This is a genomic window from Bradyrhizobium sp. LTSP857 (assembly GCF_000938285.1).
GTDB lineage: Bacteria > Pseudomonadota > Alphaproteobacteria > Rhizobiales > Xanthobacteraceae > Bradyrhizobium.
In genome coordinates, this window is the sequence record NZ_JYMS01000049.1 from 723,575 (window position 1) to 781,245 (window position 57,671).

General features: G+C 61.5%; 57 protein-coding genes (2 of these 57 running past the window's edge). 23 read left to right on the forward strand and 34 right to left on the reverse strand.

Features of this window, described 5'->3' with window-relative positions:
* Nucleotides 1-341, reverse strand: the beginning of a protein-coding gene (locus UP06_RS36905; RefSeq protein WP_045008549.1) for a transglutaminase domain-containing protein. Its footprint begins 523 nt before the window's first position; only the first 341 of its 864 coding nucleotides appear in the window; the start codon lies at nt 339-341; its stop codon lies off the left edge, out of view.
* Nucleotides 342-530: 189 nt separating this feature from the next.
* Here UP06_RS36905 and UP06_RS36910 point away from each other — a divergent pair, with 189 nt between their 5' ends.
* Together UP06_RS36910 and UP06_RS36915 are read left to right on the forward strand one after the other, a co-directional pair.
* A complete protein-coding gene (locus tag UP06_RS36910) occupies nt 531-1,466 on the forward strand; it encodes a transglutaminase family protein (protein ID WP_045008550.1) in 936 nt (311 codons plus the stop codon).
* A 107-nt stretch (nt 1,467-1,573) separates the two neighbouring features.
* Nucleotides 1,574-2,737, forward strand: coding sequence for a GNAT family N-acetyltransferase (locus UP06_RS36915; RefSeq protein WP_045008551.1), 1,164 nt, complete (start codon nt 1,574-1,576; stop codon nt 2,735-2,737).
* Nucleotides 2,738-2,744: 7 nt separating this feature from the next.
* Here the strand turns inward: UP06_RS36915 and UP06_RS36920 are convergent, their stop codons facing one another.
* Nucleotides 2,745-3,410, reverse strand: a complete 666-nt coding sequence (locus UP06_RS36920) for a DsbA family oxidoreductase (RefSeq protein ID WP_045008552.1) — start codon at nt 3,408-3,410, stop codon at nt 2,745-2,747.
* Nucleotides 3,411-3,477: 67 nt separating this feature from the next.
* Entirely contained in the window at nt 3,478-4,299 is an 822-nt protein-coding gene (locus UP06_RS36925) for a helix-turn-helix domain-containing protein (protein ID WP_045008553.1), read from the reverse strand.
* Nucleotides 4,300-4,371: 72 nt separating this feature from the next.
* Between UP06_RS36925 and UP06_RS41290 the strand changes: the two genes are divergently transcribed.
* The gene (locus tag UP06_RS41290) at nt 4,372-4,533 is read left to right on the forward strand and encodes a hypothetical protein (RefSeq protein WP_156163455.1); all 162 of its coding nucleotides are present in this window, start codon (nt 4,372-4,374) and stop codon (nt 4,531-4,533) included.
* On the opposite strand, the gene UP06_RS36930 is transcribed toward UP06_RS41290, so the two are convergent.
* The 15 genes from UP06_RS36930 to UP06_RS37005 form a co-directional block, all read right to left on the reverse strand.
* Nucleotides 4,530-5,531 carry an ornithine cyclodeaminase family protein gene (locus tag UP06_RS36930; protein ID WP_045008554.1) on the reverse strand — a complete coding sequence of 334 codons (1,002 nt, stop codon included), beginning with the start codon at nt 5,529-5,531 and terminating at the stop codon, nt 4,530-4,532. The two genes, UP06_RS41290 and UP06_RS36930, sit on opposite strands and share 4 nt — an antisense overlap.
* Nucleotides 5,532-5,597: 66 nt before the next feature.
* Nucleotides 5,598-6,431 (reverse strand): ABC transporter permease, encoded by an 834-nt coding sequence (locus tag UP06_RS36935; protein WP_050032593.1) that lies wholly within the window; start codon nt 6,429-6,431, stop codon nt 5,598-5,600.
* On the reverse strand, nt 6,428-7,231 hold the full coding sequence (locus UP06_RS36940; protein WP_045013427.1) for an ABC transporter ATP-binding protein: 804 nt from the start codon (nt 7,229-7,231) through the stop codon (nt 6,428-6,430). Before UP06_RS36940 ends, UP06_RS36935 begins: the two co-directional genes overlap by 4 nt.
* A gap of 291 nt (nt 7,232-7,522) precedes the next feature.
* Nucleotides 7,523-8,197 carry a DUF1028 domain-containing protein gene (locus UP06_RS36945; RefSeq protein ID WP_045008843.1) on the reverse strand — a complete coding sequence of 225 codons (675 nt, stop codon included), beginning with the start codon at nt 8,195-8,197 and terminating at the stop codon, nt 7,523-7,525.
* Nucleotides 8,198-8,320: 123 nt separating this feature from the next.
* The gene (locus UP06_RS36950) at nt 8,321-9,979 is read right to left on the reverse strand and encodes a thiamine pyrophosphate-dependent enzyme (protein ID WP_245305637.1); all 1,659 of its coding nucleotides are present in this window, start codon (nt 9,977-9,979) and stop codon (nt 8,321-8,323) included.
* Nucleotides 9,980-9,983: 4 nt separating this feature from the next.
* Complete coding sequence (locus UP06_RS36955; RefSeq protein ID WP_045008555.1) at nt 9,984-10,994, reverse strand: ornithine cyclodeaminase family protein; 1,011 nt, start codon at nt 10,992-10,994, stop codon at nt 9,984-9,986.
* 12 nt (nt 10,995-11,006) lie between these two features.
* The gene (locus tag UP06_RS36960) at nt 11,007-12,032 is read right to left on the reverse strand and encodes an ABC transporter substrate-binding protein (RefSeq protein WP_197087465.1); all 1,026 of its coding nucleotides are present in this window, start codon (nt 12,030-12,032) and stop codon (nt 11,007-11,009) included.
* A 16-nt stretch (nt 12,033-12,048) separates the two neighbouring features.
* Nucleotides 12,049-12,465 carry a RidA family protein gene (locus tag UP06_RS36965; protein WP_045008557.1) on the reverse strand — a complete coding sequence of 139 codons (417 nt, stop codon included), beginning with the start codon at nt 12,463-12,465 and terminating at the stop codon, nt 12,049-12,051.
* Nucleotides 12,466-12,485: 20 nt separating this feature from the next.
* Nucleotides 12,486-13,802, reverse strand: coding sequence for a flavin-containing monooxygenase (locus UP06_RS36970; protein WP_045008558.1), 1,317 nt, complete (start codon nt 13,800-13,802; stop codon nt 12,486-12,488).
* A 461-nt stretch (nt 13,803-14,263) separates the two neighbouring features.
* Nucleotides 14,264-15,076: a phosphate/phosphite/phosphonate ABC transporter substrate-binding protein gene (locus tag UP06_RS36975; protein WP_050032599.1), complete on the reverse strand. Its 813-nt coding sequence runs from the start codon at nt 15,074-15,076 to the stop codon at nt 14,264-14,266.
* A gap of 13 nt (nt 15,077-15,089) precedes the next feature.
* A complete protein-coding gene (locus UP06_RS36980; RefSeq protein WP_050032601.1) occupies nt 15,090-15,905 on the reverse strand; it encodes an ABC transporter ATP-binding protein in 816 nt (271 codons plus the stop codon).
* On the reverse strand, nt 15,899-16,810 hold the full coding sequence (locus UP06_RS40460) for an ABC transporter ATP-binding protein (protein ID WP_245305638.1): 912 nt from the start codon (nt 16,808-16,810) through the stop codon (nt 15,899-15,901). Before UP06_RS40460 ends, UP06_RS36980 begins: the two co-directional genes overlap by 7 nt.
* Nucleotides 16,810-17,652, reverse strand: a complete 843-nt coding sequence (locus UP06_RS36995; RefSeq protein WP_045008561.1) for an ABC transporter permease — start codon at nt 17,650-17,652, stop codon at nt 16,810-16,812. Before UP06_RS36995 ends, UP06_RS40460 begins: the two co-directional genes overlap by 1 nt.
* Nucleotides 17,653-17,655: 3 nt before the next feature.
* Nucleotides 17,656-18,669, reverse strand: coding sequence for an ABC transporter permease (locus UP06_RS37000; protein WP_045008847.1), 1,014 nt, complete (start codon nt 18,667-18,669; stop codon nt 17,656-17,658).
* 12 nt (nt 18,670-18,681) lie between these two features.
* Nucleotides 18,682-20,607 carry an ABC transporter substrate-binding protein gene (locus tag UP06_RS37005; protein ID WP_156163456.1) on the reverse strand — a complete coding sequence of 642 codons (1,926 nt, stop codon included), beginning with the start codon at nt 20,605-20,607 and terminating at the stop codon, nt 18,682-18,684.
* Nucleotides 20,608-20,901: 294 nt separating this feature from the next.
* Between UP06_RS37005 and UP06_RS37010 the strand changes: the two genes are divergently transcribed.
* The gene (locus tag UP06_RS37010; protein WP_045008848.1) at nt 20,902-21,879 is read left to right on the forward strand and encodes a LysR family transcriptional regulator; all 978 of its coding nucleotides are present in this window, start codon (nt 20,902-20,904) and stop codon (nt 21,877-21,879) included.
* On the forward strand, nt 21,863-23,701 hold the full coding sequence (locus UP06_RS37015; RefSeq protein WP_245305639.1) for a tetratricopeptide repeat protein: 1,839 nt from the start codon (nt 21,863-21,865) through the stop codon (nt 23,699-23,701). The genes UP06_RS37010 and UP06_RS37015 overlap by 17 nt, the downstream gene beginning before the upstream one ends.
* Before the next feature lie 84 nt (nt 23,702-23,785).
* Here UP06_RS37015 and UP06_RS37020 read toward each other — a convergent pair whose 3' ends face one another.
* From UP06_RS37020 to UP06_RS37060, 8 genes are all read right to left on the reverse strand, one after another.
* On the reverse strand, nt 23,786-24,424 hold the full coding sequence (locus UP06_RS37020; protein WP_045008563.1) for a response regulator: 639 nt from the start codon (nt 24,422-24,424) through the stop codon (nt 23,786-23,788).
* 143 nt (nt 24,425-24,567) lie between these two features.
* Nucleotides 24,568-25,176: a response regulator gene (locus tag UP06_RS37025; protein WP_045008564.1), complete on the reverse strand. Its 609-nt coding sequence runs from the start codon at nt 25,174-25,176 to the stop codon at nt 24,568-24,570.
* A 90-nt stretch (nt 25,177-25,266) separates the two neighbouring features.
* A complete protein-coding gene (locus tag UP06_RS37030) occupies nt 25,267-26,463 on the reverse strand; it encodes a sensor histidine kinase (RefSeq protein ID WP_245305640.1) in 1,197 nt (398 codons plus the stop codon).
* Between the two features lie 618 nt (nt 26,464-27,081).
* A complete protein-coding gene (locus UP06_RS37040) occupies nt 27,082-27,789 on the reverse strand; it encodes an outer membrane beta-barrel protein (protein ID WP_245305641.1) in 708 nt (235 codons plus the stop codon).
* Nucleotides 27,790-28,048: 259 nt separating this feature from the next.
* Nucleotides 28,049-29,296, reverse strand: coding sequence for an arginine deiminase (arcA, locus tag UP06_RS37045; protein ID WP_045008567.1), 1,248 nt, complete (start codon nt 29,294-29,296; stop codon nt 28,049-28,051).
* Nucleotides 29,297-29,319: 23 nt separating this feature from the next.
* On the reverse strand, nt 29,320-30,753 hold the full coding sequence (locus tag UP06_RS37050; protein ID WP_045008568.1) for a basic amino acid/polyamine antiporter: 1,434 nt from the start codon (nt 30,751-30,753) through the stop codon (nt 29,320-29,322).
* A 150-nt stretch (nt 30,754-30,903) separates the two neighbouring features.
* Nucleotides 30,904-33,966, reverse strand: coding sequence for an efflux RND transporter permease subunit (locus UP06_RS37055; RefSeq protein ID WP_045008569.1), 3,063 nt, complete (start codon nt 33,964-33,966; stop codon nt 30,904-30,906).
* Nucleotides 33,963-35,066, reverse strand: a complete 1,104-nt coding sequence (locus tag UP06_RS37060; RefSeq protein WP_082078685.1) for an efflux RND transporter periplasmic adaptor subunit — start codon at nt 35,064-35,066, stop codon at nt 33,963-33,965. Before UP06_RS37060 ends, UP06_RS37055 begins: the two co-directional genes overlap by 4 nt.
* A gap of 318 nt (nt 35,067-35,384) precedes the next feature.
* Here UP06_RS37060 and UP06_RS40465 point away from each other — a divergent pair, with 318 nt between their 5' ends.
* The 8 genes from UP06_RS40465 to UP06_RS37100 all read left to right on the forward strand — a co-directional run bounded on the left by UP06_RS40465 (nt 35,385) and on the right by UP06_RS37100 (nt 40,679).
* The gene (locus UP06_RS40465) at nt 35,385-35,588 is read left to right on the forward strand and encodes a DUF3551 domain-containing protein (RefSeq protein ID WP_082078675.1); all 204 of its coding nucleotides are present in this window, start codon (nt 35,385-35,387) and stop codon (nt 35,586-35,588) included.
* An 81-nt stretch (nt 35,589-35,669) separates the two neighbouring features.
* The gene (locus UP06_RS37070; protein WP_245305642.1) at nt 35,670-36,362 is read left to right on the forward strand and encodes a Na+/H+ antiporter subunit E; all 693 of its coding nucleotides are present in this window, start codon (nt 35,670-35,672) and stop codon (nt 36,360-36,362) included.
* Nucleotides 36,355-36,645, forward strand: a complete 291-nt coding sequence (locus tag UP06_RS37075; RefSeq protein WP_045008572.1) for an MrpF/PhaF family protein — start codon at nt 36,355-36,357, stop codon at nt 36,643-36,645. Before UP06_RS37070 ends, UP06_RS37075 begins: the two co-directional genes overlap by 8 nt.
* A complete protein-coding gene (locus tag UP06_RS37080; RefSeq protein ID WP_045008573.1) occupies nt 36,642-36,935 on the forward strand; it encodes a monovalent cation/H(+) antiporter subunit G in 294 nt (97 codons plus the stop codon). Before UP06_RS37075 ends, UP06_RS37080 begins: the two co-directional genes overlap by 4 nt.
* Before the next feature lie 11 nt (nt 36,936-36,946).
* The gene (gene mbhE / locus UP06_RS37085) at nt 36,947-37,873 is read left to right on the forward strand and encodes a hydrogen gas-evolving membrane-bound hydrogenase subunit E (RefSeq protein ID WP_245305643.1); all 927 of its coding nucleotides are present in this window, start codon (nt 36,947-36,949) and stop codon (nt 37,871-37,873) included.
* Nucleotides 37,870-38,214, forward strand: coding sequence for an NADH-quinone oxidoreductase subunit K (locus tag UP06_RS37090; RefSeq protein WP_045008575.1), 345 nt, complete (start codon nt 37,870-37,872; stop codon nt 38,212-38,214). The genes mbhE and UP06_RS37090 overlap by 4 nt, the downstream gene beginning before the upstream one ends.
* The gene (locus UP06_RS37095) at nt 38,214-39,986 is read left to right on the forward strand and encodes a complex I subunit 5 family protein (protein WP_045008576.1); all 1,773 of its coding nucleotides are present in this window, start codon (nt 38,214-38,216) and stop codon (nt 39,984-39,986) included. The genes UP06_RS37090 and UP06_RS37095 overlap by 1 nt, the downstream gene beginning before the upstream one ends.
* 189 nt (nt 39,987-40,175) lie before the next feature.
* Entirely contained in the window at nt 40,176-40,679 is a 504-nt protein-coding gene (locus tag UP06_RS37100; protein ID WP_045008852.1) for a DUF1269 domain-containing protein, read from the forward strand.
* Nucleotides 40,680-40,684: 5 nt separating this feature from the next.
* Here the strand turns inward: UP06_RS37100 and UP06_RS37105 are convergent, their stop codons facing one another.
* Nucleotides 40,685-41,395 carry a Bax inhibitor-1/YccA family protein gene (locus UP06_RS37105; RefSeq protein ID WP_045008577.1) on the reverse strand — a complete coding sequence of 237 codons (711 nt, stop codon included), beginning with the start codon at nt 41,393-41,395 and terminating at the stop codon, nt 40,685-40,687.
* Nucleotides 41,396-41,610: 215 nt separating this feature from the next.
* Here UP06_RS37105 and UP06_RS37110 point away from each other — a divergent pair, with 215 nt between their 5' ends.
* The 9 genes from UP06_RS37110 (at nt 41,611) to UP06_RS37155 (ending at nt 51,620) form a co-directional block, all read left to right on the forward strand.
* Nucleotides 41,611-41,841, forward strand: coding sequence for a DUF6894 family protein (locus tag UP06_RS37110; RefSeq protein WP_045008578.1), 231 nt, complete (start codon nt 41,611-41,613; stop codon nt 41,839-41,841).
* Nucleotides 41,842-42,020: 179 nt separating this feature from the next.
* A complete protein-coding gene (locus UP06_RS37115) occupies nt 42,021-43,460 on the forward strand; it encodes a basic amino acid/polyamine antiporter (RefSeq protein ID WP_045008853.1) in 1,440 nt (479 codons plus the stop codon).
* Between the two features lie 308 nt (nt 43,461-43,768).
* On the forward strand, nt 43,769-44,869 hold the full coding sequence (locus UP06_RS37125) for an AI-2E family transporter (protein WP_045008579.1): 1,101 nt from the start codon (nt 43,769-43,771) through the stop codon (nt 44,867-44,869).
* Nucleotides 44,870-44,875: 6 nt separating this feature from the next.
* Nucleotides 44,876-45,358, forward strand: a complete 483-nt coding sequence (locus UP06_RS37130; RefSeq protein WP_045008580.1) for a DUF992 domain-containing protein — start codon at nt 44,876-44,878, stop codon at nt 45,356-45,358.
* 506 nt (nt 45,359-45,864) lie between these two features.
* On the forward strand, nt 45,865-46,122 hold the full coding sequence (locus UP06_RS37135) for a hypothetical protein (protein WP_045008855.1): 258 nt from the start codon (nt 45,865-45,867) through the stop codon (nt 46,120-46,122).
* 254 nt (nt 46,123-46,376) lie between these two features.
* Nucleotides 46,377-48,029, forward strand: coding sequence for an ABC transporter substrate-binding protein (locus UP06_RS37140; RefSeq protein WP_045008856.1), 1,653 nt, complete (start codon nt 46,377-46,379; stop codon nt 48,027-48,029).
* A 38-nt stretch (nt 48,030-48,067) separates the two neighbouring features.
* A complete protein-coding gene (locus UP06_RS37145) occupies nt 48,068-49,078 on the forward strand; it encodes an ABC transporter permease (protein WP_045008581.1) in 1,011 nt (336 codons plus the stop codon).
* Entirely contained in the window at nt 49,075-49,923 is an 849-nt protein-coding gene (locus tag UP06_RS37150) for an ABC transporter permease (protein ID WP_045008582.1), read from the forward strand. Before UP06_RS37145 ends, UP06_RS37150 begins: the two co-directional genes overlap by 4 nt.
* Complete coding sequence (locus tag UP06_RS37155; RefSeq protein ID WP_045008583.1) at nt 49,902-51,620, forward strand: dipeptide ABC transporter ATP-binding protein; 1,719 nt, start codon at nt 49,902-49,904, stop codon at nt 51,618-51,620. The genes UP06_RS37150 and UP06_RS37155 overlap by 22 nt, the downstream gene beginning before the upstream one ends.
* A gap of 21 nt (nt 51,621-51,641) precedes the next feature.
* On the opposite strand, the gene UP06_RS37160 is transcribed toward UP06_RS37155, so the two are convergent.
* Nucleotides 51,642-52,655, reverse strand: coding sequence for a DUF2891 domain-containing protein (locus UP06_RS37160; RefSeq protein WP_045008584.1), 1,014 nt, complete (start codon nt 52,653-52,655; stop codon nt 51,642-51,644).
* Nucleotides 52,652-53,575, reverse strand: coding sequence for a membrane protein (locus UP06_RS37165; RefSeq protein WP_045008585.1), 924 nt, complete (start codon nt 53,573-53,575; stop codon nt 52,652-52,654). Before UP06_RS37165 ends, UP06_RS37160 begins: the two co-directional genes overlap by 4 nt.
* A gap of 89 nt (nt 53,576-53,664) precedes the next feature.
* Between UP06_RS37165 and UP06_RS37170 the strand changes: the two genes are divergently transcribed.
* A complete protein-coding gene (locus UP06_RS37170; RefSeq protein WP_045008586.1) occupies nt 53,665-54,579 on the forward strand; it encodes a LysR family transcriptional regulator in 915 nt (304 codons plus the stop codon).
* 26 nt (nt 54,580-54,605) lie between these two features.
* Here the strand turns inward: UP06_RS37170 and UP06_RS37175 are convergent, their stop codons facing one another.
* The 5 genes from UP06_RS37175 to UP06_RS37195 form a co-directional block, all read right to left on the reverse strand.
* Nucleotides 54,606-55,007 carry a VOC family protein gene (locus UP06_RS37175; RefSeq protein WP_045008587.1) on the reverse strand — a complete coding sequence of 134 codons (402 nt, stop codon included), beginning with the start codon at nt 55,005-55,007 and terminating at the stop codon, nt 54,606-54,608.
* 133 nt (nt 55,008-55,140) lie between these two features.
* A complete protein-coding gene (locus tag UP06_RS37180) occupies nt 55,141-55,923 on the reverse strand; it encodes a class II aldolase/adducin family protein (RefSeq protein ID WP_045008588.1) in 783 nt (260 codons plus the stop codon).
* A gap of 16 nt (nt 55,924-55,939) precedes the next feature.
* Nucleotides 55,940-56,932 carry an NAD(P)-dependent oxidoreductase gene (locus tag UP06_RS37185; protein ID WP_045008589.1) on the reverse strand — a complete coding sequence of 331 codons (993 nt, stop codon included), beginning with the start codon at nt 56,930-56,932 and terminating at the stop codon, nt 55,940-55,942.
* A gap of 141 nt (nt 56,933-57,073) precedes the next feature.
* A complete protein-coding gene (locus UP06_RS37190) occupies nt 57,074-57,457 on the reverse strand; it encodes a 4Fe-4S dicluster domain-containing protein (RefSeq protein ID WP_045008590.1) in 384 nt (127 codons plus the stop codon).
* On the reverse strand, nt 57,454-57,671 hold the end of the coding sequence (locus UP06_RS37195; protein ID WP_045008591.1) for an FAD-dependent oxidoreductase. 1,384 nt of this gene lie beyond the right edge of the window; the window shows 218 of its 1,602 coding nt (coding positions 1,385-1,602); its start codon lies beyond the right edge, outside the window — the gene reads right to left on this strand; its stop codon occupies nt 57,454-57,456. The genes UP06_RS37190 and UP06_RS37195 overlap by 4 nt, the downstream gene beginning before the upstream one ends.

Below are 57,671 nucleotides of genomic sequence, written 5' to 3' on the forward strand. Positions count from 1 at the left end.
TGCGTGTCGCAATAGCGGCTGCCCAGCAGGTAGACCAGAGCTTCGTCCGGAAGGTCGTGAAGCGGGGCCTGCGCGGCATGGGGCACCACCGCGTCCGGGAGGCCGCTGTCTTCGATAATGAATTCGCTGCGCATCTCGATCTGGCCCGCGGGAGCGACCAGACGCGTGCAGACGTTGCCGAAAGCGTCCGCGTAATTTCTGGCGGCTACGTGAGGAGAGATTTGGATAGTATGATCGGTGAGCAAATCGTGCTGGCGGGTAGGATGGACAGTCAGCATCAGCACCATTGGAACGTCTTGAACGCAGTTGAATGCGATGTCGTAACCCGCACGTATTTTCAAGATCGTCTCCCGAGGCGTCACCGTTAACCGTGGCACGTCAAGCTCGGCAAGTCCCGTTTCGTTCCTCGGCAGAGCTGCTGAAATACAGGGCGGCCAGGCGGGATACCGGGCCTTTCGCGGACAAAATCGCCTGCAACGCTGGAACCGCCGCGAATTTAGGGTCATATAGTGCGGGCCCGAGGGCGCAGGATGACCATCTACTCCGTCCACCATCACACGACCTATCGCTACAAGCGACCGGTTAGGCCCGGGCGGCACCAACTGCTGTTTCGTCCGCGCGACAGTTTTGATCAGCGCTTGCTCGACTGCCGGATCGCGATACGTCCCGAGCCCGTCGAGATCCGCTGGATCCACGACGTGTTCGGCAACTGCGTCACGCTGGTCGACTTTGCGGCGGCGAGCGAAATCCTGGAATTCGACACCACGATTCGTCTCGAGCACACGCCAGAAAGCATCCCTGACTTCCAAATCGAGGAATACGCCCGTCAGCATCCGTTTCGCTATGACGAGCACGAGCTGCCGGACCTCCTGCCTTACATGCGCCGCCATCATGCTAGCGACGCGTCCGTCGACGAATGGTTGTCCAAATTCATTGTGCGTGGCGAGAGCCGGCCAACTGGACAGCTGCTGATGACGCTCAACGAGGCGATCGCCGAGGGCTTTTCATATCGGCGCAGAGCTTCGCCGGGAACGCAGACGCCCTCCGAAACGCTCGGCCTGCAACAGGGCACCTGTCGCGACTTCGCATTGCTGATGATGGAAGCCGCCCGTTCGCTCGGCTTCGCTGCCCGTTTCATCACGGGCTACGTCTATGTGCCCGACCGCGACGGACCCGTACGGCTCGGCGGAGGCTCAACCCATGCGTGGTGCTCGATCTACGTCCCGGGCTCGGGCTGGGTCGAGTTCGATCCGACCAACGGGATCGTCGGAAACCGTGATTTGATCAGAGTCGGCGTCGCCCGGACACCCGAGCAGGCCATTCCTCTTTCCGGTTCATATTGGGGAGAGGCTGACGACGAACTTGAAATGGCGGTCACAGTCAATGTGAAGACCGAGTCTCCCTCGCCTGAGGAGACGAACGTCGGGCCGACCGAGCAGGCGCCGTTATCGGCAATGAGACGTTAACAATACCACTCGAATTGAAGTGACGTCCCAACGGTATTTTCCAATCTTTGCGCTAAGCATGACCGCGTAACGGCGGCTCATGCCGGCGTGAACGGGGACGACGGGACGTGGTCGACATCGCGCACCAGGCTGCGATCAATCCGGCATCTGCAAGAGATGCCGCGACGACGCACGCGCTCGTCCCACTCGCCGCGATCGAGCCGGGTCAATGGCGCGCGCTTGCGCAGCGGGCGATCGAGCCGAACGGCTATTACCTGCCCGCCTGGGAGCTTGCCGTCAGCGCCACCGCGCGCGGCCGCACGGGTGCGCAGGCCCTGTCCGCATTCGACGGCTCCTCGACGCGATTGACCGGGCTGATGCCGGTGATCTCGCTCTGGCAGGCCTGGAACATTCCCCTGCCCGCTTTGGTGAGCGCGCATCCCTACGGCACGCTGTGCAGCCCGCTGATCGACCGCGACGCTGCGGCCGAGGCATCGACGCGCTTGTTGCAGCGGGCGCGCGAGGCCGGCGCACATGCGCTGATCCTGCGCGACGTTGCGCTCGAAGGTACCGCGATGGAATCGCTGAGAGACGCTCTCGGCCGCCTGAAGCCGCGTGTGCTCTCCTCCTACATCCGCGCCAGTCTCGATGCGACACAAGATGGCGACAAGCTGTTGCACGATGCGCTCGGTACGAAAAAACTCAAAGAGCTGCGCCGGCAGCGCCACCGCCTGGCGGAGCATGGACCTGTCACCTTCGAAGTTGCGCGCAGGCCGGATGAGATCAGGGCCGCGCTCGAAACATTTTTGCAGCTCGAAGCCAGCGGCTGGAAGGGCAAGCGCGGCACCGCGCTGGCCCAGGACACAGGCGATGCGACCTTCATCCGCCGCGCCGTCCCGGCGCTCGCGGAGACCGCGCAATGCGAGATTGTCACGCTCCGCGCCGGCACGAGTCCTGTCGCGGCCGGCATCGTGCTGCGCCATCAGGACCGCGCCTTCTTCTTCAAGCTCGGCATCGACGAACATTTTGCAAAATATTCGCCGGGCGTGCAGCTGACGCTCGACCTCACCCGCCATCTCTGCGCCGATCCAGCCATCGCGAGTGCCGATTCCACTGCAAGCGCCGATCACCCCATGATCAACCCGATCTGGCGTGGCCGGTTCGCGATCGGCGACGTGCTGATTCCACTGAGGCGAAACGATCCGGTCGTGGCGCTGATCCATGCCGCGCTGATTGCGCGCGGCATCGCGCGCGAGACAGCGCGACGCGCGATCCGCCTGCTCCGCAAATAAGCGAACGTTACTCCGCCGCCTGCGCGTTGATCTCCGCCGAGACCTGGCGGATGGCGCGCGCGAGCATGTTGGGATCCTGCGCGCCGGAGACGGCGTATTTCTGCGCAAACACGTAGGTCGGCACGCCGGAGATGCCCTTCTCCGCGGCTTCCTGTGCATCGGCCGTGACGCGCGCGACGTCCTCGTCGGTGGCAAGGCGCCGACGCACATCATCGGCGTCGAGGCCGATATCGGCGGCCGCCTGCACCAGCACGTCGACATCGGTGAGATCGCCGCCGTCGCGGAAATAGAGCTCCATCAGGCGCTGCTTCATCTCGGGTGCCTTACCGATCGCCTCGGCCCAGAGGATCAGGCGGTGGCAGTCGGTCGTGTTCGGCTGACGCGCCACGAGCTCCGGCCGGTAGGTGAGCCCCTCTTCGCTTGCGGCTGCGACGACGCGGCCGGCGATGCCTTTGTAGGCCTCGACCGAGCCGAACTTCTGGGTGAGATATTCCTCGCGGCTGATACCCTCGCGCGGCACCCAGGAATTGAGGAAGAAGGGGCGGAATTGCAGCTTGACCGGGACGTCGGGAACGAGCGCGAGCGCGCTCTCGATCCGATGCTTGCCGATATAGCACCACGGGCACACCACGTCGGAGACGACATCGATCTGGAGTGGCTTCAGTGCGCTCATACACGCCTCCTTCGGGCATTTGCCGTTTTGTCGGAAGATAAGCCGAACGGCGCCCGAGGCAAGGGCGCTAGGCCATATTTGCGGCCGTCTGCTTCAGCCATTCGGCGGTGCGCTCGTCGGCCGGAAAGAACGTCTCCAGCGCCAGCTCCGACAGGGTGATGTCGACCGGCGTGCCGAACACCATGGTGGTGGAGAAGAAACTGAGTATCCCCCCGTCATGGCGCAGCTTGAAGGGGATCGCGACATTGTCACTCGACAGCGGGCCCGCACGTGCCGGGATCGGATAGCTCTTCAGGTCGTTGTAGAGCTTGATCAGCTCCGGATCGGCCGTCGCCTCGCATTGCCGGTACAGGCGCTCGAGCAGATGCGCGCACCATTCGGCGAGATTGACGGTACGCGGCGCCAGCCCCTCGGGATGAAAGGCGAGCCGCAGCACATTGAAGGGCTGGCCGAGCAGCCGCTCCGGGATGCCCTCGAGCAGCGGCGCCACCATGCGATTGGCGGTCACCAGATTCCAGTGCCGGTCATAGGCCAGCGCCGGATTGGGCTCATGTGCCCTGAGCACGAGGTCGATCGCCTGACGGGCTGATTTCAAGGCGGGGTCCTCCAGCGGACGCTGCGGAAAGGCCGGCGCATAGCCGGCTGAGACCAGCAGCACATTGCGTTCGCGCAGGGGCACGTCGAGACGTTCGGCAAGCCTCAGCACCATGTCGCGCGAAGGCGCGGCGCGGCCGGTCTCGACGAAGCTCAGATGTCGCGCAGAGATCTCCGCCTCGCCTGCGAGATCGAGCTGGCTCATGCGCCGGCGCTGCCGCCACTCGCGTAAGTGGTCGCCTATATGGACCGGCTGGCCATGTTCGGTGCGTGCCGTGGATGCATGTGCGCTCATGGTCGAAAACCTAGCATGCGGATTTCAGCCCTTCCATTACCCCCGAGGTAATGGAAATGGGCATGTAACCGAATGAAATCACTGAATTTATTTTCGCGGAATCCGCTGGATACCGACAAAAATACCGACAGGCTCGCGCTGCCGAAATTCTCTCTGGTACTGGTGTGGCTCTCTTCAGAGCTCGTGCGCGAGTATTGGAAGCAAAAATCGTCCGCCTTCGATTTCTCCGGCTAAGCGTACCTCAGGCGTTGCCCGATACCGAGACGCTCTCCCTTCTTCAGCATCGCATGCCCGAGCGCAATATCGCTCAGTGAGAGGCCACGGTGCCATAGCAAGATGGTCTCGTCTTCGCTTTCCCGACCAGGCTTCAGCCCGGCGACAATCTGGCCGAGCTCGGCGTGGAGCGATTCTTCGGACAGCTTTCCGGCCTCAACATGGGCCCGAAGACTTCCAAACTTTCCGGACTTGCACTGGCCCCAATCGTCAACCACGAGCTTGCTCATGATATCGGTCAGAGACAGTTCGACCGCGCTCATGGTCCCATAGGGAACGACGAAGGCTCCGCTCTTGATCCAGCTCGTAAGGAGCATCGGTTCAGGTTCGACAAGGCGCGACGCTTCAACGACGATATCTGCCCCTTCAACGCAAGCTCGCCAGTCTTCGGTCGCAACCACTTTTTTCCCGAGGTCTCGACTTAATCGCTCTGCAAACTCATTCCGACTCTCCGGTCGCCTTGAATGGACGCGAATTTCATCGAAGGCGAAGAGGTGGTCCAACAGGCGGACATTCCAGTACGCGGTGCCTCGCGCCCCGATGTGCCCCAGTATCTTCGAATTCTTCCGAGCGAGATATTTGGCGCCTATTGCCGTCACCGCTCCCGTCCGCATGTCCGTTATGCCGCTCGCGTCCATGATGGCTCTCGGCACACCGTTGCGCGGGTCGAACAGCAGAAGCACCCCGAACTCCGAAGGCATTCCAGACTTGTAGTTATCGACGAAGTCACCAACGATCTTCACGCCTGCGGCGTTGTTGGCGGTGCCGAGAACTCCGCGAAGAACGTTGAAATGGCCGTCGGCCAACTTTGGCTCCAGATGAACACGCGGCTCAATAACCGCCTCCCCGCGGCCCTGTCTCGCGAGACCCGACTCAATCGCGTCCAGAACCTCTTGATCGGACAGTTTCAGTGCCTCGATGTCCTGGCGATTGAGATAAGTGAGATAGATTGGATCCATGAGGCGGTCTCTTCCAGTTTACAGCACAACGAGTCCGAAAAGATCAGAGCATGCTGCACGCGCGGCCTAGTTTGGCTCGGAGGCAATCCTCTGGGAGGTTGGCTGCCATTTCAGGAGCTTGCGCTCGAGGCGATTGGCCAACGCATTCATCCCCATCACGAACGCCAAGAGGATAAAAATGCCTGCGAATACACCGGCCGGATCGTAAGTCGAAGACGCATAATTGATAAACAGACCGAGCCCTGCGGTTGACGAGGTAAACTCCCCCACGATCACGCCGATGACAGCATAGGGTATGGCCATACGCATCCCCAGCAACAGAAACGGCGCGGCAGCGGGTAAATATATCTGTCGACCCAGCTGACGTTCATTTGCCCCCAAAACCAGGGCCAAATTAACGACATCCCGGTCGACCGATCGGACGCCGGCGAAAACATTATAGAAGACGAGAAAGAACACCATTGTGCCGGCCAGCATCACCTTCGACCAAATGCCGATACCGAACCAAATGACGAACAAGGGCGCCAAGGCGATTTTCGGTATTCCGTAGAATGCCATCACGTAGGGCTCGAAGATTGAGGCCGCGCGCGGAGAACGCCCAAGCGCATATCCGAGCAACAGCCCGAGCAGAACGCCGATCACATAGGATAGAACCAATTCCTCCCCTGTCACGCGGAGGCTTGGCCAGATTTCACCGGTGTAGAATAGGTCGATAAGACGCCATGCGATTTCCGTCGGCTTGCTGACATACGTCTCGCGTATCAATCGTCCGGACGCAAATTGCCAAAAGCAGAGCAACGTGACGCCCGGGGCTGCCAACAAAAGCGCCCGACATACGGGCGCCCAGATTCGTTTCGGCGATGGCGCGCGGAGTGAAGTCAGTGTCATCTGGTCGCTCATGCCGCACGCCTAATGTTGAGTTCGCTTCGAAATACGGACCACACCCGATCGTACGCTTCGGCAAAGCCTGGCGTCGCGTAAGGTTCGAACATGTCGCGAGGTCGTGGCAAATCGATGGGAATTTCGGCGATGACACGCGCGGGCCTGCGACTTAGCACGACAACGCTGTCCGACAACAATACCGCCTCGGTGATGTCATGCGTGACGAAGAGCACGCTTGCACCTTCGGTAGCCAGCATCGTCTGCAAATCATGCTGCATGACCATGCGGGTCTGCGCGTCCAACGCACCGAACGGCTCATCCATCAAGATCGTATCCGGCTTGTAGACCAGCATGCGTGCGATGGATGCACGCTTCTGCATACCGCCCGACAATTGATACGGGTAGTGCGATTCAAAGCCGGCGAGGTCGACGCGCTTAATAGCCTCCATGGCCTTCGCGCGGCGCTCGGCTAGAGTCATGCCACGCAGCAACAACGGAAATTCGATGTTCTCGATCATCGTCTTCCACGGCAACAACTGCGCCTGTTGTGGCACGAAGCCGATGGTACGATTCACGCTGGTGACCTCTCGATCATGGTGGAAGACCATGCCGACCGACGGCTTGAGAAGCCCTGCGGCCATTTGGATGAGAGTGCTCTTCCCACAACCGCTCGGCCCGATAACGCTGACGAACTTGCCCCGCTTCACTTCGAAGCCGACATCGCTGATGACCACGTTTGGTGCATCTCCGATTGGACTTGCGAAGCTCTGTTGAATCGCACTGAATCGGAGAACGCTTGCGCTTGCTGCTTCGGTCATTTTTCTCGTAATCCATTCTTCAGACGTCGCACGGGTCACATGCAGATTGGCAATCGGGAAGACGTCCCCCTTCTCGACTTACTACCGGGTACACGAAGCTGGTCTCGTCCGAACCTGCTCCATTCAAGACTCGTCAGGGGCCTTTGCGCTGGCCGCCTCCCCGCAGGTTCTGAGTTTATCTCCGACTTCCGGAGCGACGTGACGGAATATTGGGCACGGACGACGCAGAACGACAGCAGAGCAACTCGCCCAGGCTGAGAGATACGGCAAACGAATCCCGTCCGAACGACTTCACAAATCGCCCGGAACTCCAAACTTTGGCGCCGCCGAAGGTTTAAGGGCCCGGGTTACATAGTCATCCATCTGCGGCCTCCAGGCCTTCCATAGCTCCGACAGTCGGGTGATCGGCTCATCATGCAGGTCGACCCGGATATCTGCGATCGGCCAGGGAACGCGGTCAACAATAATCATGCCCGCCGAAAGCATTGGGCCGGCCTCGCCGCCAGCTGCCAGGCCAGCTTGCATGGCAGTGACCAGCCGATCGCCGAGTTCAGCATCGGCGGTCTCGTTGAATGCCGACATCATGCGCTTCGGCACTTCGGCGTTCGCAAGGAGGTTGCCGAGCGCAATCACATTCTGACCGTGGGCACTTGCGAAAATGCCGAGACTATGGAGTCCGGAATAGCATGCGGTCCGCCCGGAATGATCGAGAATCCCAAGTTGGCGGAATTCGATGTGTTCCGTGTTTGCACGAATCCCGGCAAGGATCGTATCAGCGTCCAGCCCGAGCTCCATCAAGGCAAGAGCGCGTGGCCCCAAGCGCGGATCGGTGATATTTTGGGTGGCGCAAACGCCGGCTCCGGCGCGGGCATAGGCGCATCGCGCCGCCACGCTCATACTGGACGACGCGATCGCGATTCCAAGCTGCCCCGTCTGATTACAGCGTCCACTTATTGAGATCGTCATACCGAGCTCCGAGCCCAACATCGCCCCACGATCATGCGATTATCGCTTGCCGATCAGCGAAGAAAATTACGATTTCCGTATGATGCGCTTCGCAAATCCAAATCCGGCGGACCACAATTTGTGTCACGAGCGCCCGCGAACCCGCGGCAATTGAAGGAACGGCCAAGGCTCCGGCATTTGACGGCATGGCACTTCGATCAGGGAGGGACGACGAGCCTCGATGGCTCTTGCCAGGGCACTCCTCAAGGCCTGCGGCCCTTCAGCGCGCATGGCGTCGATGCCAAAGCTATCCGCCATCCGCACGAAATCCGGGTTGGTCAGGTCTGTTGCGATGACGCGCTGTCCGTAGAGCTCACGCTGCATACGCTGGACGTTCCCGAATGCGCCGTCGTTGAAAAGCACCGTCACGAGAGGAATGTTGTGATGGGCCGCTGTAGCAAGCTCCTGCACGTTGAACATGAAGCCGCCGTCGCCGGTGATCGACACGACCGGGGTATCCGGTAATGCGTGTTGCGCGCCGAGCGCTGTTGGAAATCCCCAGCCCAGGGTTCCCGCATGCCCGGAGGAGAGATAGGTCCTCGGCAACCGCGTTTCATAACCGATGCGCGAGACGTAGCCGACCTGTGTCGATTCGTCGACGAGGATGCCATCGTCGGGGAGCACATCTCGGATCGCGCGCAAATAGTCCAACTGCGGACGCAGCACATTGAGCTTACCCGCGATCTCCTCCTTCAAGGCACGGCTCGATGCGACCCGACTATCACGATCCCCGACCGGCTCTCGTATCTGGTCATTGAGCCGCTGCAGGACATCGTGAGCCTCGCCACACAAGGCGATTTCGGGCTGGCGGCCGCATGACATCTCCAGTCGGTCGACATCCACCTTGATGACCCGCAGCTCTTCGTCGGATCCCCACTGCGTCAGCGGCAAATGCATCCTTGTTCCGATTGCAAGGACGACGTCGCAGCCCTTCCAGAGGGCGTGACCGGCGGTGAGATTAAGACTGAGCGGATGCCTATCGTCCAGCACGCCCTTCCCCATGCGATGAGCCACTACGGGCGCACCGAGCTTTTCCGCAAGTTGCCTCAACGGCAGACCAGCCTCCTGGGCCCCGCCCCCGACAAAGATCAAGGGGCGCTCGGCACGGGACAACAGGGAGGCCGCTCTCGCGAGAGCGTCGTCCTCGGGAGCCGGCGCAACGTCCGGCTCGCGCACGAATGCGGCCTTGATTTCGGCTCTCCGGGACAAAACGTCCATGGGCACTTCGATAGCTACGGGACGAGGACGGCCCGACCGTAACGCTGCAAAGGCCTCCGCAAAGTCGGCCGGCACATCCCCAGGCGCCGTTGTCCGCTTGGCCCACTTCGTCAGCCGTTCGAGGATGCCCAATTGGTCGGGCAATTCGTGCAGATAGCCAAGTCCCTTGCCGATTGCATGGCTTGGAATCTGACCCGATAGGCAGAGGACCTTCGCGCCGGCGCTGTAAGCCGTCCCGAGCGCGGCTGCGGTATTGAGCACGCCCGGGCCTGGGACCACGGCATAAGCGGCAGGCTTGCCGGTCGCCAGTGCCGCGCCCAGCGCCATGTAGGCGGCGCCCTGCTCATGTCGGGTATGCACCGCCTGGATTTCATTTCGGCGATCGAACAAGGAAACAAACAAGGCGTCGTTCTGGATGCCAGGAAGACAGTAGAGCGAGGTCAACCCGTGCTTGAGCAGCGCGTCGACAACCGCGTCCGCACCGCTCATTTCACGTGTCGTCTGTGGCGCGAGGGCTTCGTTCACCGTCTTACTCATCTGGAAGGTCAAACAGGTTCAAGACGGTGCCGATGTTCTTTGAAGCGGCCGAGTCCAGAATGTGCGCGCCCAGCATGACGTCGCTGATGGCGAAGCCGCGATGCCAGAACACGATGCGACCGTCGGCATCGGCACGCCCGGCCTTCGAACCACACGTCACCTCGCCAATCTCGGCGTATAGCTTGGCGCGCGTGAGTTCGCCGCTCTCGATCATCGGATGCAACTGCCCGCCCTTGCAGCACTGCTCCCAATCATCGACGATCACTTTCGAGGCTGTCTTGACCGTGTCCGGATCGACGGCCATTTTCCAGCCATAGCAAATGAGAAGGCAGTGCGGCGTCAGCCACTCGTCGCGGATCAGTATCTCGGGCTTCTCCAGACGGGTCGCCTCGACGACGATATCGGCGCCGCGACAAGCCTCTTCGGCAGTGGCGACGGCCACGGCCTTGATGCCGCATTCCTGCCGAACGCGTTGCGCCAGGGTCTCGCGCGTTTCGGGCCTCTTGCTGGTGATACGGACTTCGGCGATCTCGAACAATTTGGCGAGGATCGCGATATTCGCGAACGCAGTGCCCCGCGCGCCGACATGGCCGATGATCTTCGCTCCCTTGGGGGCGAGATATTTTGCTCCGATACCCGTGACGGCACCGGTTCGTTCCGTCGTCAAATCTGTCGCGTCCATCAAGGCCCGCGGCACGCCGGTTCTGGGATTGTACAATGTGAGCATGGCGACCTCGGAAGGAAGCCCGTGCTTGTAGTTATCGACGTAGTCCCCGATGACCTTGACGCCTGCCGTATCATTTGGGCCTGCCCAGCCCACCAGAATGTTGAAATGGCCGTTGTACCGGTCATCCAGCTGGATGTGGGCCTTCGGAGGCAGGACAACGTCCCGCCGTCCGTGCGCGGACAGGCCCTGTTCGATCAGCGAGAGCAGGACTTTTATCGGAGGCAGAAGCGAACGCACTTGCTTCCGATCGAGATAGCGGAAATCGACACGAGCCATGGCGGCTACCCCCTATTTGGCATTCTTCGCGAGTTCGACGTATTTGTTGGTCCAGAATGAGCCCGGCGCCGGCGGCGTTCGTCCGGAGTCTTCGACGAATTGGGACAACAGCTTGGCACGCTCTTCGTTGAGCAAACCGTCGTCACGGATTCCGTCAGCGAGCGTCTTGATGCTGACGCGCATCACTGGTTGAGGCAGCTTCGGGAAGAATTTTCCGCCAATCTTGTCGGCACTCCCCTCCAGATCGGAGAGCACCGCATGGTTGGCGGAATTCATCGCCCGTACCGTCGCGACGATCTTCTTCTGTGCGGCTTCGTTCGCGTCAGAGCGGCCAACGAGCACGAGACTCGGCATTCCCTTCCAGCCCGAAATATCGGTATCGGGCTCGATGACAGTTCGGCCGTATCCCGCCGCCTCCGCCAATGGTCCTTCGGGCGGCGACAACATGAATGCATCGATGCGCCCGTTCTCCAGGGCCGCTCCAAGTGCTGCGGCCGAACCGATCTGGACGACCTGGACATCCTTGCGACCGTCAAGGCCGCCGCGCGTCGCCAGCCAGCGAACGGTCCGGTCCTGAGCGCCTCCGACCACGGCGACCCCTATCACGGCGCCCTTGAGGCAAGCGATGCGTTCCTTGATCGGCATGCTCCTGGAAATGCCCGTTCGCTTGATCATCGCTTCGGACACGGTCAAATTGAGCGAGATCTTCGACATCAGCGAATAGATGATCTGGTACGGCTGTCCCTTCGCAACCGCCTCGAGAACTGAATCGCTACCTGTCGCGGCGATGTCGATGTCCCCGCTGTCGAGCGCCGCCAGGCAGGCGGGGTCTCCCCCGTTGATGGCTGCCCAGTTCAGATCAACTTGCTCCGCTGCGAACGTATCGTAGGCACGCGCGGCCCACACCGGGAGAAAGCCCAACGTCGTCGTGGCTTGGCCCATGCGCACGGTCTCCTTGGCCGCGGCGCTGGCTGGCCAGCGTGCGGATGCGGCGAGCGCGAACGTTGCGAGGGCAAATTGTCTGCGATCTATGTTCATGAAGCGCGTCATTCGGTCACTCCGGAATCACGGCGGTAGCATCGATTTCGACCAGCCATTCCGGCCGAGCCAGCGCCTGGACGACCAGGCCAGTCGACACCGGATAAACGTCCTTGATGTATTCGCCCATGGTTCGATACACCGCCTCGCGATGCCGCACGTCTGTCAGATAGACGACGACCTTGACCAGGTGTTCCATCCTGCCGCCGGCTTCCTCGATGAGCTGCCTGATGTTCTGCATGACCTTGTGGGTCTGCTCTACGGGGTCATGGCTCGCGATGTTCGCGGCGTCGTCGAGATTCTGCGGGCACTGCCCGCGCAACCACACGATCTTTCCACCCGAGGTAACGACCGCCTGACAGAGATCATTGTCCAGTTTCTGCTCCGGATAGGTGTCCTTGGTGTTGAACTTCCGGATTCGGTGATGTGCCACTCAGCTCTTCCTTTTGTTCTCTATTCCGCAATCGCCGGGTTTGATGTCCGGGGCGCCGCCGCAGCTTTGCCGCGATCGATCTCCCCGGCCCTCTCGTTATGATAGTCGCGATAGCGCCGCTGCGTGGAAATCCGATCCGCCAGGTACTTCGCGTCGTGCCAGACTCCCCAGATGAACGCTGAGCCTCTGCGCGACTGCCACGGCAACCCCAGGAAAAATATTCCGGGCTCACGCGATATGCCTCGTTGATGCCTCGGCTTGCCTGCCGGGTCGAAGGCGTCGACCTTGAGCCAGGAGTAATCCGACGAATAGCCCGTGGCCCAAATGACTGTATTTACCCCAGCCGCACGGAAATCGAGCTCACGCAGCGGATCGGTCAGACATTCCGGATCCGGTGGGATGATACGGGCCTCGGGCTCTTCGGGAAGTTCGAGGCCGGTGCGTTTGACGTAGTCGTCCGCCTCATCCAGTAGCGAGATGAGCGATTGATCTCCCATCGCGACGTTCTCCCGGAGATCATTGGCGAAAGTCACCTTGCTGTCGCTGTAAGACTTGGTCGAGCCTACGAGCATCATTCCTTCCTCGGCGAGCCGCCTGAAGTCTACGGTGTAACCACCGCGGGCGCCGCTCACGGAAATCGTGACATGCTCCGTGCCACGCGTCTTTGTCTCGATATCCCATTTTCCGAGGACGCCCAGCCACCAGCAAAAATCATACCCGCGGTAGGATCGCGGCGGCCGCTCGTGCGGACCGACCGAAAGATAGACGGCTCTGCCGGCACGGAGAAGCTCGTCGGCGATCTGCCCACCGGATGATCCCGCGCCGACGACCAGCACGCCTCCGTCCGGCAATTGCGCCGGGTTGCGATACTCGTTCGAGTGTATCTGGGTGACGCGCGCGTCCTTGGGTATGACGTCGGGGATCAGGGGAATCTGAAAAGGACCGGTCGCTGCAACAACGTTGTTGGCTTCGAATGTCCCTACAGACGTTTCGACGCGGAAACCCGCGCGGCCCTCAAGGCGGCAAACGGATGTGACGTCCACGCCGCACCGCACCGGGGCGGCAATCATTTCGGCGTAGGAGACAAAATAGTCCGCCACCACTTCCTTGGACGGAAACGAATCTCGATGACCCGGAAATTCCATGCCGGGAAAGCGGTCGTGCCATGCGGGGCCATTTGCGACCAGTGAGTCCCATCGCGCCGTCCGCCACCTTTCGGCGATTCGGTGCCTTTCCAGAACGACGTGAGCGATGCCGGCGGCGCTCAGATGCTCGCTCATGGCCAATCCGGCCTGACCTGCTCCGACGACAACCGTGTCAACTTCTTCTATCGGCATGACCGTTTTCATTCCCGGCTCGTTCGAACGAGGCGCGCATACAACACGGCTACGAAGTCTACTTAGGAGCAAACACGGCGGCGGGAAATTATGATTTCTCGTCGCACTGCTTAGGCCTCTCCTAAACACCCCCGATCAGGTCGTCGGCTACACGGACCATCGATGATCCCGTCGTTAGGGACGGCAGGTTATGGCCGCAGTGACGCGCGCATTGGTGCTCAAACAGCAAGATTTGCGTTTTCGATCTCCCTCGTCTCTTGATATCCCAAGACGGGGTCCCTCCGGGAAGCAGACGGCTCCTGACGATGCTCCCGGGAAAAGAGCACGTCCAAAACGTTCTTCGGAGGTTCATCCTCGGAAAATCCAATCCACAGAACAGTCTGCGGCCGCCTGTAGGCCCTGAACCGGCCGCTCGCGGACTGCCACGATAGCCGCCACCGGGCTCAGGACAGCATCATCCGCTATTTCAGTTCAGCATATCCCCGTTCGGCGGCTTCGCGTTCATAGGTAATGACGCGCGCATATTCCGCCGGATCGGCAGCGGTAATTGTCTTGATGTGGAGACCGTCAAGCACCGGCCGGTATACGGAATCGCTCGCCACGCGGAACAAGGCAGCGCGCAGCTTTTCAATCTGATCGGGTGGCGTCGCAATCGACGTTACGAAAGGAATGGCCGGACTCTCCGGCGTTTCGGCGAGCACGCGGATGGCGCTCACCTTCTCCGGACACAGCTCCTTGAAGAAACCGTAGGTCACGCAATCGATCGAGGCTGCGTCCAGATCGCCCGCTTGGACCTGCCTGATACTCTCGGTATGCGAGCGCGTCGCCACGACCGTTCCGAAGAAGGGCGCCTTGACGCCATGCCGGGCCAACAATAGCCTTGGCAGGTTCATTCCTGAATTCGAATGGATACTGTTGAGCGCGAACGTGGCGCCGCGCAGGTCTTCGATGGTTCGATAGGGGGATTCCTTGCCCACAATGACAAAGGCCCGATGTGTCGACGGACCGCAGCCCGGAAAGTCGTAAGTCGGGACGCCCAGAAAGGCGAATTGACCGCTGTAGATGGTCTGCAAAGGATAGCCACAGGCCTGGGAAAATAAGACCTCCGAGCCAATGGCATCCGGAACGGCGGGACGCGAGAACACAAGATCTGGTGGAATGGAGGCCAGCTTCTGGGCCCGCATTTCTTTCGACAACGCCTCCCAGAAAGCGGCGTTTTTGCCCGCCAACTCGGGAAGATTATACATCGGTAGGCTGGCGGTCAGCTCCAGCATCTGATCTCTCTCGTCAGCTTGGCGCGATCATGGCACGCGAGGCATGCTTTCGGTCGTTAAGGCGAGGGACAGCTTCCAGCAGCTCACGCCCGTAGTCGCTCTGGGGAGCCTTGAGAATCTGCCGCGTAGGCCCCTGTTCGACGACACGACCGAGGCGCATGATGATAACATCCTCGCACATCAGTCTGACAACCTCGATGTCGTGGCTTATGAACAAATAAGCGAGGCGGAATTCGCTCCTCAGACCATGAAGCAGCTTCAGAATGGCCGCCTGAACCGAGACATCGAGGGCGGCGGTCGGCTCATCCAGAATCAGCAAATCCGGGGCAGAGGCAAGCGCGCGCGCAATTCCCACGCGCGCCTTCTGTCCTCCCGATAGCTGATGAGGGTAGCGATTCAGCAGCTCCGGATTAAGTGCAACGCTGGTGGCGAGAGCTTCCACTTTCAGACGGATTTGCCGTTCGTCGGCCAACCCGACGAGCCTTCGAATCGGATCGGCGATAGCTGCGCCCGCAGTCAGATGCGGCGTCAGATTCTCACCCGTATCCTGAAAGACGTGTTGTATCCTCCGTCTCTCTGGACGGCGCACGAACGACGATGGCGACACCGCGCCGATGTCGATTCCCTCGAATGCGATGCTGCCGCCAGTATTGTCGATCAGGCGCGAGATCATCCGCGCCAGCGTGCTCTTTCCCGACCCGCTTTCGCCGACGACGCCGAGACTTCCCCCGCGAGCAATCTCGAAATTGACGTCGTCGACCGCGAGAACGTCGTGCGACCGCCATCCTCGCCCCTTGAACGATTTCGTGAGACGCGAGACTTTCAACATAGCGGGTGCCTGCACGCAACAAAATGCTGCGGAGAACGGGCGATCAAGGATAGAGGCGATGCATCGCAATCCGGTTGGTGACGATCGCATCTGGGCGCAAAGCGACAGGGCAGCAAAGGCCCCGCCAAGTCGGGGAGCAGGCCCGGTACCGTCCGAAGATCGTCGGCGCTCTCGGAATGCTGGGGAACGGATGCAAGCAATTGTTCCGCGTACGGATGCATCGGCGAGTAAGCCAACTGCTCGGCAGGCCCGCACTCGACGAGTTGTCCGGCGTGCATCACGGCGATGCGATCGCAATTCGCGGCAGCGAGCGCCAGATTGTGCGTGACCAGCAAGGTCGCCATCCCACGCCGTTGCGAAAGATCTCCGATGAGAGCCATGATCGCGGCTTCGGTTGTCACGTCGAGCCCGGTGGTCGGTTCATCCGCGATCAGAAGTTCAGGTTCACAGCCAAGAGCGAGCGCGATCCCGACGCGTTGGCACTGACCGCCTGAAAGTTCGAACGGATAATGGTCCGCGCGATTTGGATCGATGCGGACATTTTCGAGGAGCGACAGCACCCGGTCCCTCCCCGCAACATCGCCAAGCTGACGGCGCACGGTCATGATCGGATTCAGGCTCGCCCGGGGATTCTGGAATATCTGGGCGATCGCGGCATGCGTGCTCCGCCGCTCCCTGACCGGCTCGATGACGGCTCCGTGCCACCGGATTTCACCGCTCGCGATTCGGGCGGACCGATCCAGCAAACCCGATATCGCGTAGGACAGAACGGACTTTCCGGAGCCGCTTTCGCCGACGAGGCCGACAATCTCGCCGGGAGCAATACTCAAATCGATCCGATCCAGCGCCTTGACCGTACCGCGGCGCGTGGAAAATTCGATCGACAGGTTCCTGACTTCGAGCACTAGCGTCGTTCCCTGGCATCGAGGACGTCGCGCAAGCCGTCGCCCACGAGGTTGAGCGATAGAACCACCAGAACCAAAGTCATCCCCGGGAAGAGCGCGACCCACCATTCGCCCGTAATGATGAAGCTCGCGCCCTCTGCCACCATGATCCCCCACTCCGGCGTCGGAGGCCTGATCCCGAGACCGATAAAGGACAGAGCGGCAGCGTTGAGCATGGCCCAGCCCATCGTCAACGTCGCTTGAATCATGAGCTGGGGTACGGCCGTGGGAACGAGGTGAACGGCAAGAATTCTGAAAGGGCCGTTCCCGCTCACTCTCGCCGCCTCCACAAAGCCCATCTCGCGGCGTTGCTTCATCTCAGCTCGCATTGTCCGAGCATAAAACGGCACATTCACGATGGCTGTCGCATAGATGATGTTCTCGAGGCTGTTTCCGAGTGCGGCGACGATTCCCATAGCGAGCACGAAGAGCGGGAATGCCATGATCGTGTCTACGATCCACATGGCCAGGCGGTCGACGATTCCACCGAAGAAGCCGGCGAGACTCCCGATCAGGCCCCCGATGATGAGCCCTAACCCCACCGCAGACAGCGCAATGAACAGATCGAGACGTGTGGCGTAGACGATCCTTGTACATATATCCCGGCCCACCTGATCAGTGCCGCAAGGGTGTTCCCAGGTTGGGGGCTTGAGCGCTATCGAAGGATTGGTGGCGAGGGGATCATGAGACGCAACGAACGGACCAAAGATCGCAACGAGACAGATGATCACGATGATCGCCATCGTGGTCGCGGTCAGAGGGTCTCGACGCAAGCCGTCCTGGAGGGTTGCAGCAAACTCCATGTCCTACTCCGCAAGGCGCACGCGAACGTCGACGATCCCGTAAAGGACGTCGATCAGAATATTGATCAAGACATAGAGGAGCGCCACGCTGAGCACGAAGCCTTGCACGGCCGCATAGTCTGACGCCACGAGGGCTTGGAGAGCGTACGATCCGATTCCAGGCCAGGAGAAGACCTTTTCGACCACGACATTCGCGCTGATCAGAAACGAGAACACGAAGCCAGCCGTGGTCAGAACAGGCAGCATGGCATTTCTGAGCGCATAGACGTAGACCAGTCGCCACCTCGGCATATCGTAAGAACGGGCAGCCCGGATAAAGTCGCTGGAAAGCACCGTCAGCATCGCTCCTCGCGTGATCCGGGTCAGAGGTCCAATGCCGGAAAGCGCAAGCGCGATCGATGGAAGGACCAAATGGGCGAGGCCGTCCGTCACGCTTTCGTAGTCGCCCGCAAGGAATCCGTCGATGACGATCAGGCCGGACTTAACAGGCGGAGGAAGACCAAGTGGATCGATCCGGCCCAGAGGAGCCGGCGCAAGACCGAGCAGATAATAGAAGACGAAGACCAACAACAGGCCCGTGAAGAAAGAAGGCATCGACAACGCCGTCGTCGAGAAGAACCTGGCAGCGTGGTCGATCAGGCTTCCCTTCCGAAGCGCTCCGATGACCCCGAGCGGAATCGAAACCAGCAATGCGATCAGGAGTGAGAGCCCGGTCAACTCGAGCGTCGCCGGCATTCGCGCCGCCAGGTCCTTGACAACGGGCTGACCCGTTATCAGCGATTTTCCCAGATCGCCATGAAGCAGATTGACGACGTAGGAGACGAATTGCTCCAGCAGGGGCCGATCGAGAAGCATGGCCTTGCGTATGTCGGCGATCGCTTCGGGAGTAGGCGCCGCGCCGGCGAAGTAGACCGCCGGGTCCCCCGGCAGCAATCGCGTGAGGGCAAAGGAAACCAAAACCACGCCGAAGATGGTCGGCACCGCAAACGCGACCCGCTTGATGACCGATCGCAGCAGAGGAAACAACTTTCAGGCCTTTGCCAGGGTGCGCGCATCCACTTGACGATGGAACATATAGACGTACCCGTTGACATCCTGCTGAACCGCGACGTCCAGCACCGGCTGATAAAGCGGGATGTAGGGTACTTCCGTCATCGCGAGCTTGATGAATTGTTTCGCGATCGATTCGTACTCGGCTCCTTCTCGCGCCTGTCTCGCAGCGTTGAGCAGCTTATCCATCTCGGGGTTTTTATAGCTTGCGACATTGAAGACGGTATTTTGCCCGTGCCAGAGCCAACGGAAGTAGAAGTCCGCTCCGTCAAACCAGGCGCCGAAAACGTCGATCGCCATCGGCCAGTTCTTCTGGCTTCGTCTCGCAAAGAAGTCCGGAATTTTCTCGATCGTCAGCTTCACGCCGAGCTTGCCCAGTGCATCCTGAATGATGAGCGCGGCCGGCTCGTCGACTGTTGCCGCTCCAGCGTCGAAGTAGAGCTTGGTCTCGAACCCGCCCGCAAGGCCTGCATCGGCAAGCAGCGCCTTGGCCTTGTCGGGATCGTGGCTATAGGGGAACGGCTGCGGCCAGGAAGCGTCCCGAGGCGCATCTGTAGACGCACCGAACATCGGCTTGGCCCGTCCGTAGACCGCGCTCTCGATCACCTTTTCGTAGGGAATCGCATAGGCGATCGCCTGTCTTACCCGCACGTCGTCGAATGGCTTGGTTATCGTCGAAAGCGCAAGATACCTGAGGGTGTTCGCCTGCGGCGCCGACTCGATTTTGATCTTCTTGGCGGCAGCAATGTCGGCCACGTCGCGCGGCGGGAGATCACTCGCAACATCGGCGTCCGCCCGTTCGACCAAGGCCCGGCGGGTGCCGGCCGCGGGCACGGACCGATAGAGAGCCCGCTCTTGTTTGGGCAGGGTCCCTCCTTTCCAATCCGCGAACCGCGTCAGAATGATCTGCTCGTCGGGCTTGAAGGATTCGACCTTGTAGGCGCCTGAGCCCGCTGAATTGATCTTGGTGAATTCCAGCGCCCAGGGGTCGGCGGTTGTCGCGTGCGATTTGCAAAGCTCGCTGTTGTAAACGCCGGGCACAACAATCGCGAGGCTGGGGAGCGTAAGCTTGTCTCGCTTCAGAAGCTTGATCTTGAAAGTACGCTCGTCGACAACCTCGAACTGATTGACGTCAGTGAGTGAAACCTGCTCCATCTGACGCTGAGGGAAACCTCCGACCGATACGAAGCGGTCGAACGACCATTTGACGTCACGCGCGGTTATCGGCGCCCCGTCATGGAATTTGAGATCCTGCTTCAGCTTGAAGACGACCGCGGAATTGTCAGGCGCGATTTCCCAGCTTTCCGCGAGTTGCGGCTCGAGCTTGTCGTAGTCATAGCTGGGCACTCCGTTCGGCAAAATCTTCGTACCGAACTGGATCAGCCGGTCGTAGGTCATCATGCAAAGTCCGTAGGACGCACGATTTGCCCCCGGCGTGTGAACGTCCAGCGTATTCGAATTGGACTCCGACACGATGACGATGCGGCTTGATTTGGATTGGCCGTAGGCGGGAAGAACCAAGAGCGACGAAGCTGCACCCGCGGTAGCCAGCTCCAAGAACTGTCGACGATCCATTCGGTATGCTCTCCCCTGAAGAACGACCACAATTTTGTATAGACATAATTCTGAAGTCAAGGGAGCATGCTGCACCGTATCCCTGGCAATCGCCAGTTTGACCGGTGCATTCGAGAAAAAGGCGGACAGTATTTTGCTCTTCATTGGATCGCGATTTTTGAACCAGCCGATCCGGTCTGAGCGCGGTTCGAGTACGCAATCTGGAGACGGCGTGTCGGAGCGTGATCGAAAGCAATGCGGTTCAAGAAAACCGAACCAGATCGAAACAAAGCTTTTCTTGATCGACGGTCCGCTAGGCAGATATTCTGGTGTCCAATGATTGACCTGCACTTCCCTCAGGGAAAGCCGCGCGGCTCGTGACGGCCGGGCATTGTTTCGGATACGTCAGGAATGGCCGCCGCGACATCATCGATCGCCGTCGATCCTCACCCCTCCGCGCGATCCGCCGACAGCGCCGTCCCAGACTTAAGTCTGGGACGCGGCGCGCGAAGCTCAGCCAGAGTCCCTGGCGACAACCCTTTGCCGCAACCCTGGCCACCCGCGCTCCGGGATCGGCCAAACCCACAGGATTCCGCGCAGATGACGGCACTTGACGCCCCATCTTGGGCCAATAGAGTCAGTTCCATGCGGTATTCGCTTCGCCAATTGGAGTATTTCATCGCTGCAGGGGAAACGCTGAGCATCACCTTGGCAGCCGAGCGAATTCATATCTCCCAGCCGTCGATCTCGACCGCAATCTCCTTCCTGGAGAAGGAGCTGGGCGTTCAACTCTTCATCCGTCACCATGCTCAAGGCCTGTCACTCACGCCCGCCGGGCGGGACTTGCTGCGCGAGGCGAAGAATGTCGTCGCGCAGGCCCAGCGCCTGTATGTCTTCGCGTCCGAGACGAGTAACCAGATCCGTGGGACGGTATCGCTGGGGTGCATGGTCACGCTCGCCCCGATGCTGGTCCCCGAACTGGTTCACTCCTTTACCACTGCCTTCGCGACGACGAAGGTTGCCCACATGGAAGCCAATCCTGAGCAACTTCTCGATGATCTGAGGCGATCGCGCATCGACGTCGCGATCATTTATGACCTGCAAGTCCCTGCCGATATCGACTTCATGCCACTGGCCCGGCTGCCCCCGCACGTCCTTTTGGCCGAGTCGCATCCTCTGGCGAGCCGGACCGCATTGACGCTGGAGGAGATGGTCGAGCATCCGATGATCCTGCTCGATCTGCCGCTGAGCCGGGAATATTTCCTTGCCTTGTTCATGAAGGACGGCCTCGAACCAAACATTTATGCGCGTTCGGAGCACATCGAGGTTCTCCGGACGATGGTGGCTAACGGACTAGGATACTCGCTTCTCAACATCAGACCGAGATCCGATCAGGCCCTGGACGGAAAACGCCTGAAGCGCGTGAGGCTGATTGGAGACAATCGGCCGATGGTGATCGGCACGGCCACCCTGAAAACCGTAAGCAAATCGCGGTTGCTCCAGGCATTCGAAAGCCACTGCCGTTCGTTTATCTCCGACAGTTACATACCCGGAATGGTGGCGCCGGTCTTCGACAAGACGAAGCGCAAGACAGGCCCGGAGAACAATGAGGAATCGTCGTGACGCTGCACGCAGGGCGCGCGCGGCGAACAGCTTCGACGTAACGGGAATTGAGATGCAAATCCAGGCCGATAGTTCTGCATCGGGACAATCCGATCTTCGCACCCAACCCGTCCCACGACAATCGGCCGACGCGTATCCATTCGATCTCGGATCCCACGGCCGAACGATCGCCACGACGTCGCCCGAGGCGCAGCATTGGTTTAACCTGGGACTGAACTGGTGCCTCGGCTTCAACCAGGAAGAGGGCGTGAAATGTTTTTACAACGCGCTGGCGTTCGATCCGGATTGCGTGATGGCCCACTGGGGCGTCGCGTATGGATCGGGCCCGTTCTACAATCTGATCTGGCGCGACCTGGGAGAGATCGAGGCTGACCACATCACGAAAGTGGCTTTCCATCATGTCCAGCGCGCGCTCGCACTAAGCGAGGGACGGGAGGATGCCGAACGTCATCTGGTCGAAGCCCTCGCGAAGCGGTTTCAGAAGCCGCACCACGTCGAACCGGAGCAGTACGATCGCTGGGACGATGACTACGCCGCCGCGATGCGGCGGGTCCACCATGCGTTTCCCGACGACCACGACATCATGGCGCTGTTCGTCGAGGCACTGATCACGCGGACGCCGCGCAAGCTCTGGGACGTCAAGTCGGGATTGCCTGCGCGAAACGCGGACACAGTGGAGGCGTCACAGATCTGCGACAAGTCAATCGCATTGGCCGACAAACAGGGCACTCCTCTGCATCCGGCCATCGTTCATCTTCACATTCACCTGCTCGAGATGTCGAACGAACCCGAACGGGCCTTGCGATCGGCCGATGTCTTGTCGAATTTGTGCGCTGACGCCGGGCACATGAATCACATGCCGGGTCACATCTACGTCCTTTGCGGCGACTATGAGCGAGCCAAGATCGCAAGCGAGAAGGCCATCAAGGCCGACGATATGTACGCCGACTACGCCGGCTCATTGAATTTCTACGTAACCGCACGCTGTCACGACCTGCATCTGATGATGTTTACCTGCATGTTCCTGGGCCAATTTGCGCCAGCCATCGCAGCGGCCGACAAGATACGCGAGATGCTCACACCCGACATTCTCGGCGTCCGCAATCGCCCTAAACTGGCCAATACGACCGAAGGCTATTACTCGGTCAAGATGCACGTTCTGATCCGCTTCGGACGTTGGCAGGAGATCATCGATGAGCCGGTCCCGGCTGACAGCAACATCTTCCTGGTTACGATCCCGATGCACCACTACGCGCGCGCAATTGCACATGCGACGCTGAAGGACTTCGCGAAAGCCGACGAGGAGCGACGGCTCTTCCAGCTCGCCAAGAGCCGCGTGCCGCCGTCCAGACGCTTTCTCAGCAATTTTGCGCTCGACGTCCTGTCGGTCGGTGAAGCCATGCTCGAGGGCGAGCTGGAGTATCACAAGGGAAATTACGAGACCGGCTATCGCCATCTGCGGGAGGCAGTCCGGCGCGACGACAATCTCGGCTATACCGAGCCCTGGGCCTGGATGCATCCGCCGCGCCACGCGCTCGCCGCCCTCCTGATGGAGCAGGGACACTACGCCGAAGCGGAGGATATCTACCGCGACGACCTCGGGCTTACCAACAGAGTGCAACGCTGCACTCAGCATCCGGACAACGTGTGGGCCCTTCACGGCCTGGTAGAATGCCTGCAAAGGCGAGAGGAAACGGTCGAGCTGCCACTCCTGTCGTCGAAACTGGCAGCCGCTCTTGCAAAAGCGGACACACCAATAGCCTCGTCCTGTATGTGTAGGCTCGATGAATATCGTCCAACACGAACCTGTTGCTGTAACTGAACCGCTGTTCTACGCGCACCTGAGCACAGCTGGCCGAGCCTCGATCGAGAGACGAGAGCTACCCCGCCTGTTCGATCGTCGAACTCAGGGTGCGACCAGTTTCTTGCGGATGGCATAGCGGACAAGCTCGGCGGTTGATGACATGCCGAGCTTGCGCATCGCGGCTGCACGATGGGTCTCGACAGTCTTTACGCTTAATTTCAAGACAGCGCCGATGGATCTGTTGGTATGTCCCTCCGCGATGAGCTGAACGACGGCCTGTTCCCGAGACGTGAGGAGCGGCGCGTCCGGCTGGCCTTGCTTGTTCACCTGATAATCATGAAGCAACTTCTCCAGAAGGACACTGGTGAAGTATGGCCTACCGTCGAGCAATGCCTCGACGGCCGAAATCAGGTGATTTCTCGCGTCGGATTTGAACAAGAAGCCGCGTACGCCCGCCAGAATCGCCTCGGTCAACAGTTCCTCGCTCTCGTGCATCGTGAGGATCAGAACCTCGGTACGCAAATGCATCGACTTGAGGCGGCGACAGACCTCCAGTCCATTCATGAGCGGCATCGAATAGTCGACGATCACAATATCCGGCCGCAACTCTAACGCAAGTGCAACCGCCTCTTCGCCATTGGCCGCCTCACCGATGACGCTCCAGCTGGAACAGGTTTCAACGATTGCACGAAGGCCGGAACGTACAACTTCATGATCGTCCGCAATCACGATGCGTTTCACAGCGCTATTCCCGTGCGGCCCGCAACCTAGCGGCAATTCACAGAGATTCCTGGCTCCATCCCGCCATTCTAGCCGCGGTCACTGGAAGGGTTATCCAACATAACCCTCATGTTCGACAGCAAATGTACTGAAAGCAGGTCCGATCAGATCTCGATCAATCTGACGCGAACCGCGTACCGGACCAGTCCTGCGGTGGAGTTCACGCTAAGCTTACGCATCGCAGCCGCCCGGTGTGCCTCGGTCGTCTTGACGCTCAGGTTCAACATGCAACTGATGCTCTTGTTGCTGTTACCTTCTGCAACCAGCTTGACGACAAGCTGCTCTCGGGGCGTAAGCCCGCCGTGTCCCTCCATATCTGCCTTGGTGCAATTTCCGGTACAAAACGGCTTGTGGATCAGGAGGGACTCGACAGCGGCCATCAACAACTTGTTTGCGTCAGATTTCACCAGGAACGCGCGAGCTCCCGCCTCAAACGCCTGCTGCGCAAGAAGGTACGAGTTATGTACCGTAAAGATCAGCACCTCGGTTTGAAGAGGATACTCCTTGATCCGACGGGCGACCTCCACGCCCGTCATTCGAGGCATGGAGAAGTCGACGATAGCGATATCGGGTTGGGTTTGGATGGCAGCGGCAATCGCCCCACGACCGTCCTTGGCCTCCGCGACGATTTCCCAATCCGACCGCAGAGCCAGTACCGCCCGCAGGCCTGACCGCACCGCCTCGTGATCATCCGCGATAAGAATCCGTTTCATGGCTGGAGGCACTCCAATTCGCCGAGAAGGACCTACGGCGCCGAACGTCAGAGATCGGCCGGCGAGGATCGCATCACGGCGGTGACCAGATCATTGCGGACCTCGATAAGCTGCCATGGTGTGGGTCCGGCTTCGACAGTTGCGCTTCTTCATCGCGGCGCCACACGGGACGATCGCGCACAACAACGTCCCGGACCGGCGCATCGTCGGATTGAATTGAACATCGAGTGTGCCTCCGAGTTGCTGAAGCCTCGCCCGCATTGCCGGAATTCCGACGCCGACAGTTCCTGCCTTGGCGCCGCGTCTCACATCGCCGACAAGGAAACCGCGTCCGTTGTCGCTGATCTTGAGCCGAAAATGTCCATCGGTCGCATCGACGACGATTTTGACCTCGGTCGCCTTTGCGTGACGAAACACATTCGTGAGCGCTTCCTGGGTGACGCGCAGCAAGGCGTACTGGCTGTCGCGGGACAATCGATCCACGTCGGCCAGGATCCTCGTGCTGATTCGTAACGATGTTCGCGCAGCAAACCCTTCGGCGTAGCGCTCGATCGTCGCTTTCAACCCTTCAGCTGTCAGACTCTGGGGGTGAAGCAGATAAGAGAACGACCGGATCTCCTTCAGGGCCTCGTCGATCGAGGCGTCGATATCGTCGCAGAGACGCTCGGCATCGATCGGGCCGGCGAGGTGGGCCCGGACTCGCATGATTCCAAGGCTGGCGGCGATCAAATGCTGGCAGGTTGAATCATGCAGATCGGAAGCAATCCGCCGCTGAATATCTTCTTGGATGGAGGCCAGGCTAACGCTCCCCCACTCGTCGGCTCGCCCCGGCGCTCCATTCCCGAGCGGCTCCTCGCGCAATATCCGATGACTACCGATCACACGGACGACAATACCGTCTATGGAATCGAAGACTGGAGCTACGGTTGTCTCACATTTGCATCGAGGGCCACCAAGCGAAAGACAATGGCGAATCCTGACTTCGGCTCCCCGGGCCATGCAGGCGATGAGCGCATCACCAACGGACTTGGCGTCGCTGCTCTCCATGCATTCGGTGATATCAAGGTCGCGAACTTCCCAGGACGAAACACCAAGGCGCGCCTCGAAGGCCGGATTGATCGCCTCATATCCGAAGCGCCCATCATGCAAAGTATGTATCGCGAAGAGAAGGTCCGAAGCGTGGTCCCAGTAGAGACGGCCGCCCGCCAACTCAAACGCCATCCGCTCCGTAACGCTGGGTCTCTTCGGCTCGCCGGCATCAAGACCGAATACTTTCACGAAACTCACTCACTCTTCGGAAGAACTTTCAAATTCAAAACTGAGCCGTCCGAAAATGTCTCTCCCTCCCCGCCCACGAGACACCCATCAATCAGTAACTACATGACGTTCAACTCGGGGAATTATATCCCGCTCAGTACATACACACCACTAGGTAGTATTTTTCTGGCAACAGAATCACGCATGAGTGAGATGGATTTCGACATATCGATATGCAAATTGTGCCAGCCATGCCTGCGCCATTCGGCGGCACGTTCAAAGGCGATACAATACTGTCTAAAATGATTGACAGATCCGGGACGTCGTACGCTGCGAAGACGGATTATCGACGCCGTCAGCCAGGTGTATCGAGCACGGCTGTGATCTACCGGTTGCTGTCGCTGCTTTTGGTGCGCTTCTTTCCCTTCGCAGTCGGAATAGGCTGCGGCACGGGTGCAATCACGAGAGGATGGGACGGGGCCCGAAGGCGGTTCGTGCCAACGTCGTCCCTGAGTGCATCGGTATCGAGACGCTGGCCACGGTCGACAGAGTCGCGCGGGTCGGCAGCAACGGCCGATATCGCCATCGTTCCAATCGCCGACCCGATCAGCACAAACACCCATTTCGTCCGCATCGTCCAGACACCTATCAAAATGCGAAGTCAAGCCGGGGACCGACCCGGAGATCCCGATAGTTTCGCAACGCAACATTCGACGTCCGCACCTCGTAGAGCACGCTGGTCGTCAGCGACAGGTTGCTTGCAAAACTGTACCTCACGCCGATATCGGCCGAATAGAGCTGATCCTGCCGTCCCCTGTTCAATCCGTCCGTGAACCAATAGGCTTCGAACAGCGGCGCACTCACAATCGACCATTTGGGATCGAGCTTGACTTCTATTCCGAGGACCGCATCGAAGCGCCAGCGGCGCGCCTCCGCCAGATCGGAGAACCGATAGGTCAACAGCAACAGCGGCGACAGCGTGACGTTGTCGACCTGGAAGTCGCGGGCCACGGAACCCATCACGTCGTGCGAGATAAACGCGAGGTCACGGTAGACGCCGTCGAAATCGTAGCGATTCTCGTAAATGGCGGAGAACCGCCAGCCGTTCCAATTCTCGGTCAGGCGCCCTCCCAGGCGCGCGATCGCGGCATTTCCATCCTTCTCCGTCGCAAAAGCATCGTACTGCGCGCGCGCATAGAGCCGATAGGACAGGTCGTTTGTCAGATAACCGTCGAGCCTGACGCTGATGTCGGGCTCGTAGTAGCCATCGGACTTGCGGTTATCGCGGCTGAACAGCGCGTTGTCGGTGAAGGTCGGTGAGACGGAGCCCACAACGCTCCAGGATGGCACCGACACGGTACTCGTCCTCATCTCGGTGAGGTCAAGTTCAGCGGCCCAGGCGCTGCTTACGCTGAACGCTCCGAGAACCGGCAATACGGCAAATGAGCGTCGCATGGCTATCCCCACGGCTCTGCGAACACCACGACTCATGCCACGATGAACGAAAATTGTGGCGTGTTGGTGTTGAGGTTTTAAATCCTTGGTTGTTCTGGCGAAGGGAACCCGTGCTCGATTGTGACGCGCTAACCGTCACCCCCAAACCCGGCCGCCCTGTTTAGTAGTCCACCGCGTCCCTGATGATCGGGCAGGTCATGCAATGACCGCCGCCGCGGCCACGCCCGAGCTCCGCCCCGACAATGGTAATCACTTCGATGCCTTCCTTCCGCAACAAGGTGTTGGTGTAGGTATTGCGGTCGTAGGCAAACACAACGCCCGGAGAGGCACAGACGAGATTGGCACCGCTATCCCATTGGGTGCGCTCGCGCATATAAGCGTTGCCGCCGGTCTCGACGACGCGCAGTTTCTTCAGGCCGAGGGCTTCGGCCACGACATCCACAAACGGCTTCTCGTCCTTGTGCAACTCGACGCCCGCGGAATTGTTTGCGGGCCGATAGGAGTACGCCGTGATGTTGTTGACGATGTCGGGATACAGCAGCACGCAATCGCGGTCCGCGAAGGTAAACACGGTATCCAGATGCATGGCCGCGCGCAGCTTTGGCATGGCCGCCACGATCACGCGCTCGGCCGCCTTCTTCGCGAACAGGGCAGCGGCAACCTGGCTGATGGCCTGCCGCGAGGTCCGTTCGCTCAGGCCGATCAGGACATTGCCCTTTCCGATCGGCATTACGTCGCCGCCTTCGAAGGTCGCAAGGCCATGGTCCTTGGTCGGATCACCCCACCAGACATTGACCTTGCCAGCGAAATCCGGGTGAAATTTGTAGATGGCGGTCGCGAGGATCGGCTCTTCATGCCGCGCTGGCCAATACAGCGAATTCAACGTGACCCCGCCATAGATCCAGCAGGTCGTGTCCCGCGTGTACAGCGTGTTCGGCAGCGGCGGCAGCAGATATTCGGTCATGCCCGCAGCCTCGCGGACCAGTTTGAGCATCTCGCCGCCATGGGCCTCCGGGAAATCATGAGTCGACACACCGCCGATGAGAGTCTCCGCGAGCTCACGCGCCTTGAGGCCCTCGAGATAGGAGCGAAGCTCGTCAACGAGACCGAGTCCGACTTGATCGGGAACCACCTGATTGTCGAGAATCCATTTCCTCGCCTCCGGGATGGCGACGGTTTCCGCGAGCAGATTGTGCATTTCCACGACGTCGACGCCACGGTCACGCATTTTCTGCATGAAATCGAAATGATCGCGCTTGGCGTTGTCCACCCAGAGCACATCGTCGAACAGCAGCGTATCGCAGTTGGACGGCGTGAGCCGCTGATGCGCGCGACCGGGCGAGCACACCATCACCTTTCGGAGCTGACCGACCTCCGAATGAACGCCGAAGGCTGAGGAATTCACCATTGGTGGCTCCTTTCGTATTGGGGCTAGATGCTGATATAGCCGGTGGCGAGGCCATGGATACCGACGACACATCCGATCACTGCTACCGCGAACAAGACCCACTCGGCGGGCGTGAAGAGTTGTTTGCCCTGCTCTTTCCGCGTGATGTAGTAGAGGATTGTGCCGGGCGCGTAGATGATGAAGCCGAGCAACAGGAACTTCGTCCCGCCTGCAAACAACAAGAATATCGTGTAGATCGTCGCCAGAACCGCGATGATGGCGTCCTTGCGGAGATCGCGTGGATCCTTTTCGTAAGTCTCCCGGCGGAACACCAGCATCAACGCAAAGGCCGCGGACAGAAAGTACGGGATCAACGACAGGTGGCTGCAGAGCGACAGTGCGAAGGTGAAGGCGTCGTCGGAGAACAGCGTGGCGACCAGCACCGCTTGAATCAGCAACGTGGTCATCAGCAGTGCTGACGACGGCACTTGATTGGCGTTCTCGCGTGCCAGGAAGGCTGGCATGTCCAGCTTCTTGGCGGCCACTGATAGCACCTCCGCGGCCATCATCGTCCACGCCAGATAGGCACCAAGCACCGAGATGATCACGCCGGCCCCGATAAACACCGCTCCCCAATGGCCGACGGCGGCCTCGAGCACACCACCGACCGAGGGCTGGCGAAGCTGCGCGATCTCCGCGCGGGGCAGAATGCCGTAGGCCAGTATCGACACCGACGCGAACAGCGCCAACACGCCGAGAAATCCCGTGACGGTGGCGACGCCCACGTCTTCGCGCTTCTCCGCGAAGCGCGAATAATTGCTTGCGCCCTCGATCCCCAGGAACACGAAGACCGTCACCAGCATCGTCGCCTTGACCTGCGCGAACAGGTTGCCGTAGTCCCCGGCCGATCCGCCCCACAGGTTGTCCGCGAACACGGCCGGCTTGAGGTAGAAGATCGACAACACCACGAACAACAGCAGCGGAATGATCTTGGCGATGGTGACGACCGCGTTGATTCCCGCTGCTTCCTTCACGCCGCGCAGCACCAGAAAATGAAATGCCCATATCCCGACCGAGGAGATGAGCACCGCGGTCAGCGTATTGCCCTGCCCCAAAGCGGGGAAAAACGCACCGAGCGTCGACTTAATCAGGATCCAATACGACACGTTGCCGACGCAGGCGCTGGCCCAATACCCGAATGCCGAGAAGAACCCGACATAGGGCCCGAAACCCGCTCGCGCGTACGCATAGACGCCGGCATCCAGATCAGGCTTGCGGTTGGCCAGCGTTTGGAACACGAAGCACAGCATGAGCATGCCGGCGCCAGCGATGGCCCACGCGATGAGGGCTCCGTAAATACCGGTCGCCTGCGCAAAGTTGCGCGGTATCGAGAACACACCGGCACCGACCATGCCGCCCACCACCATCGCGGTCAGGGTCCGCAGTGGCAGCTTTTGTATGTCGGTATTCGCGCTCATGGGGGCATCCCGGTCATCTGCAATGCCCTCACGGCGACGCAGATAGCTGCTTCGATCATCACAGGTGCACTCACTTTGGGACGGGGAACATCGGGTTGACTACCTAGCCGGACGCAAGGATTCCCCTATCGGGCTTCGCCCACACCTCTCTCATGGCTTGTGCAGTGCAGGATCGTCGACCGACTCCGTCGCGCCGAACCACGCGACATACAGCGTCGGCAAGAAGACGAGGGTAAGAACCGTCGCAACCAGCAAGCCGCCCATGATCGCGAATGCCATCGGCCCCCAAAACACCGTCGGCGCGATCGGGATCATCCCAAGGACAGTCGATACGGCGGTCAGCATGATCGGCCGGAACCGGGAGCTGCTGGCGTCGACCGCGGCCTCCCAGGGCGTCTTACCCAGGGCGCGTTCGGCGTCGATCTGACCGATCAGGATGACGGCGTTCTTGCTGATCATGCCGAGAAGCGCCAGCACACCGAGAATGGCGACGAAGCCGAGCGGCCTGCCGGAAAGCATCAACGCTGCGACCACCCCGATCAGGCCGAGCGGCGCCACGCTAAGAACCATGAACAGTCTCGGGAAGCTTCGGAGCTGCACCATGAGGACGGTGAACATGACGAAAAGCATCACGGGCACCACGGCCAGCACGGATGCCTGCGACGTCCGGCTTTCTTCCACGGTCCCGCCAACGACGACTCTGTACGGCAGCGGAAGCGTCTTCTGGAACTTCTCGATCGCCGGCAACAGCGAGGCGACCACGCTTTCCGGCAGTTGGTCGCCGGCGATAGCAGCCTGGACCGTCAAAGTCGGAATGCGGTCGCGCCTCCAGATGAGCGGAAACTCCTGGCCATACTCGAAGGACGCAAACTGGCTGAGAGGAACAGTTTGTCCGCCCGGCAGCGCCACCTGCAGATTGCGCAGACTGTCCAGCGAGACCCTCTGCTCGTCGGTCGCACGCGCCACGACGTTGACCAGATAGATATCGTCGCGGACCTGGGTGATGGGCGTGCCCGTGATGACTGCGTTCAGGACGGTCGCGATCGCCTGGGAGCTGAGGCCGAGTTGGCGCGCCTCGTTCTGATCGACGCGAATGCGCACCTGCCGATCGGGCTCCATCCAGTCGAAATTCACCTGCTTGGTTTCAGGACTCGACGCCACGATCTGTCCGACCTGAAGCGCGAGCTCGCGCACCCGTTCCACGTCAGGCCCACTGACCCGGTACTGGATCGGCCATCCAACCGGCGGCCCGAGCTCGAGCGGAGAAACGAAAGCGATGGCCTTGGGGAATTCTTCCGCCAGCATCCTTTCGAGCTTGGCATGGAGGCGTTCGCGCGCGGCGACATCCTTTGCGATCACCACGGTCTGCGTGAAGAAGTCGTTCGGGAGATGGACGTTAAGAGGCAAATAGAAGCGGATGGCGCCGCGTCCCACATAGGTGCTCCATCGTGCCACATCGGGGTCCGTCGCGAGCGCCGCATCCAGGCGCCTCGCCGCGGCTTCGCTCGCGTAAATCGAAGCGTTCTGGGGCAAGCTGACATCGACCAGAAGTTCCGGACGATCCGACGACGGAAAGAACTGCCGCGGAATCAGCGGCATCGCAAGGACCGAGGCGACAAAGAGCGCCACCGAGATCGCGATGGTCAGCCATTTTGCGCGCATCGCCGAGATCAAGAAGCTCCGGTACAGGCGGAAAATCCTGCCCGGATCCACCGAGTTGCCTTGCTTGGGCCGAACGAGGATCGCAGCGCCAAGCAGCGGCGTGAAAATGACTGCGACGAACCACGACACCAACAGTGCGATCGTGACGACGGCGAACAGCGAGAATGTGTATTCTCCGGCCGAGCTCGCGGCAAAGCCCACCGGAATGAAGCCCGCGATCGTCACCAGCGTGCCCGCCAGCATCGCCATCGCGTGGGTTCGGTAAGCGAAAGTTGCGGCCTCGACCTTGCTGGCGCCCTCCGCCAGTTTGGTGAGCGTCGCATCCGTCGTCGTCATTGCATCGTCGACCAGCAACGCAAGCGCGATGATCAGCGCGCCCAGCGATATACGCTGCATGTCGATGCCGAGCAGTCCCATGATCGGCAAGACGATCGCCAGCGTGAACGGTATGGCGAGCGCGATGATCAGGCCGGGTCGCACGCCGAGGCTGATGAAACTTACCACCATGATGATGGCGATCGCCTGAAGCAGCGAGACCATGAACTCCCGAATGGCATGATTGACCACGACGGGCTGGTCCGCGACCAGGGTGGGCTCGATTCCGATCGGGAGTTCCGCGGTAATCTGCGCCATCGCCTTTGTGATGTTGGCACCCAGTGCAAGAATATCCCCGCCATCCCGCATGGCGATTGCCAGTCCCACGGCCGGCTTTCCGTTGACCCGAAACATCGGCTGGGGCGGGTCGGTGTAGCCGCGACGCACGCGCGCGATGTCGCTCAGGCGAAGCATGCGCCCACCCGCGGAAAAATTGATGTCCGCGATGTCCTGCTCGGACTGGAACCCGCCAGATACCCGTATCGAGATGCTGTCAGTGCTCGTCTGTATCGTTCCCGCCGGACGCACAATGTTTTGCGACTGGAGCGCCGAAATAAGAGCAGACCGGTCGACGCCGAGGGCAGCAAGCTCCTTCGTGGAGAACTCGACGAAGATCACCTCATCCTGCTCGCCCAAAAGCTCGATCTTTGACACGTCCGGCACGAGCAGAAGCTTCGAGCGGATATCCTCGACCCGGTCGCGCAGCTCACGCTGGCTAAAGCCATCGCTGGTGAAGGCGTAGATAATCCCGAAAGTATCGCCGAACTCGTCGTTGAACCCGGGCCCGATCACTCCGGCGGGTAGCGTATGGCGCATGTCGCCGATTGACTTGCGCACGTGGTACCAGGTGTCCGTGACCTCTCTTGCGCTGGCACTACCTTTCAGATTCACGAAGACGGTCGAAACGCCTGCCTTCGTAAAGCTTCGCAGAAAGTCGAGATGCGGCGTTTCTTGCAAGCGACGTTCGAGGCGCTCCGTCACCTGTTTCATCGTCTCCTCCACGGAAGCCCCTGGCCAGGCGGCCTGGACGACCATGGTCTTGATGATGAAGGCCGGATCTTCGTTCCGACCCAGGCGGAAATAGAACAGCGCACCCGCGACGACCGCAATGATCATCATATAGACGACCAGCGAGCGGTGTTTCAGCGCCCAATCGGAGAGGTTGATGCCGCTCATGGCTCTGATCCGAGAACGCGGACCTTCTGACCCGGATGAAGCGCCTGGACCCCGGCGGTAACAACGACTTCACCGGTGTCCAGTCCCTGCGAAATTACCGCTTGGGCTTCGTCGAACTGTAGAACGTCCACATTGCGCACGGAGACTGTACTGGTGGTCGGATCGACGATCCACACGGCGGGGCGCTGGTTCATCCTGGTCAGAGCGGAGGACGGAATATCGATCATCGGCCCCGCACTCGTGCTCACCCGTCCGACGACCGATGCGCCAAGGCGCATCGCCGGCGGAGGATCGGTCAGACCGACCCTGACCTCGAAGGTCCGAGTCACGGCACTGGCCTGCGCGGCGACCTCGCGAATGCGCCCTTTCGCCTTGATACTCGGATCGTCAGCCACGCTGACCTCGACCTCCGGATCGGCCGAAGCCGACCTGATCAATTGAGAGGGGACGTCGAAAACAGCATCGCGGCCGTCTTGCCGCGCGATCCTCACGATCATCTGCCCGGCCTGCACCACCTCGCCGGCTCCCGGACCGGTAGCAGTTATCACGCCTGGCGCATCGGCTTTCAGTTCGGTGAAGCCGACCAGGTCATGCGCGGCACTCAGTGCGGCTTCGGCAGCATCGACCTGCGATCGCGCCGTCTGCTGCGCTTGGGTCGCGGCATCGTAGTTGACGCGCGTGGTCCAGCCCTGCGCCAGGAGCGTCTCCTGACGGTCGAAGTGATTGCGCGCCTGCGTCAGTTGCCCCTGGGCGGCGGCAAGAGATGCCTGTGCCTGCCGCAACGCATTCAGCTCATTCTGGGACTCCAATCGCGCCAGCACCTGACCGCTTTTGACCCGGTCGCCGATCTTGGCGTCGTTGTTCAACAGCCGCCCGGATATTCGGAATGCGACATTCACTTCATCCTCGGCTTCGATCCGGCCGGAGAATGTCAGCGGTGTCGTGATCTTGCGTTTTTCCACGGTGGCCGTGCGTACGATACGCGACGCAGGCGCGTTATTCGTTTCCGCTTCCCTTCCGCAGCCTGCCAGCATCAACGACATTGCTGCGACCAACATCGATGCGACGACGTATCGGAGCGTGGATCGGCTGCCGCGCATGACCATGGGCTGTTCCGTTCCGGGCGTGGAATGTTGTCGGGCAGATCGGCCTTTCCGAGATTGCGGGTCCCGGCATTGATATCGACATTTTGCCGAAGGGCCCCGGCATCAACATCGGTAAATCTACTCGGTGCAGCCGGATGTAATCGTGGTTAGCCGCGGTTTGAGCCTTGGGAGATTCCTGAGACATGATCAGGCAATCACCCGATATCGCCGGTTCCGCTAACATCACATGATGCAATCGTCAGGTGAAGCATACGCTTGAAGAACAACGCTTGAACGTGGCTCCAACCGAAACGACGGATCAGGAGGATTCAAATGCGAAAGCTTATCTTGGTTGCAACCGCAATACTGGGGACACTGGCGATCGCGCCCGTCGCAGCACAGGCGCAGGCACAGCAGAATCAATGGTGCTCCAAGTTCAAGGGAATGACCAACTGCAGGTATTCCACCGAGGAGCAGTGCCGCGCGTCCAGGAGCGGAAGAGGCGGGACCTGCTTCGCTCGACAAGCGTCGCGCTAGTTGCGCAGCAGAGCCGCGAGATCCTACCCAAAACGATGGCGCCGGACGATCCGCTCGTGGGCGCCATCGGAGCCATTTTGGATGATGATGTATCGCTATGCCGGTTTGCGCCTCGATGCATCGCATGACCCGCGAATAGAGGCACCGGGCGCGGACGTGCCGCCGGAATTTAGGCTTGCCACCAGAAAAAGCCTTTCTTCCAAGCACGGCAGAGTTCGACGACGTAAACCAGGGGCAATCGAGGAAGCCGACATGACAGGCTCTTCAGTTGATCGACATGGGCGCGCGGCCGTCGCGGTTGGACAATTGTGGCCGGTCGCGGCGACCCGAGCCGCATTGTTCCTCTGCCTTTGGCTGGTGCTTGCCGGCGCCCATCCCGGAGATCTTCCTGCCGCGGCGGTCGCGATCGCCGCAGCAACCTGGACCAGCCTGCATCTGCTGGAACCCGGCAAATCGCGGCGGTCGCCTCGAGCCATTGTCCGTCTGGCGCTGCTTTTCCTGTACCACTCAGTGGTCGCCGGAGCAGAAGTTGCGGGACGCGCGCTGAATCCCCGGATGCGGCTGAACCCGGGGTTTGTGGCCTATCCAACCCGGCTTTCACGCGGCGTCCGGCAGAACGTATTCACGACACTCACCAGCCTGCTGCCTGGCACGGTCCCGGCCGGCGAGGAGAACGGGCAGATCATTTATCACTGCCTCGACGTCGAGCAGCCGATCGTCTCCGATCTCGCCGCCGAGGAAGCGGCACTGGTTCGAGCCCTCTACAATGACTGAGTTCCTGACGGCCGCCGTCGGCCTGATCCTGGCGATGTTGGCGCTCGGCCTGGTGTCGATATTGCGTGGACCGGGCGATGCCGACCGCATGATGGCGACGCAATTGATCGGAACGGCGGGCATTGCCGCGCTGCTGTTGCTCGGCACCGTGACGGGCGTACCGGCCGCCGTCGACGTGGCCTTGATCCTGGCGCTGCTCGCCACCTTTGCCTCCATCGCGTTCGTCAAGAAGGGACTTCCCCGCCTCGAAGCCGACGGAGTTGGTTCAGCGGAGGACGAATGAGCGTCGCACGTGACATCATGACGATTGCAGGCGTGTCGGTGGGCGCGTTCTTCTTCCTGGCCGGCACTGTCGGCCTGCTTCGCTTCCCCGACACCCTGACGCGCCTGCACGCACTGACCAAAGCCGACAACCTCGGCCTCGGCTTCGTCGTGCTCGGGTTGCTCCCGCAATCGGGAAGCCTGCGCGATGGGCTGAAGTTGATCAGCATCTGGATGCTTGCGCTGCTCGCAGGCGCCACTGTCTCGCAGTTGATCGCGCGCATGGTACGCCAGAGCGGAACGACCAGATGAACATCGCCACAGTGTTCGAGATCGTACTCGCTTCCGTGGTGCTGGGCCTCGCCATCTGGACAATCGCCGTCGCTGAAACCTATTCGGCAACGGTCGGCTTCGTCGCCTATAGCCTCCTGGCTGCGCTGATCTGGGTTCGTCTCGATGCTGTCGATGTAGCCCTGACGGAAGCCGCCATCGGCGGAGGCCTCGGCGGTGTCGTGCTGTTGGGGGCGGCTGCCCGGCTGCGCGACGCCGAGGCGTTGACAGTTGAACAAGCCAGCCCAATCGTACGCATGAGCGCGGCGATACTGTCCGCATCGATCACTGCAGCACTCGCTTTTGCGATCCTGCTTCTCCCCGATCCGGCACCGACGCTGGCGCCGACCGTCGTCGCGAATGCCGGAGCGACCGGAATGACCAACCCCGTCACCAACGTGCTCATGGCATTCCGTGGCATGGACACCATGCTCGAGAAGGTCGTGCTCCTGCTCGCCATCGTCGGCGTCTGGTCGCTCGCGTCCGATCGGGCCTGGGGCGGTCGTCCGGGACCGCGCCACCAAGCCGATCCGAACGGCGTTCTCGCGTTCCTTGCGCGACTGTTGCCGCCCGCCGGCATCGTCGTCGGCGTTTACATCCTGTGGACGGGAGCCGATCACCCCGGCGGAGCGTTTCAGGGCGGCGCAGTTCTCGCGTCGATGTGGCTGCTGGTCATCATGGCCGGACTGGCAGATACGCCACCCGTGAGCAGCCGATGGCTACGGCTCATCCTGGTGGCCGGACCCGGTCTATTCCTTGCCATTGGGCTCGGTGGGCTTTGGCTCGGACCGGCATTCCTTTCCTACCCGGCCGCATTCGCCAAGCCGCTGATTCTGGGCATCGAGGTCGCAATGATTTTGACGATCGCCGCGACACTCGGGCTCCTCCTCGCGGGCGCACCGGAAAGGAGTTCACAGTGACAAGTGGCGTGACGGTGTTCGGGTTGTGCGCCGCCGCTGCGGTCGGACTAGGGCTCAACGGCCTGATGACGAGCCCGCAACCGCTTCGCAAGATCATCGCGTTCAATCTGCTCGGTAGCGGCGTGTTTCTCCTGTTCGGCATCGTCGGACGGCGGGGCGCGGCAGCGGGCTTTGGCAACGATCCGGTGCCGCAAGCCCTGGTGATCACGGGGGTCGTGGTGGCGTTTTCCGCGACAGCCCTCGCGATCGCCTTGCTGCTTCGGTTGTTGAAGACCTCTGGCTCCACGACGCTCGATGATCCAGCACCGACGAGCCCGCACTCCGATCCATCCGGTGATTGATGTTGCCTCCCGCGCCCGCGCTGGCGACCACCGCGGGAGGCTTCCTGCTGGTGCTCTCGATCGTCGCGCCCGTCGCGGGCATCCTGCTGGCGTTCGTTCTCGGTGACCGGCACGTTCGGCAGGTCGCCTTCACCGTGATTCCAATCGGGTTGGCGATCGCCGCAGCCATTCTGCTGGCCCCGCCGGAAAGCGACGGCCCCCTCGTCTATCTCCTCGGTGCCTGGCCGCCACCGCTGGGCGTGGCGTTGCGCGCGGACGGGTTGTCGACAGTGATGCTCGCGACGACGGCGGTCGTGATCTGCGCGGTTGCCGTTTTTGCCGTGACCGATTTTCGTCCCGCAGCCGCGGACGCGCGCGCGCCATTCGCGTTCTGGATCCTGTTGCTGGCGATATGGGCGGCGCTGAACACGATCTTCGTCGGCGGAGACCTCTTCACCCTTTATGTCGCCCTGGAATTACTGACATTCGCCGCGGTGCCGCTGGTTTGCCTCGAGGGGCGCGCCGAAACGCTTCGGGCTGCGCTGCGGTATCTGCTTTTCGCGTTGCTCGGTTCGGTGCTCTACTTGCTCGGCACAGCCCTGCTCTATGGCCTCTACGGCACCCTCGACATCGTGCTGTTGTCGCGTCGCGTCACCGCGGTGCCCGGCGTGCTCATCGCAGCAGCATTGATGACGACCGGCCTCCTCGCCAAGACCGCCCTGTTTCCATTGCATCTCTGGCTACCACCCGCTCACGCTGGCGCGCCGGCGGCTGCGAGCGCGATCCTGTCCGGCCTGGTCGTGAAGGGATCGTTCTTCATCCTGCTGCGGCTCTGGTTCAACGTCATGCCCGGCCTGCCTGGCTTCGCTGTCACGCAATTGCTCGCCGCACTGGGAGCCGGCGCGATCGTGGTCGGTAGCATTGTCGCTCTGCGGCAGGAGCGTCTCAAGCTGCTGATCGCATATTCGACATTGGCTCAGATCGGGTATCTCTTCCTGATGTTTCCACTCGCCGTCGATGCCTCGGGCAAGCTCGATAGCGGCGGAGCCCTTGCGGGCGGCCTGCTTCAGGCGGTCTCGCATGCCACCGCGAAGGCGGCGATGTTCCTGGCTGTCGGGTCGATCTATGCCGGGCTGGGCCATGATCGCATTACCGGGCTGCGCGGCGTCGCGCGAGCCCTGCCCTTGAGCGTTCTCGCCTTCGCGCTGGGCGGCATCGCACTGATGGGCATTCAACCGAGCGGCGCGTCTCTTGCGAAGGAGTTGTTGCTCGAGGAGACTGCAAGGACTGGACAGTGGTGGTGGGCCGTCGTGCTCCAGGCCGGAGGAATGTTCACGACCGGCTATGTCGTTCTGGTCCTGGCCCATGCGCTCATGCCCTCGGATCAGCCAGTTGTGCTCACCGGACCGACGCCGCTCAGCCGCGACCTGCCGGCGCTTGCGCTGGCGCTCTGCTCGCTGCTGTTTGGTCTGATGCCTTGGGAACGTTATTTGCCGGTCCCATATGGCGCGGCATTGAAACTGTTCGGCATCGACGGACTCGTCAAACTGCTCCTGCCCGTGCTGGGAGGCGCGGCGCTTGCGATCCTGCTCAGTCCCGGGCCACTTCCGGTGATCTCCTCGGCTAGCTGGAAGACGCTGAGGAGCGTGGTCGGCCTGTGCCGACGCTGCTCTGTTGAAGTCGGTAGGCGTGTCGAAAGAGGCGACGAGGTTCTTCGTCAATGGCCTGTAGCGTGCATCTCCCTGCTCCTCGTGGCCCTGCTACTCGCCGCGTCGATGTTCGCCTCAAACTGAAACATGCCAACACTCGCAGCGAACCGAAGAACTCCCCCGTCTGTATGATCGGGAACATTCTCTCCACACCTGAGGGTTTTCTCGGATGCCTATCGAGCGGCACGCCGTCTAGTCTCGAGTTCACACTATCACTCGGCGTCAGTCCTGCCGCGGGAGGTCGATCCCGCGGAGAATATGCGGGAGGTTTTCATGTCTGATCTGGTCGCGATCGTATACCCGAACGAGGCAAAGGCCGAACACGTCCGGCAACGGCTGCTCAAGTTGCAAAAGGAGTATCTCATCACCATCAGCGACGCCGTGATCGCGGTCAAGACCGAGTCCGGCGACATCAAACTCAACCAGCTCGTCAACACCACCGCGACAGGCGCAATCACCGGCAGTTTCTGGGGACTTCTGGTCGGAGTGCTCTTCCTCAATCCGATTATCGGTGTCGCGATCGGCGCCGCGTCCGGTGCGCTCGGCGGCGCTTTGTCCGATTTCGGCATCAACGACGCCTTCATCAAGGAGTTGTCTACCTCGCTCCACACCGGCAACGCTGCCCTTTTCGTCCTGATCAAGAACATGACGGCCGACAAGGTGCTCAACGAGATCAAGGATGCCGGCGGCGTCGTGCTGAAGACCTCCCTGGACGAGACCAAGGAGAAGATTCTGCGCGACGCGCTCGCCAGCGCCCAGGAGCGACCTGCCGCCTGAACCGCCTACCGTCGGCCGCCCATCAATCGCAGCAGCATCATGAACAGATTGATGAAGTTGAGGTAAAGCGACAGCGCCGCAATGATGGATTTTCGGCCTGTCGTGGTTTCATTGTCATTACCGTCGTACATCGCCTTGATCCTCTGCGTGTCGTAGGCGGTCAGGCCCGCAAACACACCAACGCCCACGACCGAGATCAACCAATCAAGTGCGGTCGACCTCAGGAACAGGTTGATCAGGCTTGCGATGATGATGCCGATCAAGCCCATGAACAGGAACGTGCCCACGCCGGACAGGTTGCGACGCGTGGTGAAGCCAAAGGCGCTGAGGGCACCAAACATCAACGCGGCGATGACAAAGACGCGCGTGATCGAGGCGCTCGTGTAGATGTGCAGCAGTGTCGAGAGCGACACGCCGACCAAGGCGGCATAAGCGAAGAACAGAAGCCGCGCCGTTGCCGCCGACAGTGTGTTGATGCGCGAGCTGATGAAGAACACCAAACCGAGCGGCGCCAGGATGAAGACCCACATCAGCGGATTTTGCAGCAGTTCAGGCCCGGTGAGCTGGTAAGTCAGCCAGGCGACGATGGCCGTCAAGCCAACGCCCGTCGCCATGTACCGGTAGATGCGGAGCATGTAGGCGCTGATGCCGGCATCGACCGCAGATGTGCCGGGGCCGGCACCAGGGGCCGCCAGGTTTTGATCATAGTTTGACATCGCTCGCCTCCACGGCCGTCCGACGGAGCCGAACCTAAGGCCTCGGGCGTCGCCCGCGCATCCGATGATCACCTGAGTGACAGAGGGCAAATCACCTATCCCTTGCATGCTGCCTGAAGCTGCCGCTGCCTGCGCCCGGTTCCTTATCCCTTTGTTGGAGGCTCCTTACTGATTTGTCACTGGAAGTCGACAACGTCCGGACCTAATCCGGCGCCATGCGCTACTTCTTCCACATCGTCGATCGCCACGGGCTTTTTCCCGACGGGACTGGATACGAGTACCCCGATCAGGATGCTGCCGTCCTGCATGCAACGCGTATCGCGAGCGAGCTGGCAAGGGCCGGTGAATTCTTCCGCTCGAGCTTCGTGCTTATCGCTCGGGTTCCCCCTTCCGGTTCGATGGCCAGGCACGACCGGATCGCGACGACACCCTTGCGGAACGCCTGAGGCGTCTCGCTCGCGGTGGTCCGCACCGGCCCATTTCCTACCCCTGCTTCCTACATAGAAACCCGGATTTGCGGTCGGGAAAGCCGTCTCTAAGATTTTCGCCGAAAGCCTGACGGCATCGCGCGATCGGAGCTGCCTGCCGCCCTCGCCCCATGTCCGATCGGAAGGCCATTTTGCTCATGGCTCCTTCACCGACCGAGGTCGATCAAAAGCTGTCGCGCAATGCGCTCGTGGCGCTCGTGATCGGATCCATGATCGGCTCCGGGATTTTCGCCTTGCCGGCCTCATTCGGAAGGGCCACCGGAGTTCTCGGGGCAATGATCGCCTGGGCCATCGCCGGCACCGGCATGCTCATGCTGGCCTTCGTATTCCAGACACTGTCGCGCCGCAGGCCGGACCTCGATGCCGGCATTTACGCCTACGCCAAGGCCGGGTTTGGCGACTACATCGGCTTTGCGGCAGCAGCAGGCTATTGGATCGGCTGCTGCCTCGCGGACGTCGCTTGCCTCATTCTCATCAAAGCGACAATTGGACAGTTCTTCCCCATCTTTGGCGACGGTACGACGCCGGTTGCGATCGTTTCGGCGTCCCTCCTGCTGTGGGCCGTGCACATCCTAGTACTCCGGGGCATCAAGGGAGCGACCACGCTCAACACTATTGCAACGTACGCCAAGATCATCCCCATCGTTCTGTTTATCGGGGTGGCCATTTTCGCGATGCGGGGGGACCTCATCTCCCTGAATTTTTGGGGAACAGAGCATCCAACCGCAGGTTCGGTCCTCGCTCAGGTTCGCAGCACGATGCTGCTCACCGTGTTCGTCTTCGTCGGAATCGAGGGAGCGAGCGTCTATTCCCGCTACGCCAAGAATCGCTCTGACATCGGGATCGCAACGGTTCTCGGCTTCCTGAGCGTCCTGTGCCTTCTCGTCCTCGTGACTCTACTGTCTTACGGCATTCTGCCGCGGGACGAGCTGGGTGCGCTGGCGACGCCATCGATGGCCGGCGTGATGGAAGCGATGGTCGGCCGTTGGGGCAGCGTCTTCATCAGCATCGGCCTGCTGATCTCAATCCTTGGCAATTATCTCTCATGGTCGCTGCTCGCCGCGGAAGTTCTCCATTCCGCAGCAGTGAACCGCACCATGCCCTCGTTTCTCGCCAGAGTGAACGCGCATCAGGTTCCAGCCGGTGCATTGTTGCTGACCAATTGCGTCATTCAGGCCTTCCTTCTCGTCACCTGGTTTGCAGAATATGCATTCACGCTCGCGCTGAAGATGACGAGTTCGATGACTCTGATTCCGTATTTTTTCGTTGCAGCATACGGCCTGAAGTTGGCGCACCTCGGCGAGACCTATCATGCCGACGAGCGCGTCCGGAGGGTCGACTGGATCCGATCCGCCGTCGCAACAGTGTATGCCGCCGCCATGATCTACGCTGGCGGCCCGAAATTTCTCCTGCTGTCGGCGATCCTCTACGCGCCCGGCACCCTGTTGTTCTTCCTCGCGAAGCGCGAGCGCAAGGAGACGATCTTCAGGCCCCTCGAGGCCGTCGCATTCGGATCAATCCTGATCGCGGCCTTTGCTGGTATCTATGCACTCGCAGTCGGAGCCATCTCGATCTGATCGTCGCATCAGTCAATTGGAGGCGAACATGATGATACGGACTATCTGCCTTGTTCTTGTCCTTGGCGGAATGACGATGACGCAGCCTTCAACTCCGTCTATCGCCCAGCCGAGCGACAAGGCCGCGGCCGAGCCAAAACAAACGGGCGCCGCCGTGTCGGACAGCGCGAGGCCCAACACGAATACCAATCCGACCAAGCACCGCTACTGGCGACATCGCGGCGGCGCCCATCCGCACTATGGCAGCCGACGCGTTCGCACCTGACGCCACATCGCAGCTTTTTTGCCCACGGGACCAGGCTCGATCGATGAATGACGCGCGGACAGCAAACGCCGGACGACCGCGAAGTTCCCTGGCGGTCGGCCTCGCCTTGCTCGCTGCCTGCGTTGGCCTCTTTCTGGTGTGGCAAACCATCTCGAGCCTTCTGATCGTCTTCGCCGCCGTGCTGTTCGCGGCGTTTCTCGATGCCGTCGCGAGAACTCTGGCGCGCGTTCTCCCACTTGGCCGCGCCTGGCTGCTGACGCTGGTGCTTCTGGTGCTCGTCGCCCTGACCGGACTCGGACTCGCTTGGGGCACAGGCAAGTTGCCGGAACAGACACGCCTGCTGCTGAAAGTCATGGATTCGCAACTCGACGTCCTCCAGGAACATCTCATGGCGTACGGCGTGGACCTGCTCGGTCCGGAATGGGGGCGAGATTTCGCGCAATGGCTGTTCTCCGATCAGGGTCGGTTTCTCAGTCATGCCCGCCTTGTCCTTGGCGGCGCATCGACCGTACTGACCGGTGCGCTGGTAATCGTGTTCCTCGGAATTCTCTTCGCCTTTGATCCGACCAGCCACCGCGAAAGCATTGTGATGCTGGTGAGGCTGTCATATCGCAACAGAACGCGCGCGGTCATGGACGAGATGGGCAAGGTCTTGCGGTTCTGGTTCGTCGGATTGCTCGTCCGGATCACGCTGATGACGCTGTGCGTGTGGCTCGCGCTCTACCTCATCGGGCTGCCGGGCCCTTTCGTGCTTGGGCTTCAGGCCGGCTTGTCGAATTTCGTTCCCTATCTCGGGCCTATCGTCGCCGCAATTCCGATCGCGCTCGTGGCGATGCCGATCGGCGGTTCATTGCTGGTCTGGGCCGTCGTCATCTACACCGTCATCCAATCGATCGAGGGCTATGTGATCGGGCCCCTGATCCAACGTCAGGCGGTCGAGATCCCGCCCGCCTGGACATTGGTCGCAATCGTCCTCCTCGGCGCGCTGTTCGGCGTCATGGGCATCGCGCTCGCGATGCCATTGGTCGCCGTCGGCCGCGTCGCGATCGTCAGGTTCTATATCGAGGACTATTTGGGCGGCGGCCACGTGCAACACCCGCGAGAACCTGTGTCGCCCGTCACGACCAACCAACTGGAGGCATGACATCAAATGAAGCAATTTCTAGCGACCATTGGCGCTTCCATCCTGATCTGGGCCATCGCCTCGCCAGCGCGCGCCGAGACCTTCAGGGCCGGCAGGCTGCTGTGCGCGACTGCACCACGTGTCGGACTTGTCCTCGGATCGGCGCAGGCGCTGCGCTGCGTGTTTCACGCGCGTGGGCAGCCGCCGCGACAGTACGTGTACGAAGGCAGGATCAGGCGCGTTGGTCTTGACATCGGCGTCACCAGTGCGGGTGTTCTGTCCTGGGCCGTCCTCGCCAGGAACTCGCGCGTCGGCCCTGGCAGCTTGCGAGGAAATTATGTCGGCGCAAGCGGCAACGTCGCATTGGGTCCGGGCCTAGGCGCCAATGTCCTCATCGGTGGCTCGCGTCGATCCATCATGCTTCAGCCGCTCTCCGTCGAACGGTCCATCGGACTGAACCTCGCCGCCGGGATCACCAACCTGACGCTTGGCGCGCGCGGAGCGAGATGAGCGACCGTACCTGACCCGACGAACCTTCGAACATTTCCGCCGTGTCGCTCAGGGTTTCATCCGATACCGACACCGCGGGTTGGCGGCTACCGTTGGAGGCAATCGCGAACCGATCGCTGACCCTCTGTGGGGAGAGCCGCGTAACAAGAGGAGTTCTCATATGAACGCTCCCAGCCGTCGTGCCTTCCTTGGCTTTGGGTCGAAGGCGATTGCTGCCGTCGCGATCGGCGGCCTTGCCGTTCGCTTGATTGATACCGCAGAGGCGCTGCCCGTTGATTCCGGGCTTGGCACAGCCGGACATGACTCCAACCTTGTGACGCAAGCGCAGTGGTGGGGACCACCGCCCGGTCCCGGCTGGGGTCGGCCGCCGCCGCGCCGGCGCCGCCGCTGGGTTTGCTGGCGGCGTCGTGGTCGCCGCCATTGCGGCTGGCGATGGTAATCGGCCGGCGGTTGCAATCGTCCGCGGCCAGGCCTGGGACGCCTTCGCTCGAGTTCTGGAGCATACCATGCGCAACAAGGGTCAATGGCTCCTGCTAACTGCTTTGGCAGCGCTTCTCATCGTGGTGTTCTGGTATGCCGTAGCGATCTGGCAAGCCACGCCGTCGATGCCGCTCTACGGCAACATTATCCTGGGCGTGGCGATGAGCTTGGCGGTGGTTGTCGGTTGCGGCTTGACGGCTCTGATGTACCACAGCCGGCGCAAGGGATACGACGAACCTGCGCGCACCAAAACGAAGGCGAAAAACGAAGGCAACTCGTTGTGATAAGCCCCACCTCGACACGGCGCGCTTGAGATCAGCAACCGGCACATGCGCCAGTCAGTTCTGACAGCGCGACCGTTGGGGCGAAGCGCCCGGCCGAACGCTTCGCTTTGAAGGGCGAATAGCAGTGATGCTCATCTGCCCTTGTTCAGAGGCATTTGTTGCCCGTCTCAAACGAAATTTGGAATGGCCAAGCCGCTCCATTTCGCTTCTCCTGCACATCTTCCCAGATCCGCTTGGTGAAGCAGGAGCCATCCGTGACCGAACGCTTTTCTTCGCTCTCCCTTTCCCGACGCCACCTGCTGATCACCACCTCTGCGCTGGCAGCCGCTGCGCTGGTGGCAATGGTGGATATCACTCCGGTTCAAAGCGCCGGTGGTCCACCGAATGGCGGCGACATCACCTTCCTCATTGACTCGCTCGGCAGCACCTGGATCCCGAACAACAGCTCCATCTCCAGCTTCCAGGGCCACATCTGGGGCCACGTGACCGACAAGCTCGTCTATGTCGATGCCGACGGCAAGGTCAGTCCGTGGATCGCAGAGAGCTGGGAGCAGAGCAGCGACGCCACACGGTTCACCCTGCACCTCAAGAAGGGTGTGACATTTTCCGATGGCACCGCACTCGACGCATCGGCCGTCGTCACCAACCTCGACATCTGGTATGCCGGGCGCAAGAGTGAAGGCATCAACCCGGTTGGCCTCTTCCCGAAGACTTACGAGCGCGCTGAGGCGGTTGACGCGACCACCGTGAAGGTCTTCTTCAAGGCGCCGACGCTCGGCTTCATCCCGACGCTCGGCTATCACGGTTCGATTCTCATCTCCCCGAAGACTATCGCGCAGCCCGCAACTCAGCAGGCCGACCTCAGCAAGACTGCCGGCAGCGGGCCGTACGTAGTCGTCTCCTGGAAAGAGGGCGACTTCGTCAAGCTGGTCAAGCGCAAGGACTACAATTGGGGCCCGGCAGCCGTCGGTCACACCGGCCCGGCCTATCTCGATTCGATCACCTACAAGATCGTGTCCGAGCCATCGCTGCGGGTCGCCGCTGTTCAGTCCGGTCAAGCCGATGTCGCCTACAGCCCCTCGCCGCAGGAACTGAAATCGCTCAAGGACGCGGGCTTCACCACCGCAACCCCACGCTATCTTGGCTTCGTCAACGGCCTTGCGATCAACACCAAGCTGGAGCCGTACAACGATTTGAAGGTACGCCAGGCGCTCCAGGCCGGGATCGACCGGAAGGAAATCATCGACACGATCTACACGCCCGACTGGAAGCTGGCGACGTCCTTCATCCAGAGCAATGTGCCCGGCGCGACCGACCACAGCGACCTCCTGGCCTACAATCCCGGCAAGGCCGAGAAGTTGCTCGAAGAAGCGGGCTGGACCAAGGGCGCCGGCGGCATCCGCGCCAAGGATGGCAAGCAGCTGACGCTGACGCTCTACTCCAACCCTTACCTTGCCACGGCCAAGTCGATCGACGAGCTCATCGCGCAGCAACTTGGCAAGATCGGCTGGAAGGTCACCATCCGCGCCTACGACGTCGTGACATTCGGCGAGAAGGTCAGGTTCGGCGGCCCGACCGTGCCAGCCTACGAGGTGACGCGCAGCTTCATTGACGCCGGCACGGTGGCCAGCATCCTCACCGATGCCAACAATGGCGAGAACTGGTTCAACCTCGGCGGCAGCGACAAGAAGCTCAACGAGCTGCGCGACAGAATCGCCGGCGCCGCCTCGACCGAAATTCGTGATCCGCTGCTCGACCAGTTGCAGACCTACGTCCTGGAGCAGGGCTACTTCATCCCGCGCACGCAGATCGTCCAGCGGATCTACGTACAGTCCCCAAGGCTCAAGGGCGAGGTCTATAACGGCATCGCCTACGCCAGCTATTACACGGCCACGAAGGGCGAGTGAGGCGCAATGCGAGCGAATAACGCGACGAGGGAGCCGGCATGAGCAATGCTTACCTTGTCTATGCCGCAAAGCGCCTCGCGCAGGCCTTCGTCGTGATCCTGCTCGCTTACGTCCTTACGTTCGTCGTCGTCAGCATTTTGCCGGGCGATCCCATCACAAACGTCCTGCGTGATCCCCAAAACGGGTTCACCGAGGACGAAATCAAAGCGATCATTGCCGCCCAGGGTCTGGACCAGCCGATTCCGGTTCAGCTCTGGACATCACTGTCTCATTTCGTCATCGGCGACCTCGGCCTGTCGATGCGGTCCAACCGACCCGTCGCAACTCTGATCGCCGAGGTTCTTCCATCAACGCTGATCCTCGCGTCTGCTGCGTTCGCGATCGCGCTGCTGCTGGCGGTGACGATCGCCTATGGTACGCAATTTGTTCCGAAACGATTGGGCCAGGGCTTGCTGCGCGGCTTCCCGTCGTTGTTCCTGTCGGTGCCCAATTTCGTCATCGGCTTGGTGCTGATCCACGTGTTCGGCTTCCAGCTCGGCCTGTTCCGCGTGATCGCACCCAACAGCTTTTGGGCGACCTTCTTCGCCGCGGTCGCGCTGGGCATCCCCGTTTCCGCGCGGATCGCCGAGGTGCTGATCGCGAACCTCGACAAGGAATCTGAGCAGGAATACGCTGCGGTCGCGCGCGGCCGTGGTCTGACGGAGATGCGCCTCTTCGCAAAACATCTGCTCAAACCGTCTTCGCTCCCGGTCGTCACCGTTATCGCACTCGCCATCGGTGAGCTGCTCGGCGGCTCGCTGATCACCGAGACAGTGTTCGGACGCACCGGCATCGGCAGCCTGGTGCAGCGCTCGGTGAGCACGCAGGATTTGCCTGTCCTACAGGCGGTCGTCTCGCTCGCGGCAGTCGTGTTCGTGCTCGTCAATTTGATTGCCGACCTTGTCTATCCGCTGCTCGACCCGCGCATAAGTCTGATCGGCGGTCGTAGGGTCCGCCCAACCGCCGCCGACGATAGTGCCGCGGCAACACCCGCGGCAGTGACATCATGACCCTCGCTTCCTTCTCCTCTGCCTCGCGCGTCACGACGATCAGCCGGCTGACCGCTCTTCGCGTGCCACCGACCGTCGCACTTTCCTTCGCGGTCATCGCGTTTGTGATTGCCTGGTCGCTGGCGCCAGACTTGTTCACGAGTCAGAGCCCGATCGTCGGTGTTCCCGCTGAGAAGCTGCTGAGCCCGAATACGGCGCACTGGTTTGGCACCGATCACCTCGGTCGCGACCTCTATACCCGCGTCGTCTACGGCACGGCGTCTTCGGTGACGAGCGCACTTATCGCGGTCGCCATCGCCGCCGTCATCGGCGGCCTCATCGGCCTGCTCGCAGGCTTCCTCGGCGGCTGGGTGGACATCGTACTCGCCCGCCTGGTCGACGTGCTGCTGGCGATCCCGAACTTCCTGCTGGCCGTGATCGTCGTCACTGCGATCGGTTTCGACACCACGAATGCTGCGATTGCAACCGGCATCTCGGCAGTGGCGGTGTTCGCGCGAGTGATGCGCTCGGAGGTCATCAAAACCCGGCAGGCGGTTTTCGTCGAGGCGGCGTTCCTGATGGGCGGCTCGCGCTGGCACATTCTGCTGCGACACGTGCTGCCGAACGCATCGCGCTCGGTGCTCCCGCTCGCAGTCTTGCAATTCGGCCTTTCGATCCTGGTGATCGCGAGCCTCGCCTTCCTCGGCTACGGCGATCCGCCTCCCGCCTCCGATTGGGGCCTGCTGATCTCGATCGGCAAGGACTACCTCAAATGGCCGTGGTTGGTGTACGCGCCCGCCTTCGTCACGATCGCGACCGTCCTCTCTGTGAACAGGATCAGCCGATGGCTGCGCAAGACAGACTGATCTCCAACAAACCCACGGGTGCCGAGCCAACTACGCCAGTGCCGCTACGCCCAATTCCACTGCTGCGGGTCGACGGCCTGTCGGTCTCCTACGGGCCGCACGAGGTCGTGACCAATGTCGGGTTTGAACTGGGCCGCGGCGAGAGCCTCGCTCTCATCGGGGAGTCCGGCTCGGGCAAGTCGACAATTGCCTGCGCATTGTTGCGGCTGCTCCCGAGCGGCGGGCGCGCCACCGGCCGGGTCGCATTCGAGGGCCAGGAGGTGCTTGGGATATCCGAGCGCGGCTTCCGGCCGCTGCGGGGACGAGCCATCGGATTCGTGCCGCAGGATCCCGCCAACTCACTCAACCCGGTACGGACGGTCGGCGCCCAGGCCCAGGAGGCCGCCGCGCTGCTCGACGAGCCTGACAAGGCGATCCGCAAGCAGCTCATTCTTGAGACGTTCGCCGAGGTCGGCCTCGACAACCCGCAACGCATCTACGACTCCTATCCGCATCAGCTGTCCGGCGGCATGCTTCAGCGCGTGCTGATCGGTCTTGCGATCCTTCCACGGCCGGCATTGCTGATCGCGGACGAGCCAACCTCCGCGCTCGACGTCACGATCCAGAAGCGGATCCTCGATCTGCTGACACGGCTGCAACACGATCTCAAGATCAGCCTGCTGCTCATTACGCATGATCTTGCGATCGCCGCCGAGCGGGCGGACGCGCTCGTCGTGCTCAAGGACGGCGTCATCCAGGAGGCTGGCCGAACCGCGTCTGTCTTCTCCTCGCCGGCGTCGGCCTACGCCAGGAAGCTGCGCGCGGACGTCCCGTCCCTCAACCCCGACCGTTACGCCGCGCTGCGCGACACGCGTTTTGGTACCCTCAAAACCGGCGACGGGACGGCACCGAAGATTGAGGTCAGCGCCGTCACGAAGACCTTCACCGTCGACGGCAAGACGCTGACGGCCGTCGACAATTTGACGTTCGCCGTTCCAGCGGGCACCACGCACGCGCTGGTCGGCGAATCCGGTTCGGGCAAGACGACGGCCGTCCGACTGTTGCTGGGCCTCGAGCAACCCGACAGCGGGACGATCTCGGTCGCCAGCGAGCAAATCACCGGTCGCTCGCCGGAGGCACTGCGCTCGGTGTGGCGCCACCTTCAGCTAGTGTACCAGAACCCGTTCACCTCGCTCGACCCGACCTGGACGATCGAGCGGCTGGTGCGCGAACCGCTCGACCGCTTCAGGATCGGAACGCGCAAGGAGCGCGACGAGCAGGTTCACGAGGCGCTGGCGGATGTCGGACTCGGCGAGTACCTGCTGTCCCGCAAGCCGGCCGCCTTGTCAGGCGGCCAGCGTCAGCGCGTCGCCATCGCCCGGTCGCTGGTGCTCAAGCCTGATGTGATCGTGCTCGACGAACCCACCTCCGCGCTCGACGTCAGCGTCCAGGCCGACATCGTCGAAGTCCTGCTCTCGCTACAGGCCAACCTTGGCCTGACCTATGTGTTCGTCTCTCACGACCTCGCGTTGGTGCGCCAGCTCGCCCACACCGTCTCGGTGATGCACCGGGGACGCATCGTCGAGCATGGGACCGTCACCGAGATATTCGACAATCCCCGGCAGCCCTATACGAGGTCGCTGCTGGCCTCGATCCCGTCAGGTGTCGCCAATGCCGCACAAGCACCGCGCCCTCTGCTGATGGCCGCCGCAGAATGACCGCGGACGGCCCCCGTCCGCTCAGTTCGCGTCATCGAGGGCGAGTACGGCAAAGCTCGCCAGCCAGTGTTCGCCCATGTAGTGACTGGCGAGATGGGGAAGACCCGCGGCCAGATGCTCTTGAGCTACCTCATGGGCAATCACACGCCGCGCGTCGTTTGCCGGCAAGGCATCGCCGAGAGAGCGCCAGCACCAGGCTCGGCTGAGATTGAGCCCGTCGAGATGGGCGATCTTGCCGTCAGTGCGATCGGTGACCGTCGCAGGGCGGAACAGCGTTGCCGGCTGCTTCTCGACGAGGCGCGGCAGAAACCCGTCGAACCACGGCAAGAACTCGTTCGGCGACAACAGCCGTCGCATGCACTCGGCCTCGATCAGGGCTGAGGATTGGAAATCGTCGCCGCTGGGCTCACCCCAGGCCGGGCAGTCGCGATCCTCGCCATACCAACGCAGCCCTGTTTCACGCAGCAGCTTGGCGAGCGCTTCATCCTTCCTGAGACCGGCGTAGTCTGCCGCCATGCGCAAACCGAACGCTGTGTTGAAGTGCGTACCGACGCGTACGGGATAAGTCGCGCGCGGCAGGAAATCACGAAAGCGCTGCGCGACGACCTCTGCCAGCGGTGCAAGGCTGCGCGCCCAGCGATCGTCGGACTGGAGCTCGAGCTCGGTCGCCAATCTCAGCAGCCAGGCCCAGCCATAGGGCCGCTTGAAGCCGCGGGCAGTCGGACGGGCAAAATAGGCGCACTCGGCGGCGACCTTCTCGGGAACGAATTGCGCGTCGAACAATGCGCGAATGTCGGGTGCCGATGCGAGGTCGGGAAAGCGGCGCAGCAGTCGCGCCAGCATCCAGTAGCTGTGGACGCAGGAGTGCCAGTCATAACTACCGTAGAAGATCGGATGCAGCTGACTCGGCGTGCGCGCATCCGCAGGCTCAGCCAGCGCATGATCCACATTGTTGGGATATTCGCGCCCGACATGGCCGAGGGCGATGCCGGCGAACTGGGCTGCGTGTTCGCGGGTGAGACGGGATGTGGTCATGCCCTGGCCTTTCGTTTGTCACGGCCGATCAGGGTCTCGATCAGGCGCGGCAGGATGTAGATCGGAAACTGGGTCGCGGCGAAGTATAGCGCCATGCGTGGCGAGGCGGCAGTGCCAAGCGCCGACCAGACCAGCCCGACATTGCGATTGCCAAGAATGAGCCCGACCGTCAGGCGCTCAGGCAGCATTCCCGGCAGCAACACGGCCCCCGCAATTTGAAGGGCCACATTGCAGGCGAACGCAAGGGCAACGCAGAGCATTGCCGCCGGCACATCCGCGGCGATCTGCGCGCGAATGCCGGCCATGGTCGCCACCGCAAAGACCAGAAGCGCGGCGATGATGATCCCGTCGACCACATCGCCATGAGCGGCCAGAACCGGCGCCGCATGCCGGCGGAGCAGGAAGGCAAGGCCCTCGGCGCTGCCGATCAACAGCGCCAGGCGCATCGCGAGCTCAAACGCGCTGATCTCGAGCCCGCCGAACCAACCGGCGAGAAGTGGGATCGTGACCGGCGCCAGCACCATGGACAACACCGTCACCACGAGCGGCACCGCGCCGTCGAGCTCGAGCATGCGTGCCACCGCGGCGGTCCCGCTCGACGGCGGAGCCGAGACGGCGAGCACGATCGCGAGCGCGAGTTCCGGAGCAAGGCCGACGCCACGACCGGTCGCGCCGATCATCAGCGGGCAGCCGACCATGACAATTGCCGGCAAGAGCACGGACAGCGACGGCCGGCGCAACGCCGCGATGACGGCCCCGCCATCGATCCGCAGCAGTGTCCCGAGCACGATCAGGAAGATTGTGGCGGGCATCAGCGGGCGTGCCAGATCCGCGAGCGCCGGACACACCAGCCCTAGCAGGACGCCGAGGGCCAATAATGTCGGTCCGCGCGGGATAACGAGCAGGAGGGAGGATCGCATACGCCTCGCCCAATCAGGTCTTCCACGCCAATAGACCACTCTCCGCGGCATTCTTGAAATCGATTTTAGATATGCTTACCATTGCTCAAATGAATTTAGCTTCCGTCGATCTCAATCTCCTGGTTGCCTTCGAGGCGCTGATGGAGGAGCGCAATGTGACCCGCGCCGGCGCCCGCGTTGGCCTCGCCCAGCCGTCCATGAGCAGCGTGCTGACCCGCCTGCGGGCGCTGTTCGGCGACGATCTGTTCGTGCGCTCGGCCTCGGGCATGCGGCCGACGGCCAAGGCGCTGTCGCTGGGCCGGCCGATCAGCGAAGCACTCGGACAAATCAGAGGCGTGCTGGCGCCTGAATCAGCCTTCGACCCCGCGGCCGCCCGCCGTCGCATGTCCATTGCGGTGACCGACTATGGCGACCTCATCGTTGTGCCGCCGCTGGTCGCGGCACTGCGACGGGAAGCGCCTGGAATCGATCTCGTGGTGCGTCCCATCATCGACACGGCTTTGAGCGTCGCAAGCCTCGAGCATGGCGATATCGACGCGCTGATCGGCGGCCATCTTCCCGCTTCCACGCGCATCACCCGGACGACGCTGTTCGAGGAGCATTTCGTCTGCATTCGCGATGCGAAGCGCGCCAGGCAGAAGGCCCGGCTCACCAAAGACGACTACACCCGCCTTCCGCATGTCCTGTTCTCATCGGCCGGCGGCGACGGGCTTCCGGGCGCGATCGACACCATGCTGGCCCGGCACGGACACAAACGGCGCACGGCGGTCACGCTCGCCCATGTCGTGGTCGTGCCGTTTGCGGTTGCCGGCACCGATCTCGTGGCAACCATGGCCGAGCGCATCGCCCGACGCTTCGCCTCATCGGCAGGCGTGTCCGTCGTTCCGCTCCCCTACGATGTCGACGCCTTCACCATCGACCTCGTCCACACCCGCCGCGCCATGACTGACCCGGCACTGCGCTGGTTCATCGAACTGGTCAATCGTGTTTGCAGGAAGCTCTGACGAACCAACGGGCCGGCAACGGGCCGCTATTTCGGCGCAATCACCTGAGCGATCTCCCAGACATGACCTGAAGGGTCGGCAAAGGACGCAGTTCGCCGTCCCCAGGGGCGATCGATCGGGCCATTAAGCAGATCGACGCCGATCGCCCGCAGCGCTGAGCAGACCTGATCGACGTCGACGACCCTGATCGTCAGGAGTGCGCGCGCCCCTGCGGAGGACTGCGCGACACGCAGCGGCTCGACAAGCGGAGGCGCCCGAGACACGTCGAGCAGATTGATCAGGAGCCCACCAAATCTCAGCACGGATGAGACCGCATCTTCCCAGACCGTCTCGGACGCGAACACTTTCGCGTAGAAGGCTTTCGCCGAAGCAATGTCATCGACGAACAACGTAATGACTTCGACTTCGCTTGGCAGACCAATGGTCATGTCGCACTGCTCCTCACCGTTGCAGGATCGGCCTGCGTGAACGAGACAAGCCGCGCACCGTGATATCTCACGATGTCGCGGCCTGACGCAATTCCGGCGAACCGGGCAACTGCCCGGCCTGGAAGCCGTGGTCCTAGTTGAACAGGTCGGGTTCCGCCTCGGTGATCCAGTCCCAGAGCGGCTGGAAGCTGAAATAGCCGCCCTTGTGGGTGCCGACCTGCCGCGAGGTCAGGCTGGCGATCTCGTGCGGGATCGTCTTTGGCGTGCCGGCGGCCTCGGCAAGCAACTGGGCGCGCGCGGCATTGTCCATCGCGATGTACCACCACGCCGCAGCCTCGATGGTTGGTCCGACCGTGAGCAGGCCGTGGTTCTGCAAGATGGCGGCCTTCTTCGATCCCAACGCTTGCGCAATCTTGCGGCCCTCTTCCGCCTCCAGCACGACGCCGGAGAAGGGATCGAACAGCACGTGATCCTCGTAGAAGGCGCAAGAATCCTGCGTCAGCGGATCGAGTAGACGGCCGAGCGCCGACCAGGCCTTGCCGTAGGTCGAATGGGTGTGGGCCGCCGCGATCACCTCCGGATGCGCTGCATGGATCGCCGAATGAATCACGAAGCCGGCCTGGTTGATCGGCTTGTCGCCGATCAGGATGTTACCGTCGTGATCAACGAGCTGAAGATCGGACACCTTGATCTGGCTGAAATGCTTCGACAGCGGGTTGATCCAGAACCGCTCGGGAAACTCCGGATCGCGCACGGTGACATGGCCCGCGAGCCCCTGATCGAAACCGTAGCGCGAGAACAGGCGGAACGTGGCGGCAAGCCGCTGCTTGCGGTGCAGCCGCTCTTCCTCGAACGACGCCGCCGGCGTGCGCTCGACCAGGGAATATTTCTTCGGCTTGTCGACGACCTTGTTCATGGTTGCGGCTCCTTCTCTAGTATTCGAGATTCCTGTCGAAGACATCGGCCAGCGGGACGCCATGCGCATAGGCATCGAGGTTGACCAGCGTCTTGTCGGCCAGTCGTTTGGTGTCCTCTCCACCCGTCCACGACACGTGAGGGGTCAGGACGACCTTGGGGTGGGTATAGATCGGATCGCCCTCTGGTGGCGGCTCGGGGTCGGTGACATCGAGCGTCGCGCCGGCGATCCGCCCCTCGTCGAGCGCTTGCAACAGCGCGCCCTGATCGACGATCCGCCCACGCGCGACATTGATCAGGTGCAGAGATGTTTTGGCCCGCGCCAATACGTCAGCGTTGATCAGACGATTCGTCTTGGTCGTCGCCGGCAGGGCAAGGACGAGATGATCGGAGACCTCGACCAGTTGCTCGATGCTTTCGACGGGCTCTATGCCCGGAACACCATATGGCCAGGCCGAGCGTCGCAAAACCCTGATGTTGACGCCGAACGGCTTGACGCGCTCGACGACGGCGCGGCCGATGGCGCCGAAGCCCGCGATTCCGACCGTCTTGCCGCTGAGCGAGCCCAGCGGGGTGATCTTCCATTCGGCGCGGCTGCGTGGCCGGATGTCGTGGATACGCTTTTCGAAGCCGAGGATCGCCGCAAGGACATATTCCGCGATTGGATCGGCCGAGATGCCGCGGCCGACCGTGACGACGGGACCGTCGAGCAGCCACGCCGGAAAGAAATCGACTCCTGTCGATGCGGTCTGGATCCAGCGCAGGCCGAACGGCCAGCCCGCTGGCTTGTCCGCAGGCGCCTTGTGCCAGCCCGCCAGTGGCCGCGTCAGCAACACGTCCGCCTCCGGCGCAACCTCCCATGGTGCGAGATCGGCAGGGTGATCGATGATCAGCGGGCGCGACCAGTGATCGGCCAGCGCGGCTCGAATGTCCGCGCCGAGCTGATTGACGATGATCGGTGATCGCACGCTGGTGGATGCGGATCTACTTTCGACGCGGGGAGTGTTCATGTCAGCTCACGATGGTAACGATCAGGACATGCTAGGCGCTCGACGCAAGATAGTCATTTCAAAAATGGTGGGTGTCTTGTAACAGGAGGACAACACGCCTCGGCAAGGCAAACGAATTCGTCTCTGTGTAGCCGACTGAGGCTATTTCCTCTCGATGACGTCAAGCGGCGCCCCTTTCGGCTGCGCCGCAGCCTCACCAGCGCGACGAAATACGGTTTCCATCAGCCACTGCTCGTTCGGAAAGCGATCGGCCCATTCGTCCCAGCCGGAATGCTTCCGGTATTGGCCGAGACGACCGGAGGCCACCACCTCCTCCACATTCACATCGACGCGGCGATCGCAATCCGGCGCGACATAGATCGCATCCGCCTGGCAATAGAGCTCGCACAAGAAACAGGTCTGGCAGTCTTCAACGCGCGCGAGAACCGGCAGGCCGGCTTGCCCGGGATCGATCACGTTGGCCGGACAGACTTCGATGCATGTCCCGCAATCCGTACAGCGGTCCGCGAGGATGAGTTCGATCATGATGCCGCCTCGAGTTGACCCGTTCCGGTCGTCGCGGACGGACCATCGGCGGCCACCCAGACCTGATCCAAGCCGCCGCTCAGCAATCGGTTTGCAGATCGGGGATCCAGTGAAGGAAAATCCTCGCGGCGGTGCAGGCCCCTGCTCTCGTTGCGTGTTGCCGCCGTGGCGACCGACCAGCGCGCGGTTGCCAGCAGCGCCGCGGTCTCGCGCG

Coding starts and splice junctions, on each gene's coding strand:
- UP06_RS37125 (WP_045008579.1), top strand. CDS start 43,769: ATGAATGACGCGCGGACAGCAAACGCCGGACGACCGCGAAGTTCCCTG.
- UP06_RS37135 (WP_045008855.1), top strand. CDS start 45,865: ATGCGCAACAAGGGTCAATGGCTCCTGCTAACTGCTTTGGCAGCGCTT.
- UP06_RS37025 (WP_045008564.1), bottom strand. CDS start 25,176: ATGAAACGGATTCTTATCGCGGATGATCACGAGGCGGTGCGGTCAGGC.
- UP06_RS37070 (WP_245305642.1), top strand. CDS start 35,670: ATGATGATGTATCGCTATGCCGGTTTGCGCCTCGATGCATCGCATGAC.
- UP06_RS36920 (WP_045008552.1), bottom strand. CDS start 3,410: ATGAGCGCACTGAAGCCACTCCAGATCGATGTCGTCTCCGACGTGGTG.
- UP06_RS36995 (WP_045008561.1), bottom strand. CDS start 17,652: ATGGAGTTTGCTGCAACCCTCCAGGACGGCTTGCGTCGAGACCCTCTG.
- UP06_RS37060 (WP_082078685.1), bottom strand. CDS start 35,066: ATGCGCGGCAGCCGATCCACGCTCCGATACGTCGTCGCATCGATGTTG.
- UP06_RS36925 (WP_045008553.1), bottom strand. CDS start 4,299: ATGAGCGCACATGCATCCACGGCACGCACCGAACATGGCCAGCCGGTC.
- UP06_RS36940 (WP_045013427.1), bottom strand. CDS start 7,231: ATGACCGAAGCAGCAAGCGCAAGCGTTCTCCGATTCAGTGCGATTCAA.
- UP06_RS37130 (WP_045008580.1), top strand. CDS start 44,876: ATGAAGCAATTTCTAGCGACCATTGGCGCTTCCATCCTGATCTGGGCC.
- UP06_RS36945 (WP_045008843.1), bottom strand. CDS start 8,197: ATGACGATCTCAATAAGTGGACGCTGTAATCAGACGGGGCAGCTTGGA.
- UP06_RS37095 (WP_045008576.1), top strand. CDS start 38,214: ATGTTGCCTCCCGCGCCCGCGCTGGCGACCACCGCGGGAGGCTTCCTG.
- UP06_RS37110 (WP_045008578.1), top strand. CDS start 41,611: ATGCGCTACTTCTTCCACATCGTCGATCGCCACGGGCTTTTTCCCGAC.
- UP06_RS37150 (WP_045008582.1), top strand. CDS start 49,075: ATGACCCTCGCTTCCTTCTCCTCTGCCTCGCGCGTCACGACGATCAGC.
- UP06_RS37050 (WP_045008568.1), bottom strand. CDS start 30,753: ATGAGCGCGAATACCGACATACAAAAGCTGCCACTGCGGACCCTGACC.
- UP06_RS37015 (WP_245305639.1), top strand. CDS start 21,863: ATGAGGAATCGTCGTGACGCTGCACGCAGGGCGCGCGCGGCGAACAGC.
- UP06_RS36970 (WP_045008558.1), bottom strand. CDS start 13,802: ATGCCGATAGAAGAAGTTGACACGGTTGTCGTCGGAGCAGGTCAGGCC.
- UP06_RS36930 (WP_045008554.1), bottom strand. CDS start 5,531: ATGGATCCAATCTATCTCACTTATCTCAATCGCCAGGACATCGAGGCA.
- UP06_RS37160 (WP_045008584.1), bottom strand. CDS start 52,655: ATGACCACATCCCGTCTCACCCGCGAACACGCAGCCCAGTTCGCCGGC.
- UP06_RS37155 (WP_045008583.1), top strand. CDS start 49,902: ATGGCTGCGCAAGACAGACTGATCTCCAACAAACCCACGGGTGCCGAG.
- UP06_RS40465 (WP_082078675.1), top strand. CDS start 35,385: ATGCGAAAGCTTATCTTGGTTGCAACCGCAATACTGGGGACACTGGCG.
- UP06_RS37105 (WP_045008577.1), bottom strand. CDS start 41,395: ATGTCAAACTATGATCAAAACCTGGCGGCCCCTGGTGCCGGCCCCGGC.
- UP06_RS37165 (WP_045008585.1), bottom strand. CDS start 53,575: ATGCGATCCTCCCTCCTGCTCGTTATCCCGCGCGGACCGACATTATTG.
- arcA (WP_045008567.1), bottom strand. CDS start 29,296: ATGGTGAATTCCTCAGCCTTCGGCGTTCATTCGGAGGTCGGTCAGCTC.
- UP06_RS37170 (WP_045008586.1), top strand. CDS start 53,665: ATGAATTTAGCTTCCGTCGATCTCAATCTCCTGGTTGCCTTCGAGGCG.
- UP06_RS37075 (WP_045008572.1), top strand. CDS start 36,355: ATGACTGAGTTCCTGACGGCCGCCGTCGGCCTGATCCTGGCGATGTTG.
- UP06_RS41290 (WP_156163455.1), top strand. CDS start 4,372: ATGAAATCACTGAATTTATTTTCGCGGAATCCGCTGGATACCGACAAA.
- UP06_RS36910 (WP_045008550.1), top strand. CDS start 531: ATGACCATCTACTCCGTCCACCATCACACGACCTATCGCTACAAGCGA.
- UP06_RS37115 (WP_045008853.1), top strand. CDS start 42,021: ATGGCTCCTTCACCGACCGAGGTCGATCAAAAGCTGTCGCGCAATGCG.
- UP06_RS36935 (WP_050032593.1), bottom strand. CDS start 6,431: ATGAGCGACCAGATGACACTGACTTCACTCCGCGCGCCATCGCCGAAA.
- UP06_RS37185 (WP_045008589.1), bottom strand. CDS start 56,932: ATGAACACTCCCCGCGTCGAAAGTAGATCCGCATCCACCAGCGTGCGA.
- UP06_RS37180 (WP_045008588.1), bottom strand. CDS start 55,923: ATGAACAAGGTCGTCGACAAGCCGAAGAAATATTCCCTGGTCGAGCGC.
- UP06_RS37190 (WP_045008590.1), bottom strand. CDS start 57,457: ATGATCGAACTCATCCTCGCGGACCGCTGTACGGATTGCGGGACATGC.
- UP06_RS37145 (WP_045008581.1), top strand. CDS start 48,068: ATGAGCAATGCTTACCTTGTCTATGCCGCAAAGCGCCTCGCGCAGGCC.
- UP06_RS37100 (WP_045008852.1), top strand. CDS start 40,176: ATGTCTGATCTGGTCGCGATCGTATACCCGAACGAGGCAAAGGCCGAA.
- UP06_RS36975 (WP_050032599.1), bottom strand. CDS start 15,076: ATGCTGGAGCTGACCGCCAGCCTACCGATGTATAATCTTCCCGAGTTG.
- UP06_RS37055 (WP_045008569.1), bottom strand. CDS start 33,966: ATGAGCGGCATCAACCTCTCCGATTGGGCGCTGAAACACCGCTCGCTG.
- UP06_RS37175 (WP_045008587.1), bottom strand. CDS start 55,007: ATGACCATTGGTCTGCCAAGCGAAGTCGAAGTCATTACGTTGTTCGTC.
- UP06_RS36955 (WP_045008555.1), bottom strand. CDS start 10,994: ATGGCTCGTGTCGATTTCCGCTATCTCGATCGGAAGCAAGTGCGTTCG.
- UP06_RS37080 (WP_045008573.1), top strand. CDS start 36,642: ATGAGCGTCGCACGTGACATCATGACGATTGCAGGCGTGTCGGTGGGC.
- UP06_RS36960 (WP_197087465.1), bottom strand. CDS start 12,032: ATGAACATAGATCGCAGACAATTTGCCCTCGCAACGTTCGCGCTCGCC.
- UP06_RS36980 (WP_050032601.1), bottom strand. CDS start 15,905: ATGTTGAAAGTCTCGCGTCTCACGAAATCGTTCAAGGGGCGAGGATGG.
- UP06_RS37010 (WP_045008848.1), top strand. CDS start 20,902: ATGCGGTATTCGCTTCGCCAATTGGAGTATTTCATCGCTGCAGGGGAA.